Source organism: Bradyrhizobium sp. FW305-F6 (genome assembly GCF_058782905.1).
In genome coordinates this window covers 111,924-166,632 of the sequence record NZ_JBYSYD010000008.1, presented here as the reverse complement: position 1 = coordinate 166,632, position 54,709 = coordinate 111,924, and the positions used below count along the sequence as shown (strand labels likewise).

Annotated in this window: 55 protein-coding genes and 1 tRNA gene; 31 read left to right on the top strand and 25 right to left on the bottom strand. The window is 65.7% G+C overall.

The genetic code is table 11. The annotated features are described in order from the left end of the window. Positions 1 to 113: 113 nt before the first annotated feature. Entirely contained in the window at positions 114 to 728 is a 615-nt protein-coding gene (locus AC3WLX_RS33570) for a ribonuclease D (protein ID WP_492339168.1), read from the bottom strand. Positions 729 to 998: 270 nt separating this feature from the next. On the opposite strand from AC3WLX_RS33570, the gene AC3WLX_RS33565 reads away from it, so the two are divergent. From AC3WLX_RS33565 to AC3WLX_RS33555, 3 genes are all read left to right on the top strand, one after another. Beyond that, the gene (locus AC3WLX_RS33565; RefSeq protein WP_492339167.1) at positions 999 to 2,270 is read left to right on the top strand and encodes an MFS transporter; all 1,272 of its coding nucleotides are present in this window, start codon (positions 999 to 1,001) and stop codon (positions 2,268 to 2,270) included. A gap of 161 nt (positions 2,271 to 2,431) precedes the next feature. Then, on the top strand, positions 2,432 to 3,415 hold the full coding sequence (locus AC3WLX_RS33560; RefSeq protein ID WP_492339166.1) for a Bug family tripartite tricarboxylate transporter substrate binding protein: 984 nt from the start codon (positions 2,432 to 2,434) through the stop codon (positions 3,413 to 3,415). Between the two features lie 251 nt (positions 3,416 to 3,666). Beyond that, a complete protein-coding gene (locus AC3WLX_RS33555; RefSeq protein WP_492339165.1) occupies positions 3,667 to 4,059 on the top strand; it encodes a lysozyme inhibitor LprI family protein in 393 nt (130 codons plus the stop codon). A 158-nt stretch (positions 4,060 to 4,217) separates the two neighbouring features. Here AC3WLX_RS33555 and AC3WLX_RS33550 read toward each other — a convergent pair. Then, positions 4,218 to 4,304, bottom strand: a tRNA-Leu gene (locus tag AC3WLX_RS33550). Between the two features lie 153 nt (positions 4,305 to 4,457). On the opposite strand from AC3WLX_RS33550, the gene AC3WLX_RS33545 reads away from it, so the two are divergent. Then, the gene (locus AC3WLX_RS33545; RefSeq protein WP_492339164.1) at positions 4,458 to 5,423 is read left to right on the top strand and encodes a complex I NDUFA9 subunit family protein; all 966 of its coding nucleotides are present in this window, start codon (positions 4,458 to 4,460) and stop codon (positions 5,421 to 5,423) included. Between the two features lie 157 nt (positions 5,424 to 5,580). On the opposite strand, the gene AC3WLX_RS33540 is transcribed toward AC3WLX_RS33545, so the two are convergent. Further along, the gene (locus AC3WLX_RS33540) at positions 5,581 to 6,387 is read right to left on the bottom strand and encodes an undecaprenyl-diphosphate phosphatase (protein ID WP_492339163.1); all 807 of its coding nucleotides are present in this window, start codon (positions 6,385 to 6,387) and stop codon (positions 5,581 to 5,583) included. A 169-nt stretch (positions 6,388 to 6,556) separates the two neighbouring features. Here AC3WLX_RS33540 and AC3WLX_RS33535 point away from each other — a divergent pair, with 169 nt between their 5' ends. From AC3WLX_RS33535 to AC3WLX_RS33525, 3 genes are all read left to right on the top strand, one after another. Further along, the gene (locus tag AC3WLX_RS33535) at positions 6,557 to 7,249 is read left to right on the top strand and encodes a glutathione S-transferase family protein (protein ID WP_291620080.1); all 693 of its coding nucleotides are present in this window, start codon (positions 6,557 to 6,559) and stop codon (positions 7,247 to 7,249) included. 97 nt (positions 7,250 to 7,346) lie between these two features. Beyond that, complete coding sequence (gene queG / locus AC3WLX_RS33530; protein WP_492339162.1) at positions 7,347 to 8,519, top strand: tRNA epoxyqueuosine(34) reductase QueG; 1,173 nt, start codon at positions 7,347 to 7,349, stop codon at positions 8,517 to 8,519. Between the two features lie 145 nt (positions 8,520 to 8,664). Next, positions 8,665 to 9,462, top strand: a complete 798-nt coding sequence (locus AC3WLX_RS33525; protein ID WP_492339198.1) for an acyl-CoA thioesterase domain-containing protein — start codon at positions 8,665 to 8,667, stop codon at positions 9,460 to 9,462. Positions 9,463 to 9,604: 142 nt separating this feature from the next. On the opposite strand, the gene AC3WLX_RS33520 is transcribed toward AC3WLX_RS33525, so the two are convergent. Next, positions 9,605 to 10,072 carry a nuclear transport factor 2 family protein gene (locus tag AC3WLX_RS33520; protein WP_492339161.1) on the bottom strand — a complete coding sequence of 156 codons (468 nt, stop codon included), beginning with the start codon at positions 10,070 to 10,072 and terminating at the stop codon, positions 9,605 to 9,607. A gap of 187 nt (positions 10,073 to 10,259) precedes the next feature. After that, positions 10,260 to 11,048 (bottom strand): alpha/beta hydrolase, encoded by a 789-nt coding sequence (locus AC3WLX_RS33515; protein ID WP_492339160.1) that lies wholly within the window; start codon positions 11,046 to 11,048, stop codon positions 10,260 to 10,262. Positions 11,049 to 11,298: 250 nt separating this feature from the next. Between AC3WLX_RS33515 and infC the strand changes: the two genes are divergently transcribed. After that, positions 11,299 to 11,838, top strand: a complete 540-nt coding sequence (gene infC / locus AC3WLX_RS33510) for a translation initiation factor IF-3 (protein ID WP_082847910.1) — start codon at positions 11,299 to 11,301, stop codon at positions 11,836 to 11,838. A gap of 236 nt (positions 11,839 to 12,074) precedes the next feature. Here infC and AC3WLX_RS33505 read toward each other — a convergent pair whose 3' ends face one another. Continuing rightward, a complete protein-coding gene (locus AC3WLX_RS33505) occupies positions 12,075 to 12,479 on the bottom strand; it encodes a hypothetical protein (RefSeq protein WP_291630847.1) in 405 nt (134 codons plus the stop codon). Between the two features lie 274 nt (positions 12,480 to 12,753). Here AC3WLX_RS33505 and rpmI point away from each other — a divergent pair, with 274 nt between their 5' ends. Both rpmI and rplT read left to right on the top strand, forming a co-directional pair. Continuing rightward, complete coding sequence (gene rpmI, locus AC3WLX_RS33500; RefSeq protein WP_008539890.1) at positions 12,754 to 12,954, top strand: 50S ribosomal protein L35; 201 nt, start codon at positions 12,754 to 12,756, stop codon at positions 12,952 to 12,954. Positions 12,955 to 13,034: 80 nt separating this feature from the next. Beyond that, the gene (gene rplT / locus AC3WLX_RS33495) at positions 13,035 to 13,394 is read left to right on the top strand and encodes a 50S ribosomal protein L20 (RefSeq protein WP_028179126.1); all 360 of its coding nucleotides are present in this window, start codon (positions 13,035 to 13,037) and stop codon (positions 13,392 to 13,394) included. Positions 13,395 to 13,402: 8 nt separating this feature from the next. Here the strand turns inward: rplT and AC3WLX_RS33490 are convergent, their stop codons facing one another. Next, positions 13,403 to 13,822 (bottom strand): hypothetical protein, encoded by a 420-nt coding sequence (locus AC3WLX_RS33490; protein WP_291630842.1) that lies wholly within the window; start codon positions 13,820 to 13,822, stop codon positions 13,403 to 13,405. Between the two features lie 149 nt (positions 13,823 to 13,971). On the opposite strand from AC3WLX_RS33490, the gene pheS reads away from it, so the two are divergent. The 4 genes from pheS to AC3WLX_RS33470 all read left to right on the top strand — a co-directional run bounded on the left by pheS (position 13,972) and on the right by AC3WLX_RS33470 (position 18,836). After that, the gene (pheS, locus tag AC3WLX_RS33485) at positions 13,972 to 15,054 is read left to right on the top strand and encodes a phenylalanine--tRNA ligase subunit alpha (RefSeq protein WP_291630840.1); all 1,083 of its coding nucleotides are present in this window, start codon (positions 13,972 to 13,974) and stop codon (positions 15,052 to 15,054) included. An 80-nt stretch (positions 15,055 to 15,134) separates the two neighbouring features. Further along, positions 15,135 to 15,605: an endonuclease domain-containing protein gene (locus AC3WLX_RS33480; RefSeq protein ID WP_492339159.1), complete on the top strand. Its 471-nt coding sequence runs from the start codon at positions 15,135 to 15,137 to the stop codon at positions 15,603 to 15,605. Next, positions 15,602 to 18,010, top strand: a complete 2,409-nt coding sequence (gene pheT, locus AC3WLX_RS33475) for a phenylalanine--tRNA ligase subunit beta (RefSeq protein ID WP_492339158.1) — start codon at positions 15,602 to 15,604, stop codon at positions 18,008 to 18,010. Before AC3WLX_RS33480 ends, pheT begins: the two co-directional genes overlap by 4 nt. Before the next feature lie 55 nt (positions 18,011 to 18,065). Further along, entirely contained in the window at positions 18,066 to 18,836 is a 771-nt protein-coding gene (locus AC3WLX_RS33470) for a sulfite exporter TauE/SafE family protein (protein ID WP_492339157.1), read from the top strand. Between the two features lie 196 nt (positions 18,837 to 19,032). On the opposite strand, the gene AC3WLX_RS33465 is transcribed toward AC3WLX_RS33470, so the two are convergent. After that, on the bottom strand, positions 19,033 to 20,421 hold the full coding sequence (locus AC3WLX_RS33465; protein WP_492339156.1) for a flavin monoamine oxidase family protein: 1,389 nt from the start codon (positions 20,419 to 20,421) through the stop codon (positions 19,033 to 19,035). 192 nt (positions 20,422 to 20,613) lie between these two features. Between AC3WLX_RS33465 and AC3WLX_RS33460 the strand changes: the two genes are divergently transcribed. Then, positions 20,614 to 21,579, top strand: a complete 966-nt coding sequence (locus AC3WLX_RS33460) for a YiiX/YebB-like N1pC/P60 family cysteine hydrolase (protein WP_492339155.1) — start codon at positions 20,614 to 20,616, stop codon at positions 21,577 to 21,579. A 206-nt stretch (positions 21,580 to 21,785) separates the two neighbouring features. Here the strand turns inward: AC3WLX_RS33460 and AC3WLX_RS33455 are convergent, their stop codons facing one another. After that, positions 21,786 to 22,061, bottom strand: coding sequence for a metal-sensitive transcriptional regulator (locus tag AC3WLX_RS33455; RefSeq protein ID WP_492339154.1), 276 nt, complete (start codon positions 22,059 to 22,061; stop codon positions 21,786 to 21,788). Positions 22,062 to 22,124: 63 nt separating this feature from the next. Here AC3WLX_RS33455 and AC3WLX_RS33450 point away from each other — a divergent pair, with 63 nt between their 5' ends. The 3 genes from AC3WLX_RS33450 (at position 22,125) to AC3WLX_RS33440 (ending at position 26,137) form a co-directional block, all read left to right on the top strand. Beyond that, positions 22,125 to 24,587 (top strand): heavy metal translocating P-type ATPase, encoded by a 2,463-nt coding sequence (locus AC3WLX_RS33450; RefSeq protein ID WP_492339153.1) that lies wholly within the window; start codon positions 22,125 to 22,127, stop codon positions 24,585 to 24,587. Between the two features lie 73 nt (positions 24,588 to 24,660). Then, entirely contained in the window at positions 24,661 to 25,107 is a 447-nt protein-coding gene (gene nikR, locus AC3WLX_RS33445) for a nickel-responsive transcriptional regulator NikR (protein WP_492339152.1), read from the top strand. A gap of 289 nt (positions 25,108 to 25,396) precedes the next feature. Beyond that, the gene (locus tag AC3WLX_RS33440) at positions 25,397 to 26,137 is read left to right on the top strand and encodes a sulfate transporter family protein (protein WP_492339151.1); all 741 of its coding nucleotides are present in this window, start codon (positions 25,397 to 25,399) and stop codon (positions 26,135 to 26,137) included. 76 nt (positions 26,138 to 26,213) lie between these two features. Here the strand turns inward: AC3WLX_RS33440 and AC3WLX_RS33435 are convergent, their stop codons facing one another. The 3 genes from AC3WLX_RS33435 to nth all read right to left on the bottom strand — a co-directional run bounded on the left by AC3WLX_RS33435 (position 26,214) and on the right by nth (position 29,842). After that, complete coding sequence (locus tag AC3WLX_RS33435) at positions 26,214 to 27,842, bottom strand: MFS transporter (RefSeq protein WP_492339150.1); 1,629 nt, start codon at positions 27,840 to 27,842, stop codon at positions 26,214 to 26,216. After that, positions 27,829 to 28,956 (bottom strand): HlyD family secretion protein, encoded by a 1,128-nt coding sequence (locus AC3WLX_RS33430; protein ID WP_492339149.1) that lies wholly within the window; start codon positions 28,954 to 28,956, stop codon positions 27,829 to 27,831. The genes AC3WLX_RS33435 and AC3WLX_RS33430 overlap by 14 nt, the downstream gene beginning before the upstream one ends. Before the next feature lie 133 nt (positions 28,957 to 29,089). Next, positions 29,090 to 29,842, bottom strand: a complete 753-nt coding sequence (gene nth, locus AC3WLX_RS33425; RefSeq protein ID WP_492339148.1) for an endonuclease III — start codon at positions 29,840 to 29,842, stop codon at positions 29,090 to 29,092. Between the two features lie 22 nt (positions 29,843 to 29,864). Between nth and AC3WLX_RS33420 the strand changes: the two genes are divergently transcribed. Continuing rightward, positions 29,865 to 30,398, top strand: a complete 534-nt coding sequence (locus tag AC3WLX_RS33420) for a DUF2244 domain-containing protein (protein WP_492339147.1) — start codon at positions 29,865 to 29,867, stop codon at positions 30,396 to 30,398. Positions 30,399 to 30,453: 55 nt separating this feature from the next. Continuing rightward, positions 30,454 to 31,350, top strand: coding sequence for a methylated-DNA--[protein]-cysteine S-methyltransferase (locus AC3WLX_RS33415; protein ID WP_492339146.1), 897 nt, complete (start codon positions 30,454 to 30,456; stop codon positions 31,348 to 31,350). 119 nt (positions 31,351 to 31,469) lie between these two features. On the opposite strand, the gene AC3WLX_RS33410 is transcribed toward AC3WLX_RS33415, so the two are convergent. The 8 genes from AC3WLX_RS33410 to dnaK form a co-directional block, all read right to left on the bottom strand. Next, positions 31,470 to 32,093 (bottom strand): 2,3-bisphosphoglycerate-dependent phosphoglycerate mutase, encoded by a 624-nt coding sequence (locus tag AC3WLX_RS33410; RefSeq protein WP_492339145.1) that lies wholly within the window; start codon positions 32,091 to 32,093, stop codon positions 31,470 to 31,472. Positions 32,094 to 32,117: 24 nt separating this feature from the next. Next, positions 32,118 to 32,933, bottom strand: a complete 816-nt coding sequence (dapB, locus tag AC3WLX_RS33405) for a 4-hydroxy-tetrahydrodipicolinate reductase (protein ID WP_291627876.1) — start codon at positions 32,931 to 32,933, stop codon at positions 32,118 to 32,120. A 251-nt stretch (positions 32,934 to 33,184) separates the two neighbouring features. Continuing rightward, a complete protein-coding gene (locus tag AC3WLX_RS33400) occupies positions 33,185 to 33,496 on the bottom strand; it encodes a DUF1330 domain-containing protein (RefSeq protein WP_291627874.1) in 312 nt (103 codons plus the stop codon). Between the two features lie 24 nt (positions 33,497 to 33,520). Continuing rightward, a complete protein-coding gene (pyrF, locus tag AC3WLX_RS33395) occupies positions 33,521 to 34,234 on the bottom strand; it encodes an orotidine-5'-phosphate decarboxylase (protein ID WP_492339144.1) in 714 nt (237 codons plus the stop codon). Positions 34,235 to 34,240: 6 nt separating this feature from the next. Continuing rightward, positions 34,241 to 34,819 (bottom strand): NADPH-dependent FMN reductase, encoded by a 579-nt coding sequence (locus tag AC3WLX_RS33390; protein ID WP_492339143.1) that lies wholly within the window; start codon positions 34,817 to 34,819, stop codon positions 34,241 to 34,243. Between the two features lie 54 nt (positions 34,820 to 34,873). Next, positions 34,874 to 35,473, bottom strand: a complete 600-nt coding sequence (locus AC3WLX_RS33385) for a class I SAM-dependent methyltransferase (RefSeq protein ID WP_291627868.1) — start codon at positions 35,471 to 35,473, stop codon at positions 34,874 to 34,876. An 88-nt stretch (positions 35,474 to 35,561) separates the two neighbouring features. Next, positions 35,562 to 36,698: a molecular chaperone DnaJ gene (dnaJ, locus tag AC3WLX_RS33380; protein ID WP_492339142.1), complete on the bottom strand. Its 1,137-nt coding sequence runs from the start codon at positions 36,696 to 36,698 to the stop codon at positions 35,562 to 35,564. Positions 36,699 to 36,970: 272 nt separating this feature from the next. Further along, a complete protein-coding gene (gene dnaK / locus AC3WLX_RS33375; protein WP_008539807.1) occupies positions 36,971 to 38,872 on the bottom strand; it encodes a molecular chaperone DnaK in 1,902 nt (633 codons plus the stop codon). A 397-nt stretch (positions 38,873 to 39,269) separates the two neighbouring features. Between dnaK and AC3WLX_RS33370 the strand changes: the two genes are divergently transcribed. Continuing rightward, the gene (locus AC3WLX_RS33370; RefSeq protein ID WP_492339141.1) at positions 39,270 to 40,211 is read left to right on the top strand and encodes a hypothetical protein; all 942 of its coding nucleotides are present in this window, start codon (positions 39,270 to 39,272) and stop codon (positions 40,209 to 40,211) included. A 56-nt stretch (positions 40,212 to 40,267) separates the two neighbouring features. Here AC3WLX_RS33370 and grpE read toward each other — a convergent pair whose 3' ends face one another. Together grpE and hrcA are read right to left on the bottom strand one after the other, a co-directional pair. Further along, entirely contained in the window at positions 40,268 to 40,885 is a 618-nt protein-coding gene (gene grpE, locus AC3WLX_RS33365) for a nucleotide exchange factor GrpE (protein WP_291628876.1), read from the bottom strand. A 94-nt stretch (positions 40,886 to 40,979) separates the two neighbouring features. Next, a complete protein-coding gene (hrcA, locus tag AC3WLX_RS33360; protein ID WP_492339140.1) occupies positions 40,980 to 42,068 on the bottom strand; it encodes a heat-inducible transcriptional repressor HrcA in 1,089 nt (362 codons plus the stop codon). A 169-nt stretch (positions 42,069 to 42,237) separates the two neighbouring features. Here hrcA and rph point away from each other — a divergent pair, with 169 nt between their 5' ends. From rph to hemW, 3 genes are read left to right on the top strand one after another with little or no spacing between them, the layout of a single operon-like run. Next, positions 42,238 to 42,951: a ribonuclease PH gene (rph, locus tag AC3WLX_RS33355; RefSeq protein ID WP_492339139.1), complete on the top strand. Its 714-nt coding sequence runs from the start codon at positions 42,238 to 42,240 to the stop codon at positions 42,949 to 42,951. A gap of 10 nt (positions 42,952 to 42,961) precedes the next feature. Continuing rightward, the gene (gene rdgB / locus AC3WLX_RS33350) at positions 42,962 to 43,597 is read left to right on the top strand and encodes an RdgB/HAM1 family non-canonical purine NTP pyrophosphatase (RefSeq protein ID WP_492339138.1); all 636 of its coding nucleotides are present in this window, start codon (positions 42,962 to 42,964) and stop codon (positions 43,595 to 43,597) included. A gap of 16 nt (positions 43,598 to 43,613) precedes the next feature. Continuing rightward, the gene (gene hemW, locus AC3WLX_RS33345; RefSeq protein WP_492339197.1) at positions 43,614 to 44,798 is read left to right on the top strand and encodes a radical SAM family heme chaperone HemW; all 1,185 of its coding nucleotides are present in this window, start codon (positions 43,614 to 43,616) and stop codon (positions 44,796 to 44,798) included. Between the two features lie 150 nt (positions 44,799 to 44,948). Here the strand turns inward: hemW and AC3WLX_RS33340 are convergent, their stop codons facing one another. Further along, positions 44,949 to 46,181, bottom strand: coding sequence for a penicillin-binding protein activator (locus AC3WLX_RS33340; RefSeq protein WP_492339137.1), 1,233 nt, complete (start codon positions 46,179 to 46,181; stop codon positions 44,949 to 44,951). Positions 46,182 to 46,519: 338 nt separating this feature from the next. Here AC3WLX_RS33340 and rsmI point away from each other — a divergent pair, with 338 nt between their 5' ends. The 7 genes from rsmI (at position 46,520) to AC3WLX_RS33305 (ending at position 53,557) form a co-directional block, all read left to right on the top strand. Next, positions 46,520 to 47,470, top strand: a complete 951-nt coding sequence (gene rsmI, locus AC3WLX_RS33335; protein ID WP_492339136.1) for a 16S rRNA (cytidine(1402)-2'-O)-methyltransferase — start codon at positions 46,520 to 46,522, stop codon at positions 47,468 to 47,470. Continuing rightward, positions 47,457 to 47,858: a YraN family protein gene (locus AC3WLX_RS33330; protein WP_492339135.1), complete on the top strand. Its 402-nt coding sequence runs from the start codon at positions 47,457 to 47,459 to the stop codon at positions 47,856 to 47,858. The genes rsmI and AC3WLX_RS33330 overlap by 14 nt, the downstream gene beginning before the upstream one ends. 10 nt (positions 47,859 to 47,868) lie before the next feature. Then, on the top strand, positions 47,869 to 48,813 hold the full coding sequence (gene gshB / locus AC3WLX_RS33325) for a glutathione synthase (protein WP_492339134.1): 945 nt from the start codon (positions 47,869 to 47,871) through the stop codon (positions 48,811 to 48,813). Between the two features lie 341 nt (positions 48,814 to 49,154). After that, the gene (gene cpaB, locus AC3WLX_RS33320; RefSeq protein WP_492339133.1) at positions 49,155 to 49,961 is read left to right on the top strand and encodes a Flp pilus assembly protein CpaB; all 807 of its coding nucleotides are present in this window, start codon (positions 49,155 to 49,157) and stop codon (positions 49,959 to 49,961) included. Positions 49,962 to 49,971: 10 nt separating this feature from the next. Then, entirely contained in the window at positions 49,972 to 51,489 is a 1,518-nt protein-coding gene (locus tag AC3WLX_RS33315; RefSeq protein ID WP_492339132.1) for a type II and III secretion system protein family protein, read from the top strand. 50 nt (positions 51,490 to 51,539) lie between these two features. Then, positions 51,540 to 52,271, top strand: coding sequence for a CpaD family pilus assembly protein (locus AC3WLX_RS33310; protein WP_291625681.1), 732 nt, complete (start codon positions 51,540 to 51,542; stop codon positions 52,269 to 52,271). Beyond that, positions 52,268 to 53,557, top strand: a complete 1,290-nt coding sequence (locus AC3WLX_RS33305; protein WP_492339131.1) for a CpaE/TadZ family protein — start codon at positions 52,268 to 52,270, stop codon at positions 53,555 to 53,557. The genes AC3WLX_RS33310 and AC3WLX_RS33305 overlap by 4 nt, the downstream gene beginning before the upstream one ends. A 21-nt stretch (positions 53,558 to 53,578) precedes the next feature. Here AC3WLX_RS33305 and AC3WLX_RS33300 read toward each other — a convergent pair whose 3' ends face one another. Both AC3WLX_RS33300 and AC3WLX_RS33295 read right to left on the bottom strand, forming a co-directional pair. Further along, entirely contained in the window at positions 53,579 to 54,364 is a 786-nt protein-coding gene (locus AC3WLX_RS33300; RefSeq protein WP_291625684.1) for a tetratricopeptide repeat protein, read from the bottom strand. 80 nt (positions 54,365 to 54,444) lie between these two features. Beyond that, positions 54,445 to 54,690 carry a PilZ domain-containing protein gene (locus AC3WLX_RS33295; protein WP_028145870.1) on the bottom strand — a complete coding sequence of 82 codons (246 nt, stop codon included), beginning with the start codon at positions 54,688 to 54,690 and terminating at the stop codon, positions 54,445 to 54,447. Between the last annotated feature and the right edge of the window lie 19 nt (positions 54,691 to 54,709).

Below are 54,709 nucleotides of genomic sequence, written 5' to 3'. Positions count from 1 at the left end.
GGTCGAGCGCGCCCATTCTATCCCGTGCGGCCCAAATATGCAGCCGGCGACAGGCCGTTACGAAAGTGACCGAAACGGGGCGGCGACCTCGGGCTAACGGCCGCGGCAGGCGTTCAGGAATGAGCGAAAATGTCCTCTTCCGCCCAGCCCTGGAGATCGAGCAATGCGCGGGTCGACAGGAAGTCGAAACAGGCCTGCGCCAGCTGGCTGCGGCCTTCCCGCACCAGCATGGCATCGAGCCGGTCGCGCAAGGCATGCAGATGCAGCACGTCGGAGGCGGCATAGGCGAGCTGCGGCTCGGTCAGGCTGTCGGAACCCCAATCGCTGGACTGCTGCTGCTTGGAGAGATCGACATTGAGCACCTCGCGCACGAGGTCCTTGAGGCCATGGCGGTCGGTGTAGGTCCGGGTCAGGCGCGAGGCGATCTTGGTGCAATAGACCGGCCCGGTCATGACGCCGAAGGTCTGGTACAGCACCGCGACGTCGAACCGCGCGAAGTGGAAGATCTTGGTGTTGGCCGGATTGGCCAGCAGCGCCTTCAGGTTCGGCGCGTCGGTGTGCCCCTTCGGGATCTGCACCACGTCGGCGCTGCCGTCGCCGGGCGAAAGCTGCACCACGCAGAGCCGGTCGCGGTGCGGGTTCAGCCCCATCGTCTCGGTATCGATCGCCACCGCTCCGGTGTAGCGCGTGAGGTCGGGCAGGTCGCCGCGGTGCAGGCGTACGGTCATGGCGGGTCAAAACCTCGGGTCGAATCGGTTAGATCGGCACAATAGCGAATTCGGATTGCCCGCGGTGTAGCCATTGCCGGCGAGGCACGCAAGCAAGGTTGCGCGCGGGAGGGAGGACGCCCCGGCGGGCGGTTGTTGCCGGGATCCCACAACCCGGCGCAGTCTTCCCAATCCAGCCCAATCTCTGCCATCCGCCCGTGGACATCGTGCGGGCCGTCCCCATCTGCCAGTCTTGCGCGTTACCTCCCACTCGTCCTGAATCAGGTGCCAATGACCGAACAGACGCTCGTAGCGCCCGTCAACGACCCACAAGACCGCCAGCGCGGCTTCTCGCGCTACCAAGTGATCCTCATCGCGCTGCTGGCGCTGACGCAATTCACGATCATCCTCGATTTCATCATCATGTCGCCGCTCGGCGCCATCCTGATGCCCGCGCTCGGCATCACGGCCGCACAGTTCGGCATCGCCGTCTCGGCCTATGCGTTCAGCGCCGGACTCTCGGGCATTCTCGCCGCCGGCTTTGCCGATCGCTTCGATCGCAAGCGCCTCCTGCTGTTCTTCTATGTCGGCTTCACGCTGGGCACCCTGCTCTGCGCAATGGCGCCGAACTATCATGTGCTGCTGCTCGGCCGGATCGTCACCGGATTGTTCGGCGGCGTGATCGGTGCGGTCGTGCTCGCCATCATCACCGACCTGTTCCCGCTGCATCAGCGCGGCCGCGTGATGGGCTTCATCCAGACCGCGTTCGCCGCGAGCCAGGTGCTCGGCATTCCCTTCGGGCTGTTTCTCGCCAATCACTGGAGCTGGCATGTCTGCTTCGTTGCGATCGTCGTGCTGTCGATCGTCACGATCGCCATCATCGCATTCATCATGGAGCCGGTCGACGCGCATCTGAAGCTGAAGCAGGACAGAAACCCGTTCCACCATCTGGTCGCGACGGTGTTCGAGCCGCGCTATACGCTGGCTTTCGCCGTCACGACCTTGCTGGCGACGGGCGGCTACATGCTGATGCCGTTCTCCAGCGCCTACACCGTGCACAATCTCGGCATCGACATCACTCATCTGCCGACGATCTATCTCGTCTCCGGCCTGTTCAGCATCGTCACGGGGCCACTGGTTGGCCGTGCCAGCGACGCCTTCGGCAAATATCCGACCTTCGTGTTCGGCTGCCTGATGACCGTCGTCATGGTGCTGATCTACACCCATCTCGGCCACGTCTCGCTCGCGACCGCGATCCTCGTCAACGTGCTGATGTTCGTTGGCATCTTCTCGCGCATGATCCCGTCACAGGCGCTGATGACGGCGATCCCTGACCAGAGCCAGCGCGGCTCCTTCAGCGCCGTCAGCGCCTCGCTGCAGCAGCTCTCCGGCGGCCTCGGCGCGGTGCTCGCCGCCGCGATCATCGCGCAGGCACCCGATGGCGCGCTGCTGCATTTCGACCGGATCGGCTACGTCGTCGTGACCACGACCATCGTCACGCTTGTGATGATGTATTTCGTGCAGAAGGCGGTGGCGGAACGGGTGGGGAAGCAGGTGGTGTGAGGGGAGAGAAGTAGCCGCCGTCCGAATTCGTTTTCCGCGGGATGGAAGTCACCTGCTTTGTGGCGGACACAGTGCCGCACGTCACGCAGACACGTTCTTCGCTAGCTTCATCCGATCGGTCCTCGCGACTCGACAAGAAACAACAAGACCAAGGGCAGGAAATGGGAAAGCTGACACGACGAACATTCGTGGTGGGTTCGGCCGTCGCGTTGTGCGCGCCGGCTGTAAGGACCGAGGCGCAATCCGCGTGGCCGTCCAAACCGATCAAGATCATCGTGCCCTATCCACCGGGCGGCCAGACCGACGGCATCGCACGCGCGTTCGGCGACTTCCTGGCGCGGCAGGTGGGCAAGCCGGTCATCGTCGAAAACAAGGGCGGCGCCGGCGGCGTCATCGGCGTGACAGACGCAAAACGCGCCGATCCGGACGGGACCACCATTCTGTGCACGATCTCGTCGTCGCTGATCCAGAACCGCGTCACGGTGAGAGACCTGCCCTACGATCCCGAAAAGGATTTTACCTATCTGACGATGGTCATCGGCGCTGGCGGTCCGGTCGTAGCGGCGAAGAAGACGGGCGCGACCAACCTGCGCGAGTTCATCGAATACTGCAAGAAGGTCGGCAGCGTGAACTGGGGATCCTACGGCGTGGGCTCGACGCCGCACGTCCTGATCGAGACAATCGCCAAGCAATACGGCATCAAGGTTCAGGTCATCCAGTATCGCGGCGAGGCGCCGATGTGGAATGACGTCGCCGGACAGACGCTTGATGGCGCCGCCGGAAGTTATGCCGCAGCCGCGCCCGTCATCCAGGCCGGCACCGGCAACCTGATCGGCGTGGTCGGCACCCGCTTGCCGCCCTATCCGGACACGCCGACCATGACCGAGCAAGGCGCCGTCGGCGACTTCTACGATCTGCGCCCCTTCACCACGTTTGCGGTGCCGTCCGGCACGCCGCGGGATATCGTCGATCTGCTCTCCCCGCTGCTGATCCAGGCCGAAACCGATCCGAAAGTTCAGCAGATGCTGAACAACTTCATCCTGTCATCGCCGGCCGATTTCGAAACGACGAATCGGATCTTCAAGCGCGACAGCGACGTGATGCTCCGCATCCTGGGCGATCTCGGCGTCAAGCCGCCGGAGTAGCCGCGTTGCGGCCTAGCAGCCCAGCCCGCTTTGCTCCTCGTGGCTCGTCGTATTCGGCGCCCAGCCGACATCGCTCCACATTCGGTGAACCCACGCCGGGCCTTCGGTGACCAAGGTTGCATCGATGCGCCGAACGGAGATCTTCAGTGAAGTTCAAACTTGCCGCCGCGATCCTCGCCGCAAGCCTCCCGCTGGCATCGATGGCTTTCGCCCAAGACACCACCCAAAGCACCACGCCAGCCGACCTTGCCGTGATCGATGCCTGCCTCAAGAAGGTGGAGAAAACCGGCGGTTTCGGCAGCGCCTGCGTCGGGCTCGTCGCCGACCCCTGCATCAAGGCGGCAGAGGGCGCGAATGACGATGTCGCCAGATGGAAGGCCTGCGCGGCGCGCGAACTCGCCGTCTGGACGCAGAAAACCAGTGAGGCGCTGAAGAAGGTTCAGGCCGGCGGGTTCGCCGACGCGATCAAGGCGGTCAATGACTCGCAGAAAATTTTCGCCACGTCGCGTGATCGCCTCTGCGCGGTCTTCGACAACGTCGACCCCGGCATGTACCGGGGCGGCGCGAGCTACTGCCGCCTGCGCGAGACCGCGAACCGCTCGCTGAGCCTGATCAAGCTCGGCGCTGCGGTCAACGAGCACTGAGGCCTCGTAAGGAGGCTCGGGGTCACCGGCCTTGCGGCATCTTCCGGCGTGGCAACGACGGCGATTCGGCCCGCCATGAGCGCTGTGCCTCGGTGTCGTGGACCGGTCAGCGGCTCGATGTCCTGCGGATGAGCGATTTCAATCGCTTGAGCAGGGGATGGTGCCCAGGAAAGGACTCGAACCTTCACGGCCGTTAAGCCACTGGCACCTGAAGCCAGCGCGTCTACCAATTCCACCACCTGGGCATGCCGTTTGGGGCACGGAGGCGGTTACTACGGTTCGGTGACGCCGTTGTCAATTCATGCGTGCGGCCGGCTTCTGGATGCCGATTGCGCATCGCAAACCGGCCCGATACAAGCCTGACACGACGCACTCTTTTCCGCAGGAACGGACCCTCCATGGCATCGAATCTGGACACGCTCGTCACGGTTTTCGGCGGATCGGGGTTTTTGGGCCGGAATGTCGTCCGGGCCCTGTGCAAGCGCGATTACCGGGTCCGGGTCGCGGTACGGCGGCCGGAACTCGCCGGCTATCTGCAGCCCTCCGGCAAGGTCGGCCAGGTCCACACCGTGCAGGCGAATCTGCGCTATCCGGCCTCGGTCGAGGCGGCGCTGCGTGATTCGCATGTCGCGATCAATCTCGTGGGTGTGCTCACCGAGGGCGGCGCGCAAACCTTCGACGCCGTCCAGGCCAAGGGCGCCGAGACGATCGCCAAGGCGGCGGCCGCAGCCGGGGCCCAGCTGGTGCATGTGTCCGCGATCGGGGCCGATGCGCAGTCGCCCTCGCGCTATGCCCGGGCCAAGGCGGCCGGCGAGGCCGCCGTGCTCGCCGCGGTGCCCGCCGCCACGATCTTCCGCCCCTCCGTGGTGTTCGGCCCCGAGGACCAGTTCACCAACCGCTTTGCCGCGATGGCCCGGATGTTCCCGGTGCTGCCGCTGATCGGCGGCGAGACCAAGATGCAGCCGGTCTATGTCGGCGACGTCGCCACCGCGATCGCCGATGCCGTCGACGGCAAGGCCAAGCCGGGCGCGACGTACGAGCTCGGCGGGCCGGAAGTGCTGACCATGCGCGAGATCATCGAGACCATCCTCGAGATCACCGACCGCGAGCGGCTACTGATCCCGCTGTCGTTCGGCCTCGCCCGCTTCAATGCCGCCTTCCTGCAATTCGCGCCGGGCGCGCTGAAGCTGACGCCGGACCAGGTCACGCTGCTCGAGCGCGACAATGTCGTGTCGGAGGCGGCAAAGGCCGCAGGGCTGACGCTGGAAGGCCTTGGCATCCAGGCCGATTCGCTGGAAGCGATCGCCCCGCAATATCTCTGGCGCTTCCGCCCGCAAGGCCAGTTCCAGCGCATGAGCGTGTGAAGCGCCTCTCTATCCGTCGTCATGCCCGGGCTTGACTCGGGCACCCACGTCTCGCTGCAGTCGCGGATGCGCGTGGATGGCCGGGTCAAGCCCGGCCATGACGAGCCGATGGGACTGCCCAAAGCGCGATGCGATTGGGATGAATCGTGATCGCGCTTTAGTGGCCCAGCGCGAGCGCAATCAGGCCGAGCGTGCCGACGATGACGCGCCACCAGGCGAACACCACGAAGCCGTGGCGGGTGACGTAGGTCAGGAACGTCTTCACTACGATGATGGCGGTGATGAAGGACACCACGAAGCCGATCGCGACGATGCCCATGTTGTCCATCGTCATCTCGGCGCGGCTCTTGTAGAAGTCGTAGGCGAACGCGCCGATCATGGTGGGAATGGCGAGGAAGAACGAGAACTCCGCCGCGGCGCGCTTGTCGGCCCCGAGCAGCATCGCCGCGACGATGCTGGCGCCGGAGCGCGACACGCCGGGGATCATCGCCACGCACTGTGCCATGCCGATATAGAGATACGTCAGAAGCGGAAACCTGGTGGCGTCATGCTCGCGCGGCTTGAGATCGAGCTTGTCGACCCAGAGCAGGATGGCGCCGCCGACGATCAGCGTGAAGCAGATGACCCAGGGATTGAACAGCAGGCTCTTGATGTACTTGCCGGCGACGAGGCCGACGACCACGGCGGGCAGAAACGCCACCAGCACGCCGATCACGAAACGGCGCGCATCCGCATCGCCGGAGAAGAAGCCGATCACGACGTCCCAGAGCTTCCGGAAATAGAGCCCGACAATCGCGAGGATCGCGCCGAGCTGGATCAGAACCGTAAACGAATCCCAGAACGGACCTTCGCCGAGATGGAAGAAACGCTCCGCGAGCAGAAGGTGGCCGGTGGAGGATACGGGAAGGAACTCGGTCACACCCTCGATGATGCCGAGGATCACTGCCCGTATTGCGTCTGACATATTTACGGTCCATTTCGGCTGGAAAAGCGGGGCTCTTCTCGCCTATTCGCCCCCATGCCGCAATCGCAAAAATGCGACATCACGCCTTGCTTCGCGGTTTTGAGGGACTAGTGTGGCGCCGCACAAACATTGATGGATTCTTAAGCACCATCACATAGTCAAAGGCTTCATGTTTACGCTGTTTCATCATCCGTTCTGTCCGCATTCGCGCTTCATCCGCCTGATCGCGGGCGAATACGGGCTCGACGTGAAGCTGGTCGAGGAACGCAGCTGGGAGCGGCGCGAAGCATTCCTGCTGCTCAATGCGGCCGGCACCACGCCTGTCCTGGTGGACGATGAACAGCCGCCGATCCCGGGCGCGGCCATCATCGCCGAATATGTCGACGAAGCCTACGGCGCCGAGATGGGCGTGAAGCGCCTGATGCCGGAGACGATCGCCGAGCGCGTCGAGGTGCGCCGGCTGATGGCCTGGTTCAACGAAAAATTCTTCGAGGAGGTCTCGCATCCTCTCGTCACCGAGCGGATCTACAAGCGCTTCATGAGCGAGGAGAACGGCGGCGGCGCGCCTTCGGCCGACGTGATGCGCGCAGCGAAAGCCAATGTGCGCTATCATCTGGCCTATATCGGCTGGCTGGCGCAGACGCGCAACTTCCTCGCCGGGGACCGGATCACTTACGCGGATCTCGCCGCCGCGGCGCATCTCTCGGCGATCGACTATCTGGGCGACGTGCCATGGAGCGAGGACGACGCAGCAAAGGCGTGGTACGCGCGGGTGAAATCCCGCCCGTCGTTCCGTCCGCTGCTGAGCGAATGGCTGGCCGGCGTGCCGGCCTCGCGGACCTACGTGGACCTGGATTTCTGATGAGGGCCGTCATGCCCGGGCTTGTCCCGGGCATCCACGTGCTTCCTGTCTCGGTGAGGACTACACAAGAACGTGGATGGCCGGGACAAGCCCGGCCATGACGACGTCGAGTGTGGACGCATTGAACAACATCGACACAGACACGGATCGGTTGCGCAGCGCGCTCGAAGAGCAAGCGCGCGCGCTCGGCTTCGACTGTATCGGCATCACCGCACCGGGCACGATCGAGGCGGCCGGAAAATACTTTCTCGAATTCATCGCCTCGGGCGGCCATGGCGACATGGACTGGCTCGCAAGCCAGCCGGAGCGCCGCGTCGATCCGCGCGGGCTGTGGAGCGACGTGCGCAGCGTGATCATGCTCGGCGTCAATTACGGTCCCGATTCCGATCCGCTCGCGATCCTGCAGCAGCGCACGCGCGCTGCGATCTCGGTCTATGCGCAGGGCGACGACTATCACGACCTCATCAAGAAGCGGCTAAAGGCGCTGGCGCGCTGGCTGGTTGCGACCGCGCCGAGCGAGGTGAAGGTGTTCGTCGACACCGCGGCCGTGATGGAAAAGCCGCTGGCGCAGGCCGCGCATCTCGGCTGGCAGGGCAAGCACACCAACCTCGTCTCGCGCGAGTTCGGCTCATGGCTGTTCCTCGGCGCGATCTACACCACGCTGGAACTGCCGCGCGATGCCGCCGAGATCGATCATTGCGGCTCGTGCCGGGCCTGCCTCGACATCTGCCCGACCGCGGCATTCCCGGCGCCTTACAAGCTCGATGCACGGCGCTGCATCTCCTATCTCACCATCGAGAACAAGGGACCGATCCCGCGCGAATTCCGCAAGAGCATCGGCAATCGCATTTATGGTTGCGATGATTGCCTTGCGGCATGTCCGTGGAACAAGTTCGCGCAAGAAGGACGCGAGGCCAAGCTCGCAGCTCGTGATGAATTGCGCGCACCTTCGCTCGCTGAACTCGCGCGGCTCGACGATGCGGCGTTCCGCGCGTTGTTCACGAAGTCGCCGGTGAAGCGGATCGGCCGCGACCGCTTCTTGCGCAACGTGCTGATCGCGATCGGCAACTCCGGTGAGGCAACACTGGCGGAAGAGGCGCGGCGCTTGTTGGACGATGCGAGCCCGCTGGTGCGCGGGGCTGCGGTGTGGACGCTGGGGCAGCTGCTGGAGCGCGAAGAGTTCGAAGCGACGAAAAGCGCGGCGCTGGGCGGAGAGTTCGACGACAGCGTGCGTGAGGAGTGGCTGGCCGCTATCCGACCCTCATCCTGAGGAGCGCGCCCGAAGCGCGCGTCTTGAAGGATAGAGGCCGAGATGCAGCAGCGGGGCCTGCATCCTTCGAGACGGCGCTTCGCGCCTCCTCAGGATGAGGATCGTGGACCTTGATTTCCCCACCCAATCCCGCAATCTCGCGCGCATGACAAACATGCCTTTCTTCACCCGCGACGGCGAGACATTCCACCCGACGGAAGTTGCCAACGGCCCCTGGGATCCGAAGTCGCTGCACGGGCGCGTCATCATCGGCCTGCTCGGTTTCGCCATCGAGGAGCGCCATTCCGGCCCAGAATTCGTACCGGCGCGGCTCACCGTCGACATGTTTCGGCTGCCGACCATCGACAAGCCGATCGAAGTGACGACGCGCCTGGTGCGCGATGGCATGCGCATACGCGTGGTTGAAGCGGAATTCTTCTCCGGCGGAGTCAGCATGGCGCGCGCCTCGTGCCAGCTGCTGCGCAAGACGCAAAATCCCGACGGAAACGTCTGGTCGCCGCCGAACTGGGACGCGCCGAAGCCGGCCGACATTCCCAAGCCCACCGATCCCAGGCTCGGCATGAACGGCAAATGGGCCACGCGGCCGATCGTCGGCCACATGGGCTCGCTCGGGCCGCGCCGGCTCTGGATGAGCGAGGTGCGCGAGCTCGTTGCGGGCGTGCCGATGACGCCGTTCGTGCATGTCGCAACCGGCGCCGATTTCGCCAGCCCGTTCGCCAATGCCGGCGACAAGGGGCTCGGCTACATCAACAGCGACGTCACGATTTATCTGCACCGCCTGCCGGTCACGGAATGGATCGGCTTCGAGGTCGTGAACCACCACGCCACCGACGGCGTCGCGATCGGCGAGTGCTGGCTCTATGACGAACAGGGTCCGATCGGCACCGCGACGGTGGCGGCGCTGGCGCAGCGCAAGCCGATGGCGAATCCGTCGAAGCGGTAGCGCACGCCGCTCTCTCTCGGTCATTCCGGGGCGTGCGAAGCACGAGCCCGGAATCCATCGGACGGCAGAGTTGGTGGAGGAATGGATTCTCAGGTGCGCAATTGCGCCATAGTTCGCGCTGCGCGCGCCCCCAGAATGACAGTCAGGTAAGATGCCTCTGCATCGCCGGCCGTGCCTTGAGCTCGGCGCCCTGCTTGGCGGCGATCTTCGCGATGCGTTCCGGCGCGAATTTCAGGTCGACGAACGCCGGCGCGGTGTTGGCGACCTCGTGATAGCTCGCGATCTGTCCCCCCTTCAGCGTCATGATCGCAACGCCCTCGAACATCGCCCGCGCGCCGTTCGCTTCCGGCAGGGTCGAACGATAGCTGAAGGTGTAGCGCGCATAGAGCGTGGTGCCGTCGGTGACGGGATCATGCATGTCCCAGCGGAAATCGGTCGCCGTGCGATAGAACCAGTCGTCGATCATCGCGGCGATCTTCTCGCGGCCTGCGAAGGCGCCGTAGAACACGTCGTGATAGACGCCGTCCTCGGTGAACAGCTCGGCGAAGGCACGGCCGTTGCGCTGCTCGACTGCATCGCAGAAAGCGCGCAGCATGGCGGTTGTTGTCATTGGCGTTGCTCCCAATCGTTGTGCCCTCTCCCCTTGTGGAAGAGGGCAGCTCCGCTCGTTGACGCGCATTCACTCGGGTGAGGGGTCGCTCCCGCGAGTTCAACTCTCACTTGAATTCGCGGAGAGAACCCCTCATCCGGCGCTTCGCGCCACCTTCTCCCACAGGGGAGAAGGAATAAGAACAAGCTCACCCGATCTCGGCGACCGCCGCAAGAAGGCGCGCGACGTCCTGGGGGCGGGAGAGGCGGTGATCGCCGTCCTGGATCATGGTCAGAACGACGTCGTCGGCCGGCAGACGGTGCGTCAGCTTGAACGCGTGCTGCCACGGCACATCAGGATCTTTCGCGCCTTGCAGGATGCGGACAGGGCAGCCGAGATCGATGGCACTGCCGAGCACGAGGTGATTGCGGCCCTCCTCGATCAGGTTCCGCGTGATCGGGTAGGGCGAGCCGTCGCCGTATTCGGACGGCCGCAGCCAGACGCCCTTGGTCTCGATCTCCTTCTTCACCGCGGGCGAAAAATTCTTCCACATCAGCTCCTCGGTGAAGTCGGGCGCCGGCGCGATCAGGACGAGGCCGGCCAGCGACGCCTTGGCAGGACGTTTTTTGATCTCGCGTGCGAGCAGCAGCGCCATCCAGCCGCCCATGGAGGAGCCAACCAGGATTTGCGGGCCCTCGCAGAAACGCTCGAACACGGCACGGCTGTCCTCGAGCCAGCGTCCGATGGTTCCATCGACGAAGTCGCCGCCGGATTCGCCGTGGCCGGAATAGTCGAACCGGACCATGGCGCGCCCGTGGTCCCGGGCCCAGGCATCCAGAGCCAAGGCCTTGCTGCCCTGCATGTCCGACTTGAAGCCGCCGAGCCAGACCAGTCCCGGCCCGCTTCCGCGGCGGCTCCGCACCGCGATCCTGCGTGCGGACGGCCCCTCGCCCACATCGATGAAGTCGAGCGCGGCCTCTGGAATGATATCGGTCATGGAACGTTTACTCTGGCTGTGCGGTTTGAGCTGAACCGGGCCGCGTGCCTGCGACGCAGCCTGATCCGACATTGGCCCTTTGGGACGCTTGCGGAACTGAGGCAAGGTGTCTATGTCGTCAGCGTGCCCAGGCGTGGCCAAAATGCCTCGCATTTGAGGGTTTTTCGCGCCTCGCACGAGCGACTTGCTTGCCGGCAAACGCATCTTCCTTCAAGATAGCCGCTTCCTTCACAACATTGGAGAACCACCCATTCGCCGTCCTAATAAAGCTCCGCCCGCTGCCAGCAAAGACGGGCCGCGCATCAATGATGATATCCGCAATGCGCAGATCCAGCTGATCGACCAGACCGGTGACAACAAGGGCACGGTTGAGACCGTCGTTGCCATCCGGATGGCCCAGGAAGCCGGCATGGATCTGGTCGAGATTTCGCCGAATGTCAGTCCTCCGGTCTGCAAGATCATGGACTACGGCAAGTATAAGTATTCCGCTCAGAAAAAAGCCGCGGAAGCCCGCAAGCGGCAGAAGACGGTCGAGATCAAGGAGATCAAGCTCCGCCCGATGATCGACGACCATGATTACGACGTGAAGATGCGCGCGATGCAGCGGTTTTTCGAAGAGGGCGACAAGGTCAAGATCACCCTGCGCTATCGCGGCCGCGAAATGGCGCACCAGGAGATCGGCACCAAGCTGCTGGACAAGATCAAGACCGACGTCGCCGAGCTCGCCAAGGTCGAGCAGGACGCGCGGTTCGAAGGCCGCCAGGTCGTCATGGTGCTGGCGCCGCGCTGAGCGCGTCTTGTCAGGATCGAGAGTTCAACGGCCCGTCCGGATCTCCGGCGGGCCGTTTTGTTTTTGCCGAGGTGCAAGCCGCGGACGCCGCTGCACCACTCCCGCTCGCGGGAGCGGTCGACGCTCGCAGCGCGGCGGGTGAGGGCTTTCTCCTCTTTTCTCGCCCGTGGAGACACCCTCTCCCCAACCCTCCCCCCGCAGGCGGGGGAGGGAGCCGACCGCCATCGCGGCGACAGCTACGTCCTGGTCGCCTGCCAGGTGCCGCTGCACTGGTCGCCGGAGATGACGCCTTTCCAAGATCCCGTTCCGCTCACGCCGGCGAGGCGGCCGCCGCCGCTGGCACGGGAGGCGCCGACCGAGACCTGGACGGCGACCGCGCCGCTGCGCCTGACCGTGCCGGAGACCCGGCCGCCGCCAGCGGAGGAGACGCGGCTGCCCGTGACGGTGAAGGGAACGCTGTAGCCCGAGCTGCAATTGCCGCGGGTGGTGGCGAAGGTCACGTTCCAGATACCGTCATAGACGCCGGCGCGGGCATCGGCGGCCTGTGGCAGCGCAGCCGCGGCGATCACGGCAAACAGCGCCAGATGGCGGGGACGGGCAAAACCGGCCAGTGAAATCGGAAATTGCAGAAAATGGGCCATTTTGGACCTGTTTCAGAACGAGTAGGCTTGTAATGCGGGTGACAGCCTCCAATAGTCGGCGGGCAAGTTCCAGCGGTTCATCGTTGCCATTTTGCCCTTCCTCTGTCATAAGCCCAGCCTTCATCGCCCGGCTGATTTACGGGCTGCCGTGGCGGTGTCTCGTGCGGGTTTCGCGCTTGTTCGCAAAACTTGAGCACAATCAACGCTCTAACGAGCATTTTTGACGGTCCAGCCGCCCTTGCGGGCGGATATCTGCGGCCATTAGGAGAGCCAAATGCCCAAGCTGAAGACCAAATCGGGCGCTAAAAAGCGCTTCAAGGTGACTGCCACCGGCAAAGTGATGCACGCCCAGCGCGGCAAGCGCCACGGCATGATCAAGCGGACGAAGAAGCAGATCCGTCAGCTCCGCGGCACCCGCGTGCTGTTCAAGACCGACGGCGACAACGTCAAGAAGTACTTCTTGCCGAACGCCTGATCGCGTCCACGATCATTGCCAGCCGTGCCGCGCATCCCGCGGCGATCCGCTAACCAAAGTCATCTCTGAAGGATTTCGTCATGTCTCGCGTCAAACGCGGTGTGACCGCCCACGCCAAGCACAAGAAAGTCTACAAGGCCGCCAAGGGTTTCTATGGCCGCCGCAAGAACACCATCCGTGCCGCCAAGCCGGCCGTGGAGAAGGCGATGCAATACGCCTTCCGCGACCGCAAGCGCAAGAAGCGCACGTTCCGCGCGCTCTGGATCCAGCGCATCAACGCGGCCGTCCGTCCGTTCGGCCTGACCTACAGCCGATTTATCGACGGCATGGCCAAGTCCGGGATCACCGTGGACCGCAAGGTGCTGTCGGATCTGGCGATCAGCGAGCCCGCCGCGTTCCAGGCGATCGCCGAGAAGGCCAAGGCCGCGCTGGCGGCCTGAGGCCGGCGCTAGCGGGCCTTTGGGCCCGCAGCCTTCAACGCGCGCTGCGAGTAGCGCTGGGCGACCTGCGCCCGGCAAAAGGCCGTGAACGAGAGATACATGGTGCCGGACTTGTTCCGGTACTTGCGATCGCACGCCTGCAACTCGCGCTGATAGCTGAGCTTCTGCGGCGGCTTCTGCTGGCCGACGAAATCAGCTTCGCATTTCTTCTCGACCACTTCACCGAACTGCACGTCGCCGCTGGCGCCATAGGCGCAGGCCTCGAACAGCTTCATGGCAGCGCCGCAGCCAGGCGCCGCATCGAGGACAGCGATGACGTCGTCCATCGACGTCGATTTGGCCGGGCATTCCTCGGCGTCGGCCGCGCCACCCGAAACACCTTGCAAGAGAAGCAGGGCCAGGCCGACCAAGCGGGATCTCGAAAGCATCGCAAAACTCTCCTCGTCCCCGTTGGTGCCGGGCCGCCGCGCCGGGTTCAACCCAGCCGCCCGCAAGCCCGAAATGACCGGCTTTTTGCTTGACGTTACGGCCTTCGGGCGGCGACAACCCAGCCGAATTTAGAGCCAAGGATTTGCCTGTGTCCGACCTCGCAACGCTCGAAACGTCCATCCTCGAACAAATCGCCGCCGCTGGCGATGAAGCCGCTCTCGAAGCCGTGCGCGTCGCTGCCCTCGGCAAGAAGGGCTCGATCTCCGCGCTGCTCGCCACGCTCGGCAAAATGTCGCCGGACGAGCGCAAGACGCAAGGCGCGGCGATCAACCAGGCCAAGGATGCAGTCACCCAGGCGCTCGCCGCACGTCGCGACGTGCTGAAGTCGGCCGCGCTCGATGCGCGGCTCGCCGCCGAGACCGTCGACGTCACGCTGCCGCTGCGCGACGCGGCGGCCGAAGCCGGCCGCATCCATCCGCTGAGCCAGGTCTGGGACGAGCTGACCACGATCTTCGCCGACATGGGATTCTCGGTCGCCGAAGGCCCCGACATCGAGACCGACGACTACAACTTCACCAAGCTGAACTTCCCGGTAGGCCATCCCGCGCGCGAGATGCACGACACGTTCTTCTTCCATCCGAAGGAGGACGGCTCGCGCATGCTGCTGCGGACTCACACCTCGCCGGTGCAGGTGCGCACCATGCTGAGCCAGAAGCCGCCGATCCGCGTGATCTGTCCGGGCCGCACCTATCGCATCGATTCGGACGCGACCCACACGCCGCAATTCCACCAGGTCGAGGGCCTCGTCATCGACAAGAGCTCGCATCTCGGCCACCTCAAATGGATCCTGCACGAGTTCTGCAAGGCGTTCTTCGAGGTCGACCACATCAACATGCGCTTCCGTCCCTCGTTCTTCCCGTTCACCGAGCCATCGCTGGAAGTCGACATCCAGTGCCGCCGCGACAAGGGCGAGATCCGCTTCGGCGAAGGCGAGGACTGGCTCGAGATTCTCGGCTGCGGCATGGTGCATCCGAACGTGCTGCGCGCTTGCGGCATCGATCCCGACGAGTACCAGGGCTTTGCCTGGGGCATGGGCATCGACCGCATCGCCATGCTGAAATACGGCATCGCCGATTTGCGCCAGCTGTTCGACAGCGACGTCCGCTGGCTGAGCCACTACGGCTTCAAGCCGCTGGAGGTGCCGACGCTGGCAGGGGGGCTGAGCACGTGAGGTTTGTGAGTGGCCGTACAAAAACTCTCCCCGTTCCCTCCCCCCTTGTGGGGGAGGGTCAGGGAGGGGGGTAGCCACGGATGCCGCACGCAGTTGTAAGCGAGCGACAGCGCAGCCGGGCGAAACAGCTTCGCCGAGCGATGACGCGCGCCGAAACACTGCTGTGGCGGCACCTGAAGGCTAACCGCATGGATGGCGTTGGCATCCGTCGCCAATCGCCAATCGGAAATTACATTGCTGACTTCGTGTGCTTCTCCTCAAAGCTCATCATCGAGCTCGATGGGGAATCCCATGATTTCGAGGAACGTCAGAAAAAAGATGAGCTTCGCGACGCTTTCTTCGCAGCCGAGGGTTTTCAGGTTCTGCGCTTCACCAACGAGCAGGTGATGACGAACCTTGAGGGAGTTGTTGAGACAATTCGCCAGGCAACTTCTGTCAGAGCCCGCGGCTTACCCCCCTCCCTGCCCCTCCCCCACAAGGGGGGAGGGAACGCCGACACCGACCAAGATCAATTCGTTAACACCGACAAGAGCCGAGGCACACAGCCATGAAATTCACCCTCTCCTGGCTGAAGGATCATCTCGACACCGACGAGCCGCTCGAGAAGCTCGCCGCGAAGCTCACCATGATCGGGCTCGAGGTCGAGAACATCGAGGACAAGGCGAAGGCATTGAAGCCCTTCACCATTGCGAAGGTGATCTCGGCCGAGCAGCATCCGAATGCAGATCGGCTGCGCGTCTGCATGGTCGACACCGGTGACGGTGGCGCGCCGGTGCAGGTGGTGTGCGGTGCGCCGAATGCGCGCGCGGGGCTCGTCAGCGTGTTCTCACCCCCCGGCACCTACATTCCCGGCAAGGACATCACGCTCGGCATCGGCACCATCCGTGGCGTCGAGAGCCGCGGCATGCTGTGCTCGGCCGCCGAATTGCAGATCTCCAACGACCATGACGGCATCATGGAATTGCCGGCGGACGCGCCCATTGGCACGGCCTACGCCGAATGGGCCGGCCTCGGCGATCCCGTGATCGAGATCAATTTGACGCCGAACCGGCAGGACTGCACCGGCGTGCACGGCATCGCGCGCGACCTCGCCGCTGCCGACATGGGCAAGTTCAAGGACCCGACGATCAAGCCGGTCAAGGGCGAATTCCCCTGCCCGGTGAAGGTGACGGTCGAGGACGCCACGCTGTGTCCCGGCTTCGCGCTCCGCCTCGTGCGCGGCGTCAAGAACAAGCCGTCTCCGGAATGGCTGCAGAAGCGGCTGACCGCGATCGGGCTGCGCCCGATCAACGCGCTGGTCGACATCACCAATTTCATGACCTTCGATCGCGCTCGTCCGCTGCACGTGTTCGACGCGAAGAAGGTCAAGGGCGATCTCGTCGTGCGCCGCGCGCGCGAGGGCGAGAGCCTGCTCGCGCTCGACGGCCGCACCTACAAGCTCGATCCCTCGATCTGCGTCATCGCCGACGAGCACGGCGTCGAATCGCTCGCCGGCATCATGGGCGGCGAGGCCTCGGGCTGCGACGAGAACACCACCGACGTCTTGATCGAATCGGCGCTGTGGAACGAGATCAACATCGCCCAGACCGGCCGCAAGCTCGGCATCAATTCCGATGCGCGCTACCGCTTCGAGCGCGGCGTCGATCCCGCCTTCATGGTGCCGGGGCTGGAGCTTGCGACCAGGCTGGTGATGGAGATGTGCGGCGGCACACCGTCCGAAACCGTCGTGGTCGGCAAGTCCTTTGCCGACGATCACCTGATCGAATTCCCGATCACCGAGGTGAAGCGCCTGTCGGGCATCGAGGTGCCGCAAGCCGAGATGAAGCGCATCCTGACGCATCTCGGGTTCATGATGGCGGGCCCGGGACCGGTGGTGAAGGTCGCAGTGCCGTCGTGGCGTTCCGACGTGCACGGCAAAGCCGACATCGTCGAGGAGATCGTGCGCATTTTCGGCGTCGACAAGGTGCCGATGACGCCGTTCGATCGCGGCGACGAGCCCCGCAAGGCGGTGCTGACGCCGCTCCAGCTGCGCACCCGCCGCGCCCGGCGCGCGCTCGCGAGCCGTGGCATGGTCGAGGCCGTGACGTGGTCGTTCATCGCAAAGCCCGCGGCCGAACTGTTCGGCGGCGGCCAGCGCGCGCTCGAAGTGGCCAACCCGATCGCCTCGGATCTCTCCGACATGCGCCCGACCCTGCTCGCCGGCCTGATCGCAGCCGCACAGGCCAACGCCGATCGCGGCTTTGGCGATGTCGCGCTGTTCGAGGTCGGCCAAATCTTCAAGGGCGATCGCCCGCAGGATCAGTTCATGGCGGCGAGCGGCGTCCGCCGCGGCCTGGCTTACTCCGAAGGTCTCGGACGGCATTGGTCCGGCTCGGCGCAGGCCGACGTGTTCGACGCCAAGGCCGACGCGCTTGCGGTGCTGGCCGCGGCCGGTGCGCCGATGCAGGCGCTGCAGATTGTTGCCGGCGGCCCCACCTGGCTGCACCCGGGCCGCTCCGGCACGATTCAGATCGGGCCGCAGAACGTGCTCGGGTATTTCGGCGAGATGCACCCCAGAGCGCTCGAGGCACTCGGCGCCGACGGGCCGCTGATGGCGTTCGAGGTGATCCTCGACCGCATTCCCGAGGCCAAGAAGAAGCCGACCCGCGCCAAGCCCTTGATCGAGCTGTCGGCGTTCCAGCCGGTGTCCCGCGACTTCGCCTTCATCGTCGACCGCAGCGTCAAGGCGGGCGACATCGTCCGAGCCGCGCAGGGCGTCGACAAGAAGCTGATCACCGCCGTCAACGTCTTCGACGTCTACGAAGGCAAGGGTATCGACGATGGCAAGAAGTCGATTGCGATCGCGGTCTCGCTGCAGCCGCGCGAGAAGACGCTGACCGACCAGGAGATCGAGGCGGTCGGCGCCAAGATCGTGGCCGAGGTGACGAAGAAGACCGGCGGCATCTTGCGCGCATGACGCCGAAAAGTGTGAAGCCGCTTTCGGACAACGTCATGCTCGAGAGTCGTAGAGCATGAGTCCTGCGGACTTTCTCCCCAAGGATGTCAGCCTCACCATGGCGGCGGCGCTCTGCGCCGTCGCTTTCGTTTCGGGCACGGCCCGCGGCTTCTCGGGCTTCGGCTCGGCGCTGATCTTCATGCCGCTGGCGAGCAGCTTCGCCGCGCCGCGGCTGGTTGCGGCCTTGCTGCTCGTGATCGATTTTGTGGCCGCGGCCCCGCTGCTTCCCGACGCCTGGCGAAAGGCGGACCGCAAGGCCACCGCGGTGATCGTGCTGGGCGCGCTGATAGGGGTGCCAATCGGCACCTATTTCCTCAGCGTGCTCGAGCCCGTCACCACGCGCTGGATCATCTCCTGCTTCGTCGCCGCCTTGCTGCTCCTCTTGCTGTCGGGCTGGCGCTATCGGGGCAGGGACCACGCCTGGCTTTCGGTCGGCATCGGCGGCCTCTCCGGTTTCTGCAGCGGCCTCGCCCAGACCGGCGGGCCGCCGATCGTCGGCTACTGGCTCGGCCGTCCCATCGCACCGATCGTCGCACGCGCCAACATCTTGCTGTTCTTCGGCGCTTCGGATTTCTTCTCGATGGTCAGCTACGTGGCGACGGGCCTGATTTCGCGTGAATCGCTGGTGCTCTCGCTGATCGTCGGCCCGGTCTATGCGGCAGGTGTGGCGCTCGGCGCGTTGCTGTTCGGCCGCGCCAGTGAAAAAGTGTTTCGCTGGATTTGCTATGCGCTGATTGCGATGGCGGTGATCTTTGGGCTGCCGGCGTTGGACGGGTTGTTGCGCTGACAATCTCCGCCGTCGTCCCGGGGCGCGCATAGCGCGAGCCCGGGACCCATAACCCCAGGGAGTGGTTATCGGACAAGGTGGCAACTCCGAGCCTTCGCCAAATCACTCCCTGTGAGTATGGGTCCCGGATCTGCGCGCGCCTTGGGGCGCGCTTGTCCGGGACGACAGCGGAGATTTGGCGCGGGCCTGATTGCCCCTACTGCCGCGGCACACGCCGCTTCTTCGTCGATTGCGTCGGCACGTCGGCGGACTCGTCCTTAAGTGCGCCGATCTTGCGCAAGGCAGCCTCCGCGGCGCGTTCGCCGCTTTCCCAGGCGCCGTCGACGGTGCCCCAGAGCGTCTCATGCGTGGCTTCGCCGGCGAGGAAGACGTTGCCAACAGGCTCGCTCAGGATCTTGCGCGAAAGCTGGCCGCCGGGCGAGGCGGCCGACATCGCGCCCATCACGTAAGGCGAGGCATTCCAGCGCGTCACGCTGGTCTTCTGCACCGCAGAAGCGGCTTCGCTGCCGAACAGTTTCGTGATCCACTCCCTGGCGAAGTCGGCCATGGCCTTCTCGCCTTGGCCCGAGAGATCCCGGCCGAACGAGCCGCCGACGTCGATCGAGCACAACGAGGAGCCGCCGATATTGGCGAACATCAGCGCCGTGCGCGTCGAATTGCTCTGCTCGACGAGGATATCGTCACGCGAGAGGCCGAGCGGATTGCCCGGCAATTGCAGCACGATGCGATCGTAGCTGCCGAGGCTGAGCTTCGAGGCCGCGTCCAGCGTACGCTTGGGAATATCGGGCGCGAACTTGATCGCGCCCGATGTCAGCACGTTGGTCGACACCGTGACGATGGCAGCGCGCGCCACGATCTTGCCGGCCTGGGTTTCCACGCTGACGTCGCGATTGCTCCAGGCGATGCGGCTCGCCGGCGTCGACAGCGCCACCGGCGCCTGCTCGCCGAGCCTGGTGATCAGCGTGCCCAAGCCCTGGCGGCAGGCGATCGCAGCGTTGCGGTCCTGCGCGCGCCCCTTGTCGATCGCGGACAGCTCCTTCAGGTCCTTGCCGGCGAAGCCTGCGCCCAGCAAGAACTCGGCCGCGCCGGCCCAGTCGCCGAGATCCTTGGGCAGCACGGACGCGCAGGAAGTATCGAGCTTGCCGCGCGCGGCCTCGTCGATGGCGCGGTTGGCACGCACCAGCGCCGCCAGGAACTGTTCGGTTTCGCCCGCACGCGCGTTGCGGCGGCCGATGCGCATCTTCTGGCCCTTTGGCGCCGGCAGCACGTCGAGCCCGACGCTGCGCGCCAGCCGGATCATCGGGTTTGCGTCGGGATTGTACATCCAGCGGGCACCGCGGTCGAACGGCGTGTCGAAGGTGGAGCTGTCGGTGATGCAGCGGCCGCCGATCTGCGATGCCGCTTCAATCACGACGACCTTGCGGCCCGTCGCCATGACGCGCCGCGCTGCAGCTACCCCGGCGGCTCCCGCACCGATCACGACGACGTCGGCCTCGCGGGGCAGGGGCGCGGCGGTCGCGCGCAGGACCGGCATCGCGGCAAGTGCAGCCGACGCGACAAGGAAATCGCGGCGCGTGATTGTCATGACATGGTTTCCGGGGACTTGCGGCGAATGGGAACGGCCCGCGAACCTTGCCGTATCTGATGTTGCACAGCAACCATCATGGTGAATCAATCATGCTTGATCTCACAGACTGATGAACCGAATTGCAACACGTTTCGACCATGATAGAGAAGGGAAAAAGACGGCCGGAAAAGGCCGTGGGGGGAGTTCGACATGGGGACGGTCCTGGATTCGGTCGGCAAGCTGATTGCCGCGTACCTCTCGAAGGAGGTGCCGGGCTACGAGCCGTTCACGCCGAGCGACCCGGAGCATCTTCGCGGCGTCATCGAGCCCGGCGACGTGCTGCTGGTCGAGGGCAACAACCGCATCTCCGGCATCATCAAATATCTGACGCAGTCGACCTGGTCGCATGCCGCGCTCTATGTCGGCCCGGTCGCGGGTGCGGAGGAGGCCGACGGCGAGCCGCATGTGCTGATCGAGGCCAATATCGGCGAAGGCGTCACCTCGGCGCCGCTGTCGAAATATTTCCCCTATCATACCCGCCTCTGCCGCCCTGTCGGTTTGTCTTATGAGGACCGCACCACAGTCTGCCGCTATGCGATCAACCGCATCGGCTTCGGCTACGACACCAAGAACATCGTCGACCTCATGCGCTACCTCTTTCCGATGCCGATCCCGCAGCGCTGGCGCCGGCGCATGATTGCGATCGGTTCCGGCGACCCGACCAAGATCATCTGCTCGGCCCTGATCGCACAGGCCTTCGACGCCGTGCGTTATCCGATCCTGCCGAAGATCACCAAGGCCGGCAGCCGCGCCGCCCGCCGCGAGATCCTGCACATCCGCGATTCCTCGCTCTACATGCCCCGCGACTTCGACATCTCGCCCTATTTCGAAGTCGTCAAACCCACCATCGTGCACGGCTTCGACTACACCGCCTTGCATTGGGCCGACAAGCAGAAGCCGCTCGAGGAGGTAGCGGGCTCATTCAGTGTGTTTCCAGAAACGGTCATGGCGCCGCCGCTCGTTCCTGAAGCGATTGACCAAGAGGCGTCGGCTGAGATTCCGGCTGAAGAAGTGAGCGCGCGCCTTCCGGAGATGAGCACCAATGTCTCCGAGCATTTCGTGCAGCTGAGCGACCTCGCGATGTACCGCGCGCGAGCGCGCGAGCTGGCGGCCTAAGCTCGCCGGAGAAATCTCGCTCGGTCTCGTAGGGTGGGCAAAGGTGCGAAGCACCGTGCCCACGTTCTCCACGCGACCGACGGATGGAGGGTACGCTTCCGCCTTCGCTCTTCGAGCTACGACGGACAAGCCGCTTTGCCCACACCTACGAGACCGGATTGCTTGGTCGCAAGAAATCCTCGCAATGACGGAAGAGAGAGCGCGGTCTACCGCTGCGCCCGTCCGATCACCGCCATCAGCTCCGAGATCTTCGCGCGCTGGTCGGCCTTGTCGCCGCTCGCGATGGCGTGCTCGACGCAATGGGCGACGTGGTCCTTCAGGACCTCTTCCTCGACCCGGCGCAGCGCGGCGCGGACCGCCGCAATCTGGGTCACGATGTCGATGCAGTAGCGGTCTTCGTCTACCATTTTCGAGAGGCCGCGAACCTGGCCCTCGATCCGACCGAGACGTTTTCCGACGGATGCCTTGATGTCCTTGCGCATGGGGTCTATATACCCCTACCGGGTATGGGTTACAAGACCCCAGGATACCGCCGGAGCAAGCCAATGAACGCAGCGGAACACGGGCATCATCACGACGCAGACGCTCGCGCCGGATGCGGCTGTTCGAGCAAGGCAGCGCCGCCGCCCACCGAGGCTGCGGCCTCCTCATGCTGCGGTGGGCACGGCGATCATTCCGGCCATGATCACCATCCGGCGCATGATCACAGTGACGGGACGGCCAGCGCCAAGGATCCCGTCTGCGGCATGAGCGTCGATCCCGCGACCTCGAAGCACCGGTTCGACCATCACGGAGAGACCTTCCACTTCTGCTCGGCCGGCTGCCGCACGAAATTCGCAGCCGATCCCGCCAAATATCTCGCGAAGGACAAGGCGCCCGAGCCCGAGATGCCCGCGGGCACGATCTACACCTGCCCGATGCATCCCGAGATCCGCCAGGTCGGACCCGGCAGCTGCCCGATCTGCGGCATGGCGCTCGAGCCGGAGGTCGCGAGCCTGGAGACCGGCCCCAATCCGGAACTCGCCGACATGACGCGCCGGTTCTGGATCGGCGGCGCGCTGGCGCTGCCGGCCGTGGTGCTGGAGATGGGCGGTCACCTCGCGGGCCCGCACAACTGGATCGACCCGACGCTGTCGAACTGGATCCAGCTCGTCTTCGCAACCCCCGTGGTGCTGTGGGCCGGATGGCCGTTCTTCGTGCGCGGCTGGCAATCGCTGCGCACGCGCAATCTCAACATGTTCACGCTGATCGCGATGGGCACCGGCGTTGCCTACGTCTACAGCGTGATTGGCACCGTTGCGCCGCAGATCTTCCCCGCCACCTTCCGCGGCCATGGGGGCGCGGTCGCCGTCTATTTCGAGGCAGCCGCCGTCATCACCGTGCTGGTGCTGCTTGGCCAGGTGCTGGAGCTGCGCGCCCGCGATGCGACCTCGGGCGCGATCAAGGCGCTGCTGCAGCTGGCTCCGAAGACCGCGCGGCGCGTCGAGCCTGATGGCAACGAGCACGAGGTCGAGATCGACACGCTCCACGCTGGCGATTCCTTGCGCGTTCGTCCGGGAGAGAAAGTGCCGGTCGACGGCATCATCCTCGAAGGCCGCTCCTCACTCGATGAATCGCTGGTGACGGGCGAATCCATGCCGGTCACCAAGGAGACCGGCGCAAAGGTCATCGCCGGCACGCTGAACCAGTCAGGCAGCTTCATCATGCGGGCCGACAAGGTCGGGCGCGAGACGCTGCTGTCGCAGATCGTGCAGATGGTCGCGGACGCGCAGCGCTCGCGCGCGCCGATCCAGCGCCTGGCCGACCAGGTCGCCGGCTGGTTCGTGCCGACGGTGATCGTGGTTGCCCTCGCCGCCTTCGGCGCCTGGGCCTGGTTCGGACCGGAGCCGCGGCTCGCCTTCGGCCTCGTCGCGGCCGTCAGCGTGCTGATCATCGCCTGCCCCTGCGCGCTGGGCCTTGCCACCCCGATGTCGATCATGGTCGGCGTCGGCCGCGGCGCCCAAAGCGGCGTCCTGATCAAGAACGCCGAGGCGCTGGAGCGGATGGAGAAGATCGACACGCTCGTGGTCGACAAGACCGGCACGCTCACCGAGGGCAAGCCGAAGGTGGTTGCGATCGTGCCGGCATCCGGCTTTGCGGAGGATGATATCCTCCGGCTCGCAGCCACCGTCGAGCGCGCCAGCGAGCATCCGCTTGCCGACGCGATCGTGCGTGCGGCCGAGGAGAAGCAGCTCACCCTTGGCCAGGTCGAGCAGTTCGACTCGCCGACCGGCAAGGGCGCGACCGGCAAGGTCGACGGCAAGACCATCGCGCTCGGCAATGCACGATATCTCGCTTCGATCGGCGTCGACACCAAGGCACTCGACAGCGAAGCCGAACGGCTGCGCGGCGACGGCGCCACGGTGATCAACATGGCCCTCGACGGCCGGCTCGCCGGCCTGTTCGCGATCGCCGATCCGGTCAAGGCTTCGACGCCTGAGGCGCTGAAGGCGCTGGCGGCGGAGGGCATCAAGGTGATCATGCTGACCGGCGACAACCGCACCACGGCCGAGGCCGTGGCGCGCCGGCTTGGTATCGCCGAGGTCGAGGCCGAAGTGCTGCCGGACCAGAAGAGCGCGGTGGTCACCAAGCTGCAGAAGGCCGGCCGCAGCGTCGCGATGGCCGGCGACGGCGTCAACGATGCGCCGGCGCTGGCGGCGGCCGAAGTCGGCATTGCCATGGGCACCGGCACCGACGTGGCAATGGAGAGCGCCGGCATCACGCTGTTGAAGGGCGATCTCACCGGCATCGTGCGGGCACGAAAGCTGTCGCAGGCGACCATGAGCAACATCCGCCAGAACCTGTTCTTTGCCTTCATCTACAACGCCGCAGGAATTCCGATCGCGGCCGGAGTGCTCTATCCCGCCTTTGGCGTGCTGCTGTCCCCGATCATCGCCGCGGCGGCGATGGCGCTGTCGTCGGTGAGCGTGGTCGGCAACGCGCTGCGGCTGCGCACGACGCCGCTTTGAGCGACCGGCACACTCCCTCGCCTCCCTTCGGGAGACAGGCTACAAATGGCCGTAGCCCAATGGAGATGACCTGATGCAGCGGATTACGATCACGATCGAGGACGATCTGTTGGCGGAGATCGACGCGGCGGCAGAGGCGCGCGGCTACCAGAACCGCTCCGAGATCATCCGCGACCTCGCCCGTGCTGGCCTGCAGCAGAGCACCGAGGACACGGCCCAGACCGGCCCATGCGTGGCCGGTCTCGTCTATGTCTACGATCACGCCGCCCGCGACCTGTCGAAGCGACTGGTGCAGGAATTCCACGGCCATCACGACCTCGCGCTGGCAACGCTCCATGTCCATCTCGACGACAACAATTGCATGGAGATGACCGCGCTGCGCGGCGACGCCTCCGAGGTCAGGCACTTCGCCGACCACATCATCGCCGAACGCGGCGTGCGCTACGGCCGCGTCGTGATGATCCCGACGGGCGATGGTAAGCCGTCGAAGCCGCGCAAGCACGGGCACCGGCATGACTAGCCTGCTCTAGGAGAGAGTAGCGGTTCTTACCCTCCCCTGGGGGAGGGTCGATCGCGCGCAGCGCGGGCGGGGTGGGGTGACGGTCTCTCCGCGTCGAACAGTGCCCGTGGGGAGAGATCACCCCACCCCGTCTCACATTTCGTTGCGCTCAATGTGAGCCGACCCTCCCCCTCCAGGCGAGGGTCGGCAAGAGCTCGCGCCGCATTCGCGGCCGAGGGCAGACCCCGCCCTTGCCGAAACCGCATTCGGTCTTTACCTCTCGCGCAGTGTTGACCTCAGAGGATCTCCCATGCTGGATGCCGCCATCAAGGCGCTGTCGCAACTGATCTCGCCGCCGATGCGCTCGATCCTGTGGCGGTCGATCGGGCTGGCGCTGGTGCTGATCGTCGCGCTGGCGATCGGGCTGCAGCGGCTGCTCAGCTGGTTCGCGACCTCCGGGGCGGTCTGGCTGGAGGAATTGCTCGGACCCGGCTGGCATTCGTCCATCGAAGTCCTCTCGTGGATCGTCTCGATCGCGGCCGGCCTCGGCGTCGTGTTCGGCGGCATCTTCCTGATGCCTGCGATCACCTCGCTGGTGGCCAGCCTGTTCGTCGACGACGTCGCCGACATCGTCGAACGCGAGCATTATCCCGCCGAGCGGCCGGGCGTGGCGCTGCCATTCAGCCAGGCGATTTTCGAGGGCGTCAAGACCGCGCTGCTCACGATCCTGATCTATCTCGCCGCGCTGCCGCTGGTGCTGTTCGCCGGCGCGGGATTTCTCATCTTCTTCCTCGCCGCCGCCTGGCTGCTCGGACGCGAATATTTCGAGCTCGCCGCGATGCGCTTCCGCACCCCGGAGGACGCCAAGGCGATGCGGCGGGACAATGCCGCGACCATCTTCACCGCCGGCCTGTTCATCGCCGCCTTCGTTTCGATCCCGATCATCAATCTGGCGACGCCGATCTTCGCCATGGCCTTCATGGTCCACATGCACAAGCGCCTGTCGGGCCCGCGGCCCGAGCTGATCGAGCCGGCGCGGCAAGTGCGGTGATTGTTCTCTCCGCTTGCGCTTGCGGGAGAGGTGACCACCCGCCTCGCGCGAGCGAACAAACCGACCATCACCGCACTCAGGCGGCCCGCACGCCACACTTTCGCAGCAGCATCCTTGCGAAGCCGAATGGCGCCGGCGTGAAAGGCCCCGTCGGCGCGCGCGTGACCAGCGCGACGACGCCGAGTGCGATCACCGCGAGCCAGAAACACAGCCAGAAGCCGTCGATATAGGCGAGCACATTGGCCTCGCGCTGCACGATGCCCGCCAGCGTGCCGACCGCGCGCGGTTGCGCCGATCCCGTGCCATGGGCGGCGAAGTAATCGGAAAGCTGCTTCAGCCTCTGCACCACGTCGGCGTCGCCGACCACGAGGTTCTGGCCGAGATAGAACGAATGGACCTGCTCGCGCACGCGCAGCCAGGTGCCCATCAGCGCCACGCCGATCTCGGCGCCGCCGAGCCGCATGATCTGGATATAGGCGGCAAAGGAGGTGGCGCGGCTGGGATCGGAGTTGGAGAGCAGCGTGATGATCAGCGGCAGCAAGGTGAGCGACTGCCCGATCGCCTGGAGCAGCACGATGCCGGCGAAGTCCTCGCGGGCCCAGTCGTGGCTGAGCCGGGTGCCCCAGAGATTGGCTGCGGCGAAGCAGGCAAAGCCAATGACGGTCACCGCCCGCGCATCGAAATGCCTCAGCAGCCAGATCGAAACCGGCACCAGGACGAGCATCGGCAGCGCGCCACAGGTGAGCAGCAGCATGCCGCTCTGCTCCGGCCTGAGCAGCGCGATGGTGGCGAGGAAGTTCGGCACCAGCGACGCGTTGGACAGGCTCGTCAGCGTGTAGAGCAGGATCAGGACCAGTCCCAGGCCGATGTTGCGCGAGAACAGGACGTTGACATGTGCCCAGGGCTGCCGGACCAGGGACTCGTTGAGGAGGAAGGCCAGAAACAGCGCCGCACCAGCGGCCAGCAACGCCATCACCGTGCCGGAACCGAGCCAGTCCAGCCGGTTGCCCTGGTCGAGCCCCGCATAGATCATCGACACCGAGGCGCCGAGCAGCAGCATGCCGCCCCAATCGGCCTCGCGCAGCAGCGCGCGGTTCACCGGCTCGTTCGGCGTGCCCAGATAGACCATCAGGCCCATCAAGGGCGCGATCACCACGCCCTGCCAGTAAAGCCATTGCCAGCCGAGATGGTCGACATAGAAGCCGACCAGCGAGGTCGAGGTGTCCAACGCGAAGCCGACGCGGATCGCGTAGATCGAGATCGCCGGCAGCCACCAGCGGATCGGCAGATTGCGGAACACGATCATCAGCGTCGCCGGCACGAAGGTGCCGAGCAGGAGACCATGCACCACGCTGAGCACAAGCAATGACGGATAGTCGTGCACGAACGGAATGATGAACGAGACGGCGGCATAGACCAGGCTGGGGATGCCGAGCACGCGGCGCAGGCCGAACACCGTGGCGAGCCAGGCCACCGCAGGCGCGATGAAGATCTGCGAGCCGATGCCGGCGGTGGAGAGCCAGGCGCCCTCGTCGAAGGAGAGCGAAAATGCGCCGCGCAGGTCCGGCAGGCCGACCGTGGTCAGCCGGCTGTCGAAATTGGCGAGGAACGAGCCGAGCAGCACCGCCGCGACCGCGAACAGCGGCTGCGGCGCGACGCCGCCGCGCGAGAGCGGCTCGCGGCTGGCATCGTCATTTTCGGCCATTCGCAGCCTTCGTGTCGATACTGGTGACCACCGACATGCCCGGAACCAGCCGCTCCAGCAGCGGCTGGTCGCCATCGAACTGAATGCGCACGGGAATGCGCTGCACCACCTTGGTGAAATTGCCCGTTGCGTTGTCGGGCGGCAGCAGCGCCACCTGCGCACCGGTCGCCGGCGCAATGCGCTCGACCCGGCCGCGCAGCTTCTCGCGCGGAAAACTGTCGATTGTGATCTCGACCGGCTGGCCCGGCGCCACGTGCGTGAGCTGGGTCTCCTTGTAGTTCGCGATCACATAGACCTTGGGCAGCGGCACCACGTTGATGAGGTTGGTGCCGATATTGACGTAATCTCCGGGCTGCACCTGGCGCTCGCCGACGACGCCGTCGAACGGCGCGGTGATCTTCGTGTATCCAAGCTTGAGCTTCGTACCCGCCAGCGTCGCCTTGGCCGCCTCAACATCGGCAGCGCGCTGCTTCCTGGTGCCTTGCAGGACTTCGAGCTGGTGCTGCTGGGCCGCGATCACGGCGCGGCTCGCGCGCACGTCGGCCTGTGCCTTGGCGTAGGCGGCGACCGCCTGCTCGAGGCGCTGGCGCGTGCCGGACTCGGTCTGCGACAGCGATTGCTGTCGCTGCTGCTCCTGCCGTGCCTCGACCTCCATGGCCTCCGCAGACAGCCGCGCGGCCTGCGCCTGCGCGATCGTCGCATATTGCAGCTCGATCTGGTTGGCGAGATTGTCGAGCGCGGCTTGCGCCGCGGCGACCGCAGCCTCGGCCTGCGCGACCTGCGCCTGGTAATCGGCGGGATCGATCTGGATCAGGAGGTCGCCGGCCTTGACGCGCTGGAAATCGGTGACCCCCACGCTGAGCACTTCGCCCGAGACGCGGCTCGAAAGCCGCGTCAGCTCGGCACGCACATAGGCGTCGTTGGTGGTCTGGACTACCGCATTGCCGACCCATTCGTCGAAGCGCAGCGTTGCCAGCGCCACGAAAGCGAGCGCGACGACGACCGCAAACAGCGGGATCGCGAGCCGGCTCCAGAGCGGTGCGGCCGGCCCCTGCGTCGGCTTGGGCGGCGGGGCCGGTGATCCGGGTGGTGCATTCTGTTCTTCCTGACTCACGAGATCACCTCAACCCGGCTCTGCCAAAACACAAATTCCACCCTGACTTTCCGGGGCGACGCGTCGCATCGAACCGGAATCTCCAGACTCCGGATCCGATCCTTTGGCTCGTCCCCGAATGACGGTCATGAGATCACACCGTCTTCTCCGGCCAGCGGCAGAGATCGTTGATCAGGCACACCTCGCAGCGCGGCTTGCGCGCGAGGCACGTATAGCGGCCGTGCAGGATCAGCCAGTGATGGGCGTGCAGCATGAACTCGGCCGGGATCACCTTTTCCAGACCGAGCTCGACCTCCAGTGGCGTCTTGCCCGGCGCCAATGCGGTGCGATTGCCGACGCGGAAGACATGGGTGTCGACCGCCATGGTGTGCTCGCCGAAGGCCATGTTGAGCACGACGTTGGCGGTCTTGCGGCCGGCACCGGGCAACGACTCGATCTCGGCGCGCGTGCGCGGCACCTCGCTGCCGAATTCGCCGAGCAACTTGGCCGACAGCGCGATCACGTTCTTCGCCTTGGTGCGATAGAGGCCGATGGTCTTGATGTAGTCGCGCAAGGACTCCTCGCCGAGATCGAGCATCTTCTGCGGCGTGTCGGCGACCTCGAACAACGCGCGCGTCGCCTTGTTGACGCCGGCATCGGTGGCCTGCGCCGACAGCACGACCGCGACCAGGAGCGTAAAGGGATTGACGTGCTCCAGCTCGCCCTTCGGTTCCGGATTGGCCTGGCGGAATCGGCTGAAGACCTCGCGAACTTCGGCTGGCGTCCAGGGCTTGATGGCCTCGAGCGATTTCCTGGCTGCGACGTTCGGCTTCGCAACGGCCGCTTTTGCCTTTTTCTTCGGCACAGCCGCTTTGCGCGACGCCAGCTTGCGGGTGATTTTCGCCATGATCGGGATATACTGAGGGACGATGAGCACAGGCAACGAAATTGAGGGCCGCGATTCCGGGGATCCGCGCGACGTGCAGATCTTCTCCGCGCGGCTGACGCCGCATCGCTCGCTGAACCGCACCGGCTTCCTCGCCGTGATGCTGTTCGTCAGCGCGGTCAGCTTCGTCACCGGCCTCGTCTTCCTGATGATGGGGGCATGGCCGGTGTTCGCCTTCTTCGGCCTTGACGTGCTGGTGATCTGGTGGGCCTTCAAGGCCAATTTCCGCGCCGCGCGCGCCAGCGAGGAGATCGTCGTCACGCCGTCGGAGCTGCGGGTTCGCCGTGTCAGCCATCGCGGCCAGGTCGCCGAATGGACCTTCAATCCGCTCTGGGTCCGGCTCGACATGGAAGTCGACGATGACTTTGGCATCGAGCATCTCTACCTGATTTCGCGCGGCCACCAGATCCAGATCGCACGCTTTCTTGGCCCTGAAGAAAAGGCAAGTTTTTACAAGGGTTTGGTAGAGGCGTTGAACGCCGCGAGGCGCGGTCCGACCTATAATCCGGTCACCTGATCCTTGCTCGGAAATCGGGTGGCTCCAAGCCCGCCCCTCCCCTACATTTCCCGTCATGATGACCCTTGCGATCCATGACCAGCGTCTGGCCAGGCCGGGCACCCAGAGCGCCGCGCTGCGCGACTATGATTCGGTGCGCCGGGCGATCGCCTTCATCTCGGCCAACTGGCGCGCGCAGCCGACCATCGAGGCGATGGCGGACGCGGCCGGCGTCACGCCGGACGAGCTGCACCATCTGTTCCGCCGCTGGGCGTCGATCACGCCGAAGGCCTTCATGCAGGCGCTCACCCTGGACCACGCCAAGAACCTGCTCAGGGATTCCGCCAGCATCCTCGATGCGGCGCTCGATTCCGGCCTGTCGGGCCCCGGCCGCCTGCACGATCTGTTCGTCACCCACGAAGCGATGTCGCCGGGCGAGTGGAAGAACGGCGGCGCCGGCCTGACGCTGCGCTACGGCTTCCATCCCTCCCCGTTCGGCACCGCCATCGTGATCGCGACCGGTCGCGGCCTGTCGGGGCTCGCCTTCGCCGATCATGGCGAGGAGACGATCGCGCTCGCGGATATGACACGGCGCTGGCCGAACGCCACCTATGTGGAAGATCACGAGGGCACAGCGCCGCTCGCAGCGCGTGTGTTCGACCCCAAGCTCTGGCGGCCGGACCAGCCGCTGCGCGTGGTGCTGATCGGCACTGATTTCGAGGTGCGGGTGTGGGAGACGCTCTTGAAGATCCCGATGGGGCGTGCGGTGTCCTATTCCGACATCGCCTGCAACATCAACAGCCCGAAGGCCTCGCGCGCCGTCGGCGCCGCCGTCGGCAAGAACCCTGTGTCCTTCGTCGTGCCCTGCCACCGCGCGCTCGGCAAGAGCGGCACGCTCACGGGCTATCATTGGGGCATCACCCGCAAGCAGGCGATGCTGGGCTGGGAAGCGGGGCAGCTGGGGGTGCAGTAGGCACGATGCAGTAGGGTGGGTTAGCCGAAGGCGTAACCCACCTCTTTGTTTCCGCGGCGAAAGGTTCGGTGGGTTACGCTACGCTAACCCACCCTACGACTTCGCGCGTGTGGCGAGAGTCAACCCGCCAGATCCAGCTTCGAGGCCACGGTCGAATCCGCATTCAGCCGGTAGATGATCGGCACGCCGGTGGCGAGCTCGCGCTTCAAAATGCCCTCCGGCGAGAGCTTCTCAAGCACCATGATCAACGCGCGCAGCGAGTTGCCGTGCGCGGCGACCAGCGTGCGCTTGCCGTTGAGCACGCCGGGCAGGATTTCCTGCACATAATAGGGCAGCGCGCGCGCCAGCGTGTCCTTCAGGCTTTCGCCGCCGGGCGGCGGCACGTCGTAGGACCGGCGCCAGATCAGCACCTGCTCCTCGCCCCATTTCTTGCGGGCGTCGTCCTTGTTGAGGCCGGAGAGATCGCCATAGTCGCGCTCGTTCAGCGCGAGGTTCTTCGAGATCGGCAGACCGGTCTGGCCGAGTTCGCCGAGGATGAGGTCGAGCGTGTGCTGCGCGCGCGTGAGCACCGACGTATAGGCGACGTCGAACACCAGGCCCTGCTCCTTCAGCTTGCGGCCGGCCTCCTTGGCTTCCTTCACGCCGAGCTCGGTGAGATCAGGGTCCTTCCAGCCCGTGAACAGGTTCTTCAGATTCCATTCGCTCTGGCCGTGGCGCACGAGCACGAGAAGACGTTCGCTCATTGACTGCTTTTCCGTTCGTTTCGATCAGATGTCTGCGAGGCCGAGCACGTCGGCCATGGAGTAATGCCCCGGCTGTTTGCCGTGCGCCCACAGCGCCGCCTTCAGCGCGCCATGGGCGAACAGCATGCGGTCCTCGGCCTGGTGCGACAGCGTCAGGCGCTCGAACGGGCCGAGGAAAGTGACGCTGTGGTCGCCGGCGACGGTGCCGCCGCGCAAGGAGGCGAAACCGATATTGCCCGGCTTGCGCGCGCCGGTAATGCCGTCGCGCCCGCGCTCGGAATGGTCATCGAGAGTGACGCCGCGGCCGCTCGCTGCGGCCTGGCCGAGCATCAGCGCCGTGCCGGAGGGCGCATCGACCTTCATGCGGTGATGGGTCTCGACGATCTCGATGTCGAAACCCTGGTCGAGCGCCTTGGCGACGCGCTTGACCACGGCAGCGAGCAGGTTGACGCCGAGGCTCATATTGCCCGACTGCACCACCACCGCGCGGTTGGTGACGCTCTTGATCACGGCGTTGTCGGAGCCGGACAGCCCGGTCGTGCCGATGACATGCACAATTCCGCGCTCGGCAGCGATCGCGACATTGGCGATGGTCGCCGCCGGAACGGTGAAGTCGAGGATGCCGTCGGCGTCCTTCGACATCGCCCACAGATCGGCCGAGAGCTTGATGCCGTTGGCCGGCAGGCCTGCAAGCACGCCGGAATCCTTGCCGAGCAGCTCCGAGCCCGGCGCCTCCAGCGCACCGGCCAGCACCGCGCCTTGGCTCTCGCCGATCGCCCGTACCAGCGCCCGGCCCATCCGGCCGCCGGCTCCCGCAACAATCAAGCGCATGTCGGACATGGTGTGATCCCCTTCGCCGCCGTTTTAGCGGGGGGAGGCAGTTCCGGCAACCGAGGGCCCCGCGCCGGGACACGTGCTCCAACCCTCCCCTGGAGGGGGAGGGTCGATCGCGCGGAGCGCGAGCGGGGTGGGGTGACGGTCTCTCCACGATCAACAGTGCCCATGGGGAGAGATCACCCCACCCCGCCACGCATTTCGCTTCGCTACATGCGTAGCGACCCTCCCCCTCCAGGGGAGGGTAAGGAAGAGGCTCAGCCGTCCGACGGCTGCGGGCCGTCATAGCCCTCGATGATGATGAGGTCGGCGATCGAATGCGGCTGGCGCACCTTGATGTTGGCCTGGTATTCCGGCGAATTGTAGCAGGCGAGCGCCGTCTCGTAGTCGGGGAATTCGATCACGACGTTGCGGTTGCGGCTGGCGCCCTCGACGGTGGTGAACTTGCCGGCGCGAACGACGAAGCGGGCGCCCCATTTCTTGAAGATCGGACCATTGGCGACAGCATAGGGCTTGTAGCCCTCGTCATTGCTCACGTCGACGCGCCCGATCCAGTAACCTTTTGCCATGGCTGTTCTCCCTGTGGTTGGTCTCTATTTGAGCAGTGCCTGTGCGATCTCGGCGTGGATGGCCTCGGCGGCGGCCTTCGGATCGGCGGCTTCCACCACTGGGCGCCCGACGACCAGATAATCCGCGCCGGCGGCGATCGCACGGCCTGGCGTCATGATGCGCTTCTGGTCGCCGCTGGCGGCGCCCGCCGGACGAATGCCGGGGGTGACGAGGCTCATCTTATGGCCGACGATCTTGCGCAAGGCCCCGACTTCCTCCGGCGAGGACACCAGGCCGTCGACGCCGAGCACCTGCGCCTGCTGCGCGCGCGCCTCGACCAGCTCCGACACGCTGAGCCGATAGCCGGCCTCATGCAAATCGTCGTCGTTGTAGGAGGTCAGCACCGTGACGGCGAGGATCTTCAGGTTGGCACTGCCGCGGCCTTCGACGGCGCCCTTCATGGTCTGGGGATAGGCGTGCACGGTGACGAAGGTCGCGCCCAGCTTCGCAACACTCTCGGTGCCCCGCGCAACCGTATTGCCGATGTCGTGCATCTTGAGATCGGCAAACACCTTCTTGCCCGCATCAGCGAGCTTGCCGATCAGCGGCAGGCCGCCGGCATAGGCGAGCTGATAGCCGATCTTGTAAAACGAGACGCTGTCGCCGAGCTTCGCGATCATCGCCTCCGCGGCATCAACGCTCGGCAGATCGAGCGCGACGATCAGGCGGTCCTTGGGGGCGATCTCGGCTGGCGTCATGTCACCTCACATCATGCGTTGGGAAACGTCGATCAACTGTCGCACGAGCTCCTTCAGCGCGGCGATGTCGCCCTCGTTCCTCAGCCTGTCCATGTCGTCATAGGCCTGGTCGGCAAAGGCGAGCGTGAGCTGGCTGCCAATCACGTTGGCGTGGCAGGAGGACAGGATCAGCCGCAGCGCCTGGAGTGCGCGGGCCGCACCCAACCGGCTCTGGGACGCGCCGGCGAGCGCGAAGACCCGGTTGCGGAACACCTCGCCGCGCGCCTCGTGCAGCTCGTGCACGCGGCTGACCCAGTCGATCGCGTTCTTGAGAAGCGGCGGCACCGAGGCGTTGTATTCGGGCGAGACGATGAGGACGCCGTGATGGGCGCCGATCATGCGCTTGAGGTTGATGGCGTGCTTGGGCACGCCGGATTTGGCCTGGAGATCGCCGTCGTAGATCGGCAGCGGAAAATCGCCGAGCGAGATGCGGGTGACGTCGACGCCGGCCCGGGCGAATTCATACGCGGCGACCGCTGCCAGCTTCGCATTGTGCGAGCCGGTGCGCAGCGAGCCGGGAATGATCAGGATCTTGGGCGCGGACATCCAATCCCATGCGTTCGGCGAAACGGGCCCGCCGCGCAAGGAGGGCCGGCGGGATCAGTCCTTGCGATACACCCAGACGCGGGCTGGCGGAAGGTTCATCCAGATCCGTTCCGAGGCCTCTGTGGACACGCCGTGCAGCGATTTCGGGATCGGCGGCACCACCGCATAGGTGAACTGGATGAAGGGCGCGCCGGGCGCGAGCGCCGTGAAGGCGTCGCGGATCAGCCGCAGCCGCGTCAGCATCGGTTTGGTGACGAGCGGCAGGCCGGAGACGACCGCGGACGCCGGCGCGCTCAAGACGTTCCAGAGCGTGTCGCGCAGGCGATAGGCATCGCCCTGCACCACCTTCGCCTGCGGATAGCGATCACGCAGCAGCGCGCAGAAGCCGGGATTGTATTCGACCAAAACGAGACGCTTCTGGTCGACTCCGCGCTCGATCAGCGCGGAGGTGATGGCGCCGGTGCCGGGCCCGAGCTCCACCACTGGTGCGTCGGAATCGGGATCGACATAGTGCGCCATGGTCCGGGCCAGCAGCTTGCCCGAGGGCATCACCGCGCCCATGTGCAGGGGCTTTTCGATCCACGACCTGAGAAAGCGCACCTCATCGTCGAGACGAGGCTTCTTCAACGCACGCGCGGACGATGGCAAGGGCATGTCGGGACCGGACGGGACCGCGGGACCGCGGCGTGTCAGAAAATGGTCATAAAGACGTATAGGCCGAAGGCGGCACGGTCAAGACGAGTCAATTCGCCCGATTACCGAAGAAATCCTTGACCTTGGCGAAGAAGCCTTCGGATTCCGGCTGGGTGTTGCCGGAGGAAAGCTTTTCGAATTCGGCCAGCAATTCCTGCTGCTTCTTGGTGAGGTTCTGCGGCGTCTCGACCACGACCTGGACATACATGTCGCCCATCTGGCGCGAGCGCAGCACCGGCATGCCTTTTGATGCAATGCGGAATCGGCGGCTCGACTGGGTGCCGGCCGGCACCTTCACCTTGGTCATGCCCTTGTCGATGGTCGGCACCTCGAACTCGCCGCCGAGCGCGGCGGTCACCATCGAGATCGGCACCCGACAATGCAGGTCGGCGCCATCGCGCTGGAAGAACTGGTGCTGAACCAGCGAGAGGAAGATGTAGAGGTCGCCGGGCGGTCCGCCGCGGACCCCGGCCTCGCCCTCGCCGGCGAGCCTGATCCGCGTGCCATCCTCGACGCCCTGCGGAATGTTGACCGACAGCGTGCGCTCGCGGGTGACCCGGCCCTGGCCGGCACAGGATGGGCAGGCGTCCTCGATCATCTGACCGCGGCCCTGACAGCCCGGGCAGGTGCGCTCGAGCGTGAAGAAGCCCTGCGACTGCCGCACGCGGCCGGCGCCGCCGCAGGTGGAGCAGGTCTTCGGCTTGGTGCCGGCCTTCGCACCAATGCCCGAGCAGGCCTCGCAGGTGACCGAGACCGGGATCTCGATCTGCGCGGTCTTGCCGCCAAAAGCCTCCTCGAGGGTGATTTCCATGTTGTAGCGCAGGTCCGCCCCGCGCTCGCGACCGCCGCGGCCGCGCTGACCGGCCATGCCGAAAAGGTCTTCGAAGATGTCGGAGAAAGAGGAAGCGAAGCCCGCACCGAAACCGGCAGCGCCGCCAAAGCCGCCGCCCTGCTCGAACGCGGCGTGGCCATAGCGGTCGTAGGCCGCGCGCTTGTCCCTGTCCTTCAGGACTTCGTAGGCCTCGTTGATTTCCTTGAACTTGACCTCGCAGGTCTCATCCCCGGGATTGCGGTCGGGGTGGAATTTCATCGCCAGCTTGCGGAACGACGACTTCAGCTTGCCTTCGTCGGCGTCGCGTTCGACTTCCAGGGTCTCGTAGTAGCAGCGCTTGGTGGACGTGGACATGATGAGCTCGGTCTATCCAATCGCGATTCAAGTTGGCGCGGAACAACGCTGACATGCGGCGATATAAGCGCCCTCCTGCCTTGCGGCAGAGGGCAGCCTGGCAGCGCTGGGAATAACGGCTGGGAATTGATCGATGGCAACAGGGCCGACTTCAAGGGAGTCTTGAAAGGAGTCCTGTCCCGTCAGGCCCGGCGCGACGGCCTCCCCCGCGAGGGAGGAGGCCGGCAGCGCGTGTGGGGTCCAAGCCGTCCGCATCGTCACCCTCGCGGGCTTCAGGCGGACTTCTTGTTGTTCTTGTCGTCGTCGACTTCGGTGAACTCCGCGTCGACGACGTCGTCCTTGGCCGCATCCTTCTTGGCGTCGGCCTCGGCCTGCTGCTTGTACATGGCCTCGCCGAGCTTCATCGAAGCCTGCGCCAGCGTCTGGGTCTTGGCCTTGATCGCCTCGGCATCGTCGCCCTTCAGCGCTTCCTTGAGGTCGCTGACGGCGTCCTCGATGGCGCGGCGCTCGCTCTCGGCGACCTTCGAGCCGTGCTCGGCCAAAGCCTTCTCGGTCGAATGCACCAGGCCATCCGCCTCGTTCTTGGCGGTCACGGCCTCGCGGCGCTTCTTGTCCGCCTCGGCATTGGCTTCGGCGTCCTTGACCATCTTCTCGATGTCGGCTTCCGACAGGCCGCCCGAGGCCTGGATGCGGATCTGCTGCTCCTTGCCGGTGGCCTTGTCCTTGGCCGAGACGTTGACGATGCCGTTGGCGTCGATGTCGAAGGTCACCTCGATCTGCGGCATGCCGCGCGGCGCAGGCGGAATGCCCATGAGGTCGAACTGGCCGAGCATCTTGTTGTCCGCCGCCATTTCACGCTCGCCCTGGAAGACGCGGATGGTGACGGCGTTCTGGTTGTCCTCGGCCGTCGAGAACACCTGGCTCTTCTTGGTCGGGATCGTGGTGTTGCGGTCGATGATGCGGGTGAACACGCCGCCCAGCGTCTCGATGCCCAGCGACAGCGGGGTCACGTCGAGCAGCAGCACGTCCTTGACGTCACCCTGGAGCACGCCCGCCTGGATCGCGGCACCGATCGCCACGACCTCGTCCGGGTTCACGCCCTTGTGCGGCTCCTTGCCGAACAGCTGCTTCACGACTTCCTGCACCTTCGGCATGCGGGACATGCCGCCGACCAGCACGACTTCGCCGATCTCGCCAGCGGTGACGCCGGCATCCTTCAGCGCCTTGCGGCAGGGCTCGACGGTCTTCTGCACGAGGTCATCGACCAGCGCCTCGAACTTGGCGCGGGTGAGCTTCATGGTCAGATGCTTCGGGCCGGTCTGGTCCGCGGTGATGAAGGGCAGGTTGATCTCGGTCTGCGTCGTCGACGACAGCTCGATCTTGGCCTTTTCAGCGGCTTCCTTCAGGCGCTGCAGGGCGAGCTTGTCGTTGCGCAGGTTGATGCCCTGCTCCTTCTGGAACTCGTCGGCCAGATAACCCACGAGGCGCATGTCGAAGTCTTCACCGCCGAGGAAGGTATCGCCGTTGGTCGACTTCACCTCGAACACGCCGTCGCCGATTTCGAGAATGGAGATATCGAAGGTGCCGCCGCCGAGGTCATATACGGCGATCGTGCCGGCCTTGGTCTTGTCGAGGCCATAGGCGAGTGCGGCCGCGGTCGGCTCGTTGATGATGCGCAGCACCTCGAGGCCCGCGATCTTGCCGGCGTCCTTGGTCGCCTGGCGCTGGGCGTCGTTGAAGTAGGCGGGAACGGTGATGACGGCCTGGTCGACCTTCTGGCCGAGATGGGCTTCCGCGGTCTCCTTCATCTTCTGCAAGATGAACGCCGAGACCTGCGAGGGCGAATAGGTCTGGCCGTCGGCCTCGACCCAGGCATCGCCATTGGACGCTTTCACGATCTTGTACGGGACGAGCTTCTTGTCCTTCTCGACCATCGGGTCGTCGTAGCGGCGGCCGATGAGGCGCTTCACTGCGAAGAAGGTGCGCTCGGGATTGGTGACGGCCTGGCGCTTGGCCGGCTGGCCGACGAGGCGCTCACCGTCGTCAGTCACGGCGACGATCGAAGGCGTCGTGCGCATGCCTTCGGAATTCTCGATGACTTTGGCGTTCTTGCCATCCATCACGGCGACGCACGAATTCGTGGTGCCGAGGTCGATCCCAATGACCTTTCCCATGGTCCTGATATCCTTCTTTTTGCGGCAGGTTGGCTGGGCCCAGAAGGCACCCGAACCGAAACCCCCTAAGATCAAACATCCGCGATATTGCGATGATTGAGGCTCATATAGGAGGGGGGGAGGGGCCCGCAAGGACCGAAGCTAGGTTTCTGCCGCGAAAACATCGGCTTTTGGAAGAAGATATCAGGGCTCAACCGCCCTTGCGGGTGAGGAATTATTAACAGGTTCGATCCTCGGCAAGCCCCCGCTACCACGAGCCCGTCCCGCCCTGTTGCGGCAAGTCCAAACCCGCTAAAAGACGGACCGGCCGGGCTGCAGCTTCAGAGCTGCCTCGCGCGACAAAGCGGCCCGGTCTCCGACCATCGAACGGCCTCAATGTGAACCAATCAGAGTGCCCATGAAGCTGACCCGTCCCCTCGCCGCGCTCGCCCTCCTCGCCGCCTCCGCGCTCCCGGCCCTTGCGGCCGACGCCGTTTTTCCACCCGGCTTGCGTCTCGGCATGGTGCCGTTGATCGGCCTCAACACCGCCAAGACCTTTCCGGGCTTCGAAAGCGAGGACGGCAGCGTCAAGGTGCTGATCACCGAGCTGCCGCCGGCGGCCTATGGCGAGGTCGTGAGCGCCTTCAATGCCAATCCCGCCGGGCCCAATGGCGTCAAGCAGGACAAGATCGAGACGCCCGCGGGGCTCGCTTATTTCACCACCGAGAGCGGCAAGGCCGGCGACACCCCGGTGAAGCGCTATTCGATGATCGTCCCCGGCGCCGGCTTCTCCGGCTATGTCGCGGTACAGATTCCGGAGAATGCGGCCAAGATCTACACGGACGAAGCAGTCCGGCAGATGTTTGCGAGCACAGTCACCCGCAGGCAGGTCTCGGCCGAGGAGCAGATCGCGCTGATGCCGTTCAAGATCACCGATCTCGCCGACTTCAAGGACATTCGGACGCTGGGGCCCGGTTCGAGCATCATCCTGGCCGACGGCGATGAGACCATGGGTTATGAATCGAAGCCGTTCATGATCCTCGGCGTGATCGGCGCCACCCCGCAAGCCGCCGACGACCGCGCCCGCTTCGCCCAGGAGGCGGCACTCCAGATTCCCGGCGTGCGCGAATCGCGCGTCACCATGTCCGAGCCGATCCGCATCAACGGCCAGCAGGGTTTCGAGACCCGCATCGACGGCGTCAGCGGCAAGGACAAGATCCCGGTGACCGTGGTGCAGTGGATCCGTTTCTCCAGCGGCGGCGCCTCGCTGCGCATCATCGCCAGCGCCCCGCGCGACCAGTGGCTGCCCGCCTTCACCCGCTTCCGCGCCGTGCGCGACGGGATCCAGCCGAAGGGGTAACCCTTCGGGACACGCACCGCACAAGGGCGCGGCTCCTCACCATGAGAGTCTGAGACTCAGTTCGGGGCGCCGCTCGACTCGTTGTTGTTCGCCGCCGGCGCGGCCTTGGCGCCGCCCTTGGCGACACCGACCAGCGCCGGGCGCAGCACGCGCTCGCCGATGGTGTAGCCGGCCTGCATGACCTGCACCACGGTGCCCGAGGGCACCGACGCGTCAGGCACTTCGTACATCGCCTGGTGGAAGTTCGGGTCGAACTTCTGGCCCTGCGGATCGAGCTTCTTCACGCCATGCTTTTCCAGCGCGCTGTGCAGCGAGCGCTCGGTCAACTCGACACCCTCGATCAGCGCCGTGAGGCCGGGATCGGCCGCAGCACGCGCCTCCGCCGGAACGGCATCGAGCGCACGCTGGAGATTGTCGGCGATGTCGAGCACGTCCCGCGCGAAGCCGGTGATGCCGTAGAGGCGGGCGTCGGCGACTTCCTTGGCGGTGCGCTTGCGCAGGTTCTCCATCTCGGCCAACGTCCGCAGCACGCGGTCGCGCGCCTCAGCCGCTTCTTTTTGCAACGTCTCGACCGAACCCGGCTCGGGATCGTCGGGCATGATGTAGGGTTTCGACACCACGGGCTCGCCGGTCGCTGCAGTCGTGTCTTGAGGTTGCCGGTCTTGCTCGGTCATCGGCTCTTATCTCGAACTCGTTTCAGGGATGTTGGCCCGGATATCGTGCCTAAACTCGCGAAAATCAAGCGCCCGTGATCGGCGGAAACGCCGGTCAGCCCCCCAGGAGGCGGCTGACGATGCGGGCGGCATAGTCGACGGTCGGGATCACGCGGGCATAGTTCAGCCGCGTCGGGCCGATCACGCCGAGGACGCCGACAATGTGGCCGGCGGCATCCCGATAGGGCGAGATGATGGTGGAGGATCCGGACAGCGAGAACAGCTTATTCTCACTGCCGATGAAGATGCGCACGCCCTCCGCGGTCTCGGCGCGCCCGAGCAGGTCGATCACGCCGCGCTTGGTCTCGAGATCGTCGAACAACAGGCGCACCCGCTCCAGATCCTCCAGCGCATGCAGATCTTCCAGCAGATTGGCATGGCCGCGGACAATGAGCTGCCGGTCCTCGGTCTCCCCGCCGGACCAGCTGGCGATCCCGGCCGAGATCACCTTCTGTGTCAGCTGATCGAGCTCGGCACGCGCCTCGCCCAGTGCGGTCTCGAGCTCGAGCCGCGCCTCGGCCAGCGTGCGGCCGCGGATGCGCGCATTGAGGAAATTACCGGCCTCGGTCAGCGCCGAGGAGGGAACTCCGGGCGGCAGGGTCAATACGCGGTTTTCGACCTGGCCATCTTCGCCGACCAGGATCACCAGCGCCTTCTCCGGTTCCAGGCGCACGAACTCGATGTGCTTCAGCCGCGCATTGGATTTCGGCGTCAGCACGACGGCGGCGGCCCGGGTGAGGCCGGAGAGCCGCATCAAGGCCTGGTTCAGCGCCGCCTCGACCGACTGCGCCTCGCCGACCGAGGAGAGCTGGCTCTGGATCGACTGCCGCTCGGCCTCGTTGAGGTCGCCGACCTGCATCAGGGCATCGACGAAGAAGCGCAGGCCGAGCTCCGTCGGCAGCCGCCCGGCAGAGGTGTGCGGGGCATAGATCAAGCCGAGCTGTTCCAGATCGGCCATGACGTTGCGCACCGAAGCCGGCGACAGCGGCATGGCGATCAGACGGGAAATGTTGCGCGAGCCGACGGGCTCGCCGGTCGCGAGATAGCTTTCGACAATTTGACGAAAGATGTCGCGGGAACGCTCGTTGAGCTGGGCAAGGCCTGCGTGCGGCGCGATCAGATGGATCGGATCGTGATGGGACACAGACGGTAACTCCTCTCGGATACTGGTAATTTGTCCATCCGGGACGGTTCTGACAAGCGTGGCGTTGGCGGCCTCGACGTCAGGGGTGAAAAAACCTTGCCGCCCACCGCCGCCGCACCTACAAGCACGGGCCAACAGGCCTTTTCCCGTGAGTTTTGGAGGATTTCCCATGCGGCCAAGCCGCCGTGCGCCCGACGAATTGCGCCCCGTGACGCTGGAGCGCGGCGTAGTCAAATATGCGGAGGGCTCCTGCCTGGTGAAATTCGGCGACACCCATGTGCTGGTCACTGCCACGCTGGAGGATCGCCTGCCGCCGTGGCTGAAGGGCCAGGGCCGCGGCTGGGTCACCGCCGAATACGGCATGCTGCCGCGCGCGACCTCCGAACGCACCCGCCGCGAGGCCGCGGCCGGCAAGCAGAGCGGGCGCACCGTCGAGATCCAGCGCCTGATCGGCCGCTCGCTTCGCACCATCGTCGATCTCGAAGCGCTCGGCGAGCGCCAGATCACGGTCGATTGCGACGTGCTCCAGGCCGACGGCGGCACCCGCACGGCCTCGATCACCGGCGCCTGGGTCGCGCTGGCCGATTGCATCAACTGGATGAAGGCGCGCAACATGGTGAAGGCCAATGTGATGCGCGACAACGTCGCCGCAATCTCATGCGGCATCTACAACGGCACGCCGGTGCTCGATCTCGACTATGCCGAGGATTCGGAAGCCGAGACCGACGCCAATTTCGTCATGACCGGCGACGGCCGCATCGTCGAGGTGCAGGGCACCGCGGAACGCGAGCCGTTCACGCAGGACGAGTTCCTGAAGCTGATGGCCCTGGCGCAGAAGGGCATCGCGCGCCTGGTGGACTTGCAGAAGCTGGCGGTGGCGTAGTCAATAGGCCATGCACCGCCGAATCACGGACAAGCTCGTCATCGCCACCCACAATCCCGGCAAGCTCGCCGAGATGAAGGAGCTGCTTGCGCCGTATGGCATCGCGGCGGTGTCGGCCGGCGAGCTCGGCCTCGCCGAGCCAGAGGAGACCGGCAACGATTTCCGCAGCAACGCCGCGATCAAGGCGGTCGCGGCCGCGCAGGCAACCGGGCTTCCCGCCTTTGCCGACGATTCCGGCATCGTGGTCGACGCGCTGGACGGTGCGCCCGGCATCTACAGCGCGCGTTGGGCCGGTCCGTCCAAGGATTTCAACGCGGCGATGGCGCAGATCGAGCGCCTGTTGCAGGAGCGCGGCGCCACCACGCCGGACAAGCGCGCCGCGCATTTCGTCTCCGCGCTCTGCGTGGCCTGGCCCGACGATCATCGCGAGGAGGTCGAGGCGCGCGTCGACGGCACGCTGGTCTGGCCGCCGCGCGGCACCGCCGGCTTCGGGTACGATCCGATGTTCCTACCTGACGGCCACGACCGCACCTTCGGCGAGATGACCAGCATCGAGAAGCACGGCCTGCCGCCGCTCGGCCTCGGCCTGTCGCACCGCGCCCGCGCCTTCGTGAAACTGGCGGAGATCTGCCTTGAGCCGCGCTAGAGCGTTTTCGAGCGAAGTGGGTACCGATTCGCGCAAGGAAAACGCGTCAAAACAGGAATCTGGAGCTTTCGGCATCTACGTGCACTGGCCGTTCTGCCTGTCGAAATGCCCCTATTGCGACTTCAACAGCCATGTCCGCCACGCCGCGATCGACGAGGCGCGGTTTGCGTCCGCCTTCGCGCGCGAGATCGCAACGACGGCAGCGCGCGCCCCCGGCCGCGAGGTCACCTCGATCTTCCTCGGCGGCGGCACGCCCTCTCTGATGCAGCCGGCAACGGTCGGCGCCGTGTTGGATGCGATCGGCAAGCACTGGACCGTCGCGGGCGACGTCGAAGTCACGCTGGAAGCGAACCCGACCAGCGTCGAGGCCACGCGCTTTGCCGGCTATCGCAGCGCCGGCGTCAATCGCGTCTCGCTCGGCGTGCAGGCGCTCGACGACGCCTCCCTGAAGGCGCTGGGCCGTTTGCACAATGCGCGCGAGGCGCTCGATGCCGTCGCCATCGCGCGCCGCTCGTTCGACCGCTATTCGTTCGACCTGATCTATGCCCGCCCCGACCAGACGCCGGCGATGTGGGCCGACGAGCTGCGTGTTGCGATCGGCGAAGCGGCCGAGCATCTGTCGCTCTATCAATTGACGATCGAGGAAGGCACGCCGTTCTTCGGCCTGCACAAGGCCGGCAAGCTGAAGACGCCGGACGAGGCTGTCGCACGCGCGCTCTACGACGTCACGCAGGAAACCTGCGACAAGCTCGGCCTGCCGGCTTACGAGATCTCCAATCACGCGCGGCGCGGTGCCGAGTGCCGGCACAATCTGGTGTACTGGCGCGGCGAGGAATATGCCGGCATCGGCCCCGGTGCGCATGGCCGCCTCGACATCGACGGCATCAGGCACGCCATCGCCACCGAGAAGCGTCCCGAAGCCTGGCTGATGCGGGTCGAGACCAACGGCGACGGCGTCGTCACCGACGAGCACCTCAACAGCGAGGAACGCGCCGACGAATTCCTGCTGATGGGATTGCGCCTGGCCGAGGGCATCGACCCCGAGCGCTACAAGGCCCTCGCCGGCCGCCCGCTCGACCCCCGCCGCATCGCGCTCCTGCGCGAGGAAGGCGCAATCACGGTGGACCCAACGGGACGGCTGCGCGTGACCAGCAGCGGTTTTCCGGTGCTGGATGCCGTGGTCGCGGATCTCGCGGCGTAATATCAGCCAAACCGGCGGTGCGCTCCCTCGCCCGCTTGCGGGAGAGGGGTGGGGAGAGGGTCTCTCCGCAACGGGACAATCCCCAAGAGGAAAGAACCCTCACCCGGCGCTTCCCGCCGACCTCTCCCGCAAGCGGGAGAGGTTGGACAGCTACGCCCCAAAGCTCTTCGGCGAGCCCGCGACCGCAACGCCGCCGCCTTGCGTCACCTTCATCACGGCGAGGCCACGTTCATTCGTGCCATCGGCACGGAAACGGAACAGGCCGTCGATGCCGGCAAAGCCCGACGGGTTGGTGAGCACATCGGACGAAAAGCGCTGGCCGCCTTGCGTGCGCGCAAGTGCGGCGACGAGAGCGACGGCGTCATAAGCGAGCGTCGCGGTGCGGATCGGCTCGGCGCCGTATTTGGTGCGGTACCGGCCGGAGAAGGCGCGGAAGCCGGCCGGATCCGGCGCAGCGTAGAGGCCGCCTTGCAGGCTGGCATTGGCATAGACGCGCGGGTTGTCCCACAGGCCGGTGCCGAGCAGCTGGATGTTGCGCAAATTCGCGCCTGCCGCCGTCATCGCATCCGCCACCGACACGACGGCATCGCCGTCATCGGCGATGAACAGCGCATCCGCGCTGCCGAGCTGCTGCGCGACGGTGCGCGCCGGCGTGGCGCGGTCGGCGCCGTATCTCTCGAAAGCGACGATGCGCCCGCCGCGCCGCGGCACCGCCGCCTTCACCGCGGCCTCGACGACATTGCCATAGGCGTTGTCGGGCACCAGCACGGCGACGGAGCGCTTTCCGATGCTGGACGAATATTCGACGATGCGATTGACGTCGGACTCCGGCAGGAACGAGAGCAGATAGACGCCGCGGCCGGCGATGCTCGAATCGGTCGAGAACGCGATCACCGAGATGCCGCGCGTGCGCGCGACCTGCGCCACCGCCGGAACCGATTGCGCGAACAGCGGCCCGAGGATGATCTCGGCGCCCTCCTCGACCGCCTGCTGCGCACCTGCCTGGGCGCCCTGCGGGCTGCCGTTGTCGTCCTTGATCAGGAGCTGGATGTTGGGGTTCTGGAACTCGGCCAGCGCCATCTCGGCGGCGTTGCGCATGGATTGCGCGGCGAGGCCTGCATTACCGGCCGCCGAGAGCGGCAGGATCAGGCCGACCTTCACGCCGCCCGTGCCGGCGGTCGTGGCCTGCTGCTGCGGGCCTGCCGGCTGGGCCGGCGGTGCGGAGCTCGAGAACGGGTTGGAGAACTGGCTGAGACTTTGCTGCACGCCGGCGCAGGCCGACAGCACGGGCGCACCAAGCAACAGCCCGAGCACACCCCGCCGGGTCGCGCCTGGCGACAGGGGACCCGGGACGGGAGACTTCGGATGACGCGGGCCCACCATGACAGCTTCTCTTTCGACCAGCCGACGCCGGCCGGTCTCAACAATCGTGCCGCGACAGAAGCCGCGGATTCAGGTATATTGTCGGCGAATAGTTAACTAAAACAAAAGGATAATGATCGCTTAACGCGGCCGCACCCTGAATTCCGGTTAGCTGTCCACCGTTCCGCACCCGGCATCAAGGCGGCGTTTTCGCCGCGAGTATGACCCGGGTGCTTATTCCCTAGGGAATGTGATGCCTGCCGGCGCACATTCCAGTGTTCCTCACCCCTCACCTCGGCACGATCTTTTTCGAAGAGCCGGTTCCCAGCCTTCCGGATCGTGCCTAAGTTGACCTCATTATGCGCGCAAAGCCGGCCTCGATAAATACGCCTGAAGACAAAGACGCCGCCCCGCGCGGCTTCTCCATTGATGCCCACCGGCTTGCGGCGCCGAAGGCGGCGCCGGGCCTCCATTTGGTCGCGACCCCGATCGGCAATCTCGGCGACATCACGGTCCGCGCGCTGCAGACGCTTGCCGGCGTCGACATCATCGCCTGCGAGGATACCCGCATCACGCGGCGACTGACCGAGCGCTATGCGATCACTGCGCAGCTCAGGCAATATCACGAGCACAACGCCGAGGCCGCGCGTCCGAAAATCCTGGAGGCGCTGGCGGCGGGCGGCTCGGTCGCGCTGGTCTCGGACGCAGGCACGCCGCTGATCTCCGATCCCGGCTTCAAGCTGGTGCGCGAGGTCTGTGCCGCCGGCCATGCGGTGCATGCCCTGCCCGGCCCGTCCTCGGTGCTGGCGGCCCTTTCGGTTGCCGCGCTGCCGACCGACCGGTTCTTCTTCGAGGGTTTCCTGGCGGCGAAATCCGCCGCGCGACGCGCGCGCCTGGCCGAGCTCGCACGCATCGACGCAACGCTGGTGATGTTCGAGTCCGGCAATCGAATGCAGGCCACCCTGACCGATCTCGGCGAGATCATGGGGGAACGGGAGGCCGCGATCTGCCGCGAACTGACGAAGCTGCACGAGAAGGTCAGGCGCGCCCCCCTCGCCGAACTCGCCCGGCAAGCCGACGCGCCAGAGACGCGCGGCGAATTCGTCCTGGTGATCGGCCCGCCTGCAGCCGGCGCCGAGGTGCTGGCATCGGACGCGCTCGACGAACTCTTGCGCGAGCAGCTAGCCGGGCACAGCGTCAAGGATGCCGTGGCGCATGCGGTCGCGCTCTCAGGGCGGCCGCGCCGAGAGGTCTATGCCCGCGCGCTCGAGCTCGCAAAGGACAAGCGGGGCGGCGATGGCGAAGACTAAGACGCCGCGGGAGCCGAGGATCGCCTCGCCCGAGCGCGTTGCCGCCTTCCGCACCGGCATCTCCGCGGAGAGCCGCGCCGCGGCCTATCTGATGGCCAAGGGCTACCGCATCCTCGCCAAGCGCTACCGTACGCCGCATGGCGAGATCGACATCGTGGCGCGCCGCGGCAATTTGATCGCCTTCGTCGAGGTCAAGGCGCGGGCGAGCCTGGACGACGCCGCTTTTGCGGTGACGCCGCGCCAGCAGCAGCGCATCATCGACGCCGCGCAAGGCTGGCTCGTGGCGCATCCCGAGCATGCCGAATTCGAATTGCGATTCGACGCCATGCTGATTGCGCCGCGCTCGCTTCCGCGCCATGTGTTGGCGGCATTCGACGCCTCGACCTGAAAGGCAGACCATGAAACTCAACGTCGCCGTCCAGATGGACCCCATCGCCCGCATCAACATCAAGGGCGATTCCACCTTTGCGCTGCTGCTGGAGGCGCAGAAGCGCGGCCATGGCCTGTCCTATTACACGCCCGACAAGCTCTCGATGGTCGGCGACGAATTGGTGGCGCCGGTTCAGCTCCTGACCGTGCGCGACGAGCCCGGCGACCATTTCACCCTCGGCGAGCCCAGGCGCGAGCCGCTGAACGGCTTCGACGTGGTGCTGCTGCGCCAGGACCCGCCGTTCGACCTCGCCTACATCACCTCGACACATTTCCTGGAGCGCATCCATCCGAAGACGCTTGTCGTCAACGATCCCGCCTCGGTGCGCAACGCGCCGGAAAAGCTGTTCGTGATGAACTTTCCGCAGCTGATGCCGCCGACACTGATCTCGCGCGACCTCGATGAGATCAACGCGTTTCGCGACCGGCACGGCGCCGTCGTCATGAAGCCGCTGCACGGCCATGGCGGCGCGGCGGTGTTCCGCGTGATGCCGCAGGACATGAATTTCGGCTCGCTGTTCGACATGTTCTCCGTCACTTTCAAGGAGCCCTGGGTGATCCAGCAATTCATCCCGGAGGTGAGGCACGGCGACAAGCGCATCATCCTCGTGAACGGAGAGTTCGCCGGCGCCGTGAACCGCGTGCCGGCCGCCGACGACCTCCGCTCCAACATGGTGCGCGGCGGCGCGGCGCAGGAGACCGAGCTCACGCCGCGCGAGCGCGAGATCTGCGCCACGCTCGGCCCGGCGCTGCGCGATCGCGGCCTCTTGTTCGTCGGCATCGACGTCATCAACGGCAACCTCACCGAGATCAACGTGACCTCGCCGACCGGCATCCGCGCCATCGCTCGGCTCGGCGGACCCGACGTCGCGGCGAAGATCTGGGACGTGATCGAAGGCAAGCGGAAAAAGTAAGCGCTCGTCACTCGTAGCCCGGATGAGCGCAGCGATATCCGGGGCAAGGAGTAACCCGGATGTCGCTTCGCTCATCCGGGCTACCCGCTAAAATCCAATTCACTAACCTCCCGTTCACCATGACGCCGCGCGCCGCATCGGCGTACGCTCTTCATACTGCGTGAAACTACGGAGCCACCGGCCGGCTGGCTAACGCCGCGTTCACCATCTGCCGAGAACCGGCAGCATCACTGGCCATCACACTCGGCCTCGCAACACCCCTTACACTTTTGCTGCCTACTCCTCGACACGGGGGAACACGCCAGGTGCGGTTCGAGTGCCCCGCGTGAGAGTAGAAGCGTATGAATACCGCACGCATTGTCGTTCTCGTCATCGCGCTCGGCGCCGGCGGCGTCGCTGCGTACCTGGCGAGCGGCTATCAGAACGCACCGGCGCCCGTCATTCCCGTCGCCGAGACGCTGCCGACGGTCGACGTCCTCATCGCCAAGAACGACATTCAGCTCGGCCAGGCGCTCAAGCCCGACGACCTGCAATGGCAGGCCTGGCCGGCCGCGACCGCGAGCAGCGCCTTCATCCGCCGCGACAACAGGCCCGAGGCGCAGACCCAGATCGCCGGCTCGATCGCACGCGTGCCGTTGATGCAGGGCGAGCCGATCCGCGAGCAGAAGCTGGTGCGGGCCGAAGGCTCCGGCTTCATGGCCGCGATCCTGCCGTCGGGCATGCGGGCCGTCTCCACCGAGATTTCAGCCGAGACCGGCGCCGGCGGCTTCATCCTGCCGAACGACCGCGTCGACATCGTCCTGACCCGCCGCCTGAAGAATCCCGACGGTGTGAACGGCGACAACAACGATCTCATCGTGTCCGAGGTCATCCTGAGCAACATCCGTGTGCTCGCGATCGACCAGGCGCCGAAGGAAAAGGACGGCCAGAACGCCGTGCTGGGCAAGACCGTCACGCTCGAGCTCAGGCCCGATCAGGTCGCCACGCTCTCGGCCGCGCGCCAGGGTGGCACGCTCCAGCTCGCGCTGCGGAGCATCGTCGACGCCAACGCGACGGAAGGCACGATCGAGAAGGAAGCCAAGCGCTCCGATGGCGTCAACGTCATCCGCTACGGGGTGCAGGCACGGCAAGTGACGTCACAGAAGTGATGGGGACAGCATGAACTACGGGGGTGATCGGACGGGCCTGCGCATTCGGGGGAAGCGCGCGCGCTCGTTCTTTGCGGGGACGATGCTGATGCTGGGGCTGCTCGCGGCGCCCGGCATCGTGGGCGCAGCCGATGCGCCGGTCGGCGACCAGGCACCAATGCAGGCGCCGGATCTAGGCCTGTCGCCGGTCGCGACGGCCGCATCTGCGAGAACGCGCTTTCTTTCGCTTGGCATAGGCAAATCCGTCGTCATCGACCTGCCGCGCGAGGTCAAGGACGTGCTGGTGGCGGATCCCAAGATCGCCAACGCGGTGATCCGCTCGGCCCAGCGCGCCTATATCATCGGTGGCCAGGTCGGCCAGACCAACGTCGTGTTCTTCGCCGCCGACGGCCAGCAGGTCGCCTCCTACGACATCGCGGTCAAGCGCGACCTCAACGGCATGCGCGCCGCCCTGCGCCAGTCACTGCCGGGCGTGCAGATCGAAGGCGTCGGCGACAGCGTGATGCTGACCGGCTCGGTGACGAGCCCGGTCGAGGCCCAGCAGGCCGGCGACGTCGCCGCAAAACTGGTCGGCGGCGCGGACAAGGTCGTCAACAACATCATCGTGCGCGGCCGCGACCAGGTGATGCTCAAGGTCGTGGTCGGCGAGGTGCGCCGCGACATCGTCAAGCAGCTGGGCGTCGATCTCAGCGCCAGCCTGAATGCCGGCACGGCCGTGGTGAACTTCAACAACTCCAACCCGTTCTCGGTCGCGGGCGGGCCGATCGTCGCCAGCAACGGCCTCGGCGTCGCCGGCCTCGCCAAGGGCGTCGCCACCGTCAGCGCCACGATGCGGGCGATGGAAAGCGCCGGCGTGATGCGAACGCTGGCCGAGCCGAGCCTGACCGCGATCTCGGGCGAGTCCGCCACGTTCGTCGCCGGCGGCGAGTTCCCGATCCCGGCAGGATATACTTGCGATCCGGTCACCCGCTCCTGCGCCACCCAGGTCACCTACAAGAAGTTCGGCATCTCCCTGAACTTCACCCCGGTCGTGTTGAGCGAAGGCCGCATCAGCCTGCGCGTCATGACCGAGGTTTCGGAGCTGTCGAACACGAACTCGATCACGTTGACACAGGCGGTGTCCGCCACGACGAACAACTCGATCACCATTCCCTCGATCCAGACCCGCCGCGCCGAAACGACGCTGGAGATTCCCTCGGGCGGCTCGATGGCGATGGCCGGCTTGATCCAGCAGCAGACCAAGCAGGCCATCAACGGCCTGCCCGGCGTCGACCAGGTGCCGATCATCGGCGCGCTGTTCCGCAGCCAGGACTTCGTCAACAACGAGACCGAGTTGATGGTGATCGTGACGCCCTATGTGGTGCGCGCAGTCGCCCAGAAGGAACTGTCGCGGCCCGACGACGGCTTCGCCCCGGCTTCGGATGCGCAGACGGCGCTGCTTGGCCGCATAAACCGCCTTTATGGCGTCGCGCGCCGCGTCGATCCGATCGACGGCACGCCGGGTGATTTCGGCTTCATCATCGACTGACACCACGGTTTGGGGACCGGACAGGACACGGGGCAGGAGGGGAGCAGCCGATGACGACACCAGCAGCCGATCGACGTCGCAACTTCGGGATCGCGCTGGCACTGGCGGGCCTCTCCGTCATGCTCGGCGCCTGCAACACCACGGAGATCGTCACCCAGACGGTCCCGACCGACTATCGCCAGCGTCATCCGATCGCGGTGCAGGAAGGCAAGAAGTCGATCGTGATCTTCGTCGGCAAGGCGAGGGGCGGCCTCTCCGCCGCACAGCGAGCGGACGTGGCCGGCATCGCACAGGACTGGGTACGCGAAGGCACCGGCGCAGTCGTGGTCGACGTACCCGTCGACACCGCCAATTCGCGCGCGGCTGCGGCGACCTATCAGGAAATTCGCGCGGCGCTCGGCGCCGGTGGCGTGCCGTCCCGCGCCATCGTCCAGCATCCCTATCGCCCCGAGGATCCCGGGCTGCTGCCCACCATCCGCCTGAGCTATTCCAGGATCGCCGCCGTCGCGGGCCCCTGCGGGCTGTGGCCGGAAGACGTCGGGCCGTCCATTCTCAACCCCGGCTACAACGAGAACCGCCCCTACTTCAATCTGGGCTGCGCCAGCCAGCGCAATCTCGCGGCCATGATCGACAACCCGGCCGACCTCGAGCAGCCGCGATCCGAGACACCGGCCTACACCGCGCGACGAAACATTGCATTCGAGCGCTATCGCAAGGGCACGACGACGGCAACCACCTATCCCGAATCCGACCGGGCCAAACTCAGCGACACGGGCCAATGACAAGGTTAGAAGACGAAGATGCGGACGACCCCGGACATCCCGAGGAACACATCGCGCCGGTTCCTCGAATCTCTGTGCAGGCCTTCTGCGAGACCGAGCAGACGCTCAAGGCGGTGACCGCGGCCGGCGAGGATCGCCGGCTCGCCAAGGCCCACCTCACCGCAAAGGACGGCGGCCTCGCGGCGGCGATCGAAGTCTACGAATCGATGCCGACGCCGAACGTGATCATCATCGAGTCGGACGGCACGCGCGACATTCTCGAGGGGCTCGACGACCTCGCCGGCGTCTGCGACCCCGGCACCCGTGTGGTCGTGATCGGCAATCCCCATGACACTGCGCCCTATCGCGAGCTGGTGCGCCGCGGTGTCAACGACTACGTGGTCGGACCGGTCGAGACCCTCGACGTGGTCCGCTCCATCTGCAGCCTGTTTTCGGCCTCCGAGGCCATCATCACCGGCCGCGTCATCGCCGTGGTCGGCGCCAAGGGCGGCGTCGGCGCGTCCACCGTCGCGCATAACCTGGCCTGGACCATCGCCCGCGACCTCGCGCTCGATTCCGTCGTGATCGATCTCGACCTCGCCTTCGGCACAGCGGGCCTCGACTACAACCAGGATCCGGTGCAGGGCATTGCCAACGCGGTGCTGTCGCAGGACCGGCCGGACACGGCGCTGATGGAGCGCCTGCTCGCCAAATGCACCGATCGCCTCAGCCTCCTGGCGGCGCCTGCCACCCTTGACCGGGTCTACGATTTCGGCGCCGAAGCCTTTGACGCGGTGTTCGACACGCTGCGCATGACGACGCCCTGCATCGTGCTCGACGTTCCCCATCAATGGTCCGGCTGGACGCGACGCGCGCTCGTCAATGCCGACGACATCGTGATCGTGGCCGAGCCCGATCTCGCCAATCTGCGCAACACCAAGAACATGCTGACCGTGCTGAAAGCGGCGCGGCCGAACGACCGCCCGCCGCTGTACTGCCTCAACCAGGTCGGCATGCCCAAGCGCGCGGAGATCGAGGTCAAGGCCTTCGCCAAGACCATGGAGAGCCAGCCGATCGCGGCGATCCCGTTCGATTCGAAACTGTTCTCGACCGCAGCCAATAACGGCCAGATGATCGCGGAGGTCTCCAAGTCCCACCGCACCACGCTGCTGTTTCAGGACATGGCGAACCGCCTCGCCGGCCGCGGCGAGGTGAAGAAGCCGAGGCGCTCGCTGCTCGAGCCGTTGTTGAAGAAGCTGAAGGGCAGGTCCGGACGCGGCTCGGCCCCGCATCGCAAGGCTTCGTAAGCGAACATCGAGAGAGGCGGATTATCGGTCCGCCCGCTGCTGCTTCTTCGCCAGCAGCTGCCGCAGCGCTGCGACCTTGGCCGCGGCCTGATCGGGTGGCAGATCGGCTTTCACGAGGATCTCGGCCTCGGCCTCGCGGCCCTGCAAGCCCAGCACCAGCGCGAAATTGGCGCGGACCCGCGCATCGTTCTGATTGCGCTGATGAGCGCGGCCGAGCACCTGTTCGGCCTTCGACAGATTGTTTTGCAGCATATAGGACAGTCCGAGATTGGACAGCACGGCGGGCTCGTCCGGCACGATCTTCAACGCCGCGGCGTAGTATTGCTGTGCCTCCTCGTTGCGGCCGAGCTGATCGAGCGCTGCGCCCTGTGCCGACAGGATTCGCCAATCGGGATCATTGGGCGAATGGGCGCGGCCGAGGACGTCGAAAGCCTGCTGGAAATTGCCGTTGTCGGCGAGCGCGCGACCATAGCCGGCGAGCAGCGCCTTGTTGCTGGGATGGGCGAGCACGGCCTGCTCGAGCACCGCGACCGCCTGCGCGCGCTGCCCGGTCTCGCGCAGAGCCTTGCCATATTCGATCGCGACTGCGGGATCGCTGGGCCTGGCGCGGTAGCGCTCACGCAAGGCGTCCATGTTCGACCTTGCCTCGGCCTTCGCGTCGACCCTGGTCGCCGCTTCCCGCTTGCTGCCAAGCGCACCGGTGACATCCTCGATGCCCGCGGTCTGACAGCCGCCGAGGGCGAGGATCAGGACTGCGGAACACAGATATCCCGCCGGCGGAAAGGCGAGAGACAAACGCTTGGACATACTCTGATCACTCGGCAACTGATCAGAGATGCTTACCGATTAACGCTAAAGTCCCGTTAAGGACGCGGGCGCGCTTGCGTTCAGTCGACGAATTCGGCGCCGAACTCGCAGCCGATGCGCCAGCGCAGACGGCATTGGCGGGAGTAATCCGGCGCGAAAATGATGGTGAACTGCGGCGGCACTTCCAGGAATTCCGCAACCACCTTCACGCCGCCATCCGAAATATCAGTGATCGTGCAGTCCCGCGGCAGCGAGCCCGCGCCAAAATGGATCTTGGCGAGCCGGCTACACACCCGACGTTCGCTTCTCCGGCGATTTACCAGCATTTGAACTGTTTACCCATCA

Excerpts from the sequence above, each read along its gene's own strand:
- AC3WLX_RS33565 (WP_492339167.1), top strand. The coding sequence starts at position 999 with ATGACCGAACAGACGCTCGTAGCGCCCGTCAACGACCCACAAGACCGC.
- AC3WLX_RS33480 (WP_492339159.1), top strand. The coding sequence starts at position 15,135 with ATGCCGCACGCAGTTGTAAGCGAGCGACAGCGCAGCCGGGCGAAACAG.
- AC3WLX_RS33465 (WP_492339156.1), bottom strand. The coding sequence starts at position 20,421 with ATGACAATCACGCGCCGCGATTTCCTTGTCGCGTCGGCTGCACTTGCC.
- rsmI (WP_492339136.1), top strand. The coding sequence starts at position 46,520 with ATGCGCGCAAAGCCGGCCTCGATAAATACGCCTGAAGACAAAGACGCC.
- AC3WLX_RS33295 (WP_028145870.1), bottom strand. The coding sequence starts at position 54,690 with ATGCTGGTAAATCGCCGGAGAAGCGAACGTCGGGTGTGTAGCCGGCTC.
- pheT (WP_492339158.1), top strand. The coding sequence starts at position 15,602 with ATGAAATTCACCCTCTCCTGGCTGAAGGATCATCTCGACACCGACGAG.
- AC3WLX_RS33545 (WP_492339164.1), top strand. The coding sequence starts at position 4,458 with ATGGCATCGAATCTGGACACGCTCGTCACGGTTTTCGGCGGATCGGGG.
- AC3WLX_RS33435 (WP_492339150.1), bottom strand. The coding sequence starts at position 27,842 with ATGGCCGAAAATGACGATGCCAGCCGCGAGCCGCTCTCGCGCGGCGGC.
- AC3WLX_RS33490 (WP_291630842.1), bottom strand. The coding sequence starts at position 13,822 with ATGCTTTCGAGATCCCGCTTGGTCGGCCTGGCCCTGCTTCTCTTGCAA.
- pyrF (WP_492339144.1), bottom strand. The coding sequence starts at position 34,234 with ATGACGCCAGCCGAGATCGCCCCCAAGGACCGCCTGATCGTCGCGCTC.
- AC3WLX_RS33315 (WP_492339132.1), top strand. The coding sequence starts at position 49,972 with ATGAACTACGGGGGTGATCGGACGGGCCTGCGCATTCGGGGGAAGCGC.
- dnaJ (WP_492339142.1), bottom strand. The coding sequence starts at position 36,698 with ATGTCCACGTCCACCAAGCGCTGCTACTACGAGACCCTGGAAGTCGAA.
- nth (WP_492339148.1), bottom strand. The coding sequence starts at position 29,842 with ATGGCGAAAATCACCCGCAAGCTGGCGTCGCGCAAAGCGGCTGTGCCG.
- rdgB (WP_492339138.1), top strand. The coding sequence starts at position 42,962 with ATGCACCGCCGAATCACGGACAAGCTCGTCATCGCCACCCACAATCCC.
- rph (WP_492339139.1), top strand. The coding sequence starts at position 42,238 with ATGCGGCCAAGCCGCCGTGCGCCCGACGAATTGCGCCCCGTGACGCTG.
- dnaK (WP_008539807.1), bottom strand. The coding sequence starts at position 38,872 with ATGGGAAAGGTCATTGGGATCGACCTCGGCACCACGAATTCGTGCGTC.
- AC3WLX_RS33440 (WP_492339151.1), top strand. The coding sequence starts at position 25,397 with ATGCTGGATGCCGCCATCAAGGCGCTGTCGCAACTGATCTCGCCGCCG.
- AC3WLX_RS33505 (WP_291630847.1), bottom strand. The coding sequence starts at position 12,479 with ATGGCCCATTTTCTGCAATTTCCGATTTCACTGGCCGGTTTTGCCCGT.
- rplT (WP_028179126.1), top strand. The coding sequence starts at position 13,035 with ATGTCTCGCGTCAAACGCGGTGTGACCGCCCACGCCAAGCACAAGAAA.
- AC3WLX_RS33390 (WP_492339143.1), bottom strand. The coding sequence starts at position 34,819 with ATGTCCGCGCCCAAGATCCTGATCATTCCCGGCTCGCTGCGCACCGGC.
- AC3WLX_RS33340 (WP_492339137.1), bottom strand. The coding sequence starts at position 46,181 with ATGGTGGGCCCGCGTCATCCGAAGTCTCCCGTCCCGGGTCCCCTGTCG.
- AC3WLX_RS33370 (WP_492339141.1), top strand. The coding sequence starts at position 39,270 with ATGAAGCTGACCCGTCCCCTCGCCGCGCTCGCCCTCCTCGCCGCCTCC.
- AC3WLX_RS33455 (WP_492339154.1), bottom strand. The coding sequence starts at position 22,061 with ATGCGCAAGGACATCAAGGCATCCGTCGGAAAACGTCTCGGTCGGATC.
- AC3WLX_RS33535 (WP_291620080.1), top strand. The coding sequence starts at position 6,557 with ATGTTTACGCTGTTTCATCATCCGTTCTGTCCGCATTCGCGCTTCATC.
- AC3WLX_RS33540 (WP_492339163.1), bottom strand. The coding sequence starts at position 6,387 with ATGTCAGACGCAATACGGGCAGTGATCCTCGGCATCATCGAGGGTGTG.
- AC3WLX_RS33330 (WP_492339135.1), top strand. The coding sequence starts at position 47,457 with ATGGCGAAGACTAAGACGCCGCGGGAGCCGAGGATCGCCTCGCCCGAG.
- AC3WLX_RS33310 (WP_291625681.1), top strand. The coding sequence starts at position 51,540 with ATGACGACACCAGCAGCCGATCGACGTCGCAACTTCGGGATCGCGCTG.
- AC3WLX_RS33415 (WP_492339146.1), top strand. The coding sequence starts at position 30,454 with ATGATGACCCTTGCGATCCATGACCAGCGTCTGGCCAGGCCGGGCACC.
- AC3WLX_RS33560 (WP_492339166.1), top strand. The coding sequence starts at position 2,432 with ATGGGAAAGCTGACACGACGAACATTCGTGGTGGGTTCGGCCGTCGCG.
- gshB (WP_492339134.1), top strand. The coding sequence starts at position 47,869 with ATGAAACTCAACGTCGCCGTCCAGATGGACCCCATCGCCCGCATCAAC.
- AC3WLX_RS33410 (WP_492339145.1), bottom strand. The coding sequence starts at position 32,093 with ATGAGCGAACGTCTTCTCGTGCTCGTGCGCCACGGCCAGAGCGAATGG.
- AC3WLX_RS33460 (WP_492339155.1), top strand. The coding sequence starts at position 20,614 with ATGGGGACGGTCCTGGATTCGGTCGGCAAGCTGATTGCCGCGTACCTC.
- AC3WLX_RS33450 (WP_492339153.1), top strand. The coding sequence starts at position 22,125 with ATGAACGCAGCGGAACACGGGCATCATCACGACGCAGACGCTCGCGCC.
- AC3WLX_RS33420 (WP_492339147.1), top strand. The coding sequence starts at position 29,865 with ATGAGCACAGGCAACGAAATTGAGGGCCGCGATTCCGGGGATCCGCGC.
- AC3WLX_RS33300 (WP_291625684.1), bottom strand. The coding sequence starts at position 54,364 with ATGTCCAAGCGTTTGTCTCTCGCCTTTCCGCCGGCGGGATATCTGTGT.
- AC3WLX_RS33520 (WP_492339161.1), bottom strand. The coding sequence starts at position 10,072 with ATGACAACAACCGCCATGCTGCGCGCTTTCTGCGATGCAGTCGAGCAG.
- grpE (WP_291628876.1), bottom strand. The coding sequence starts at position 40,885 with ATGACCGAGCAAGACCGGCAACCTCAAGACACGACTGCAGCGACCGGC.
- AC3WLX_RS33570 (WP_492339168.1), bottom strand. The coding sequence starts at position 728 with ATGACCGTACGCCTGCACCGCGGCGACCTGCCCGACCTCACGCGCTAC.
- AC3WLX_RS33400 (WP_291627874.1), bottom strand. The coding sequence starts at position 33,496 with ATGGCAAAAGGTTACTGGATCGGGCGCGTCGACGTGAGCAATGACGAG.
- AC3WLX_RS33525 (WP_492339198.1), top strand. The coding sequence starts at position 8,665 with ATGACAAACATGCCTTTCTTCACCCGCGACGGCGAGACATTCCACCCG.
- AC3WLX_RS33305 (WP_492339131.1), top strand. The coding sequence starts at position 52,268 with ATGACAAGGTTAGAAGACGAAGATGCGGACGACCCCGGACATCCCGAG.
- AC3WLX_RS33515 (WP_492339160.1), bottom strand. The coding sequence starts at position 11,048 with ATGACCGATATCATTCCAGAGGCCGCGCTCGACTTCATCGATGTGGGC.
- cpaB (WP_492339133.1), top strand. The coding sequence starts at position 49,155 with ATGAATACCGCACGCATTGTCGTTCTCGTCATCGCGCTCGGCGCCGGC.
- dapB (WP_291627876.1), bottom strand. The coding sequence starts at position 32,933 with ATGTCCGACATGCGCTTGATTGTTGCGGGAGCCGGCGGCCGGATGGGC.
- nikR (WP_492339152.1), top strand. The coding sequence starts at position 24,661 with ATGCAGCGGATTACGATCACGATCGAGGACGATCTGTTGGCGGAGATC.
- rpmI (WP_008539890.1), top strand. The coding sequence starts at position 12,754 with ATGCCCAAGCTGAAGACCAAATCGGGCGCTAAAAAGCGCTTCAAGGTG.
- queG (WP_492339162.1), top strand. The coding sequence starts at position 7,347 with ATGACGACGTCGAGTGTGGACGCATTGAACAACATCGACACAGACACG.
- AC3WLX_RS33385 (WP_291627868.1), bottom strand. The coding sequence starts at position 35,473 with ATGCCCTTGCCATCGTCCGCGCGTGCGTTGAAGAAGCCTCGTCTCGAC.
- AC3WLX_RS33470 (WP_492339157.1), top strand. The coding sequence starts at position 18,066 with ATGAGTCCTGCGGACTTTCTCCCCAAGGATGTCAGCCTCACCATGGCG.